Annotated in this window: 49 protein-coding genes, 2 tRNA genes and 1 riboswitch (1 of these 52 running past the window's edge); of the genes, 27 read left to right on the top strand and 24 right to left on the bottom strand. The window is 71.3% G+C overall.

All coding sequences use genetic code 11. The features are described from left to right. Positions 1 to 304 precede the first annotated feature (304 nt). The 6 genes from IEZ08_RS31600 to IEZ08_RS31625 all read right to left on the bottom strand — a co-directional run bounded on the left by IEZ08_RS31600 (position 305) and on the right by IEZ08_RS31625 (position 8,453). Complete coding sequence (locus tag IEZ08_RS31600) at positions 305 to 2,902, bottom strand: valine--tRNA ligase (protein WP_068925726.1); 2,598 nt, start codon at positions 2,900 to 2,902, stop codon at positions 305 to 307. 118 nt (positions 2,903 to 3,020) lie between these two features. Continuing rightward, entirely contained in the window at positions 3,021 to 4,298 is a 1,278-nt protein-coding gene (gene clpX / locus IEZ08_RS31605) for an ATP-dependent Clp protease ATP-binding subunit ClpX (RefSeq protein ID WP_068925728.1), read from the bottom strand. A gap of 193 nt (positions 4,299 to 4,491) precedes the next feature. After that, positions 4,492 to 5,136 (bottom strand): ATP-dependent Clp protease proteolytic subunit, encoded by a 645-nt coding sequence (locus IEZ08_RS31610; protein WP_068925729.1) that lies wholly within the window; start codon positions 5,134 to 5,136, stop codon positions 4,492 to 4,494. A 13-nt stretch (positions 5,137 to 5,149) separates the two neighbouring features. Then, entirely contained in the window at positions 5,150 to 5,794 is a 645-nt protein-coding gene (locus tag IEZ08_RS31615) for a ClpP family protease (protein ID WP_141704197.1), read from the bottom strand. 194 nt (positions 5,795 to 5,988) lie between these two features. Continuing rightward, entirely contained in the window at positions 5,989 to 7,371 is a 1,383-nt protein-coding gene (tig, locus tag IEZ08_RS31620) for a trigger factor (RefSeq protein WP_068925730.1), read from the bottom strand. Positions 7,372 to 7,580: 209 nt separating this feature from the next. Then, complete coding sequence (locus tag IEZ08_RS31625) at positions 7,581 to 8,453, bottom strand: Sco1979 family transcriptional regulator (RefSeq protein ID WP_189243560.1); 873 nt, start codon at positions 8,451 to 8,453, stop codon at positions 7,581 to 7,583. A 244-nt stretch (positions 8,454 to 8,697) separates the two neighbouring features. Between IEZ08_RS31625 and IEZ08_RS31630 the strand changes: the two genes are divergently transcribed. Then, positions 8,698 to 9,213, top strand: a complete 516-nt coding sequence (locus tag IEZ08_RS31630) for an ATP-binding protein (protein WP_229803733.1) — start codon at positions 8,698 to 8,700, stop codon at positions 9,211 to 9,213. Between the two features lie 70 nt (positions 9,214 to 9,283). Further along, a complete protein-coding gene (glyA, locus tag IEZ08_RS31635; RefSeq protein ID WP_203863571.1) occupies positions 9,284 to 10,567 on the top strand; it encodes a serine hydroxymethyltransferase in 1,284 nt (427 codons plus the stop codon). 97 nt (positions 10,568 to 10,664) lie between these two features. On the opposite strand, the gene IEZ08_RS31640 is transcribed toward glyA, so the two are convergent. Continuing rightward, positions 10,665 to 10,738: transfer RNA gene (locus IEZ08_RS31640), tRNA-Pro, on the bottom strand. Between the two features lie 89 nt (positions 10,739 to 10,827). Here IEZ08_RS31640 and IEZ08_RS31645 point away from each other — a divergent pair. Then, a tRNA-Gly gene (locus IEZ08_RS31645) sits at positions 10,828 to 10,898 on the top strand. 196 nt (positions 10,899 to 11,094) lie between these two features. Here IEZ08_RS31645 and IEZ08_RS31650 read toward each other — a convergent pair. Together IEZ08_RS31650 and IEZ08_RS31655 are read right to left on the bottom strand one after the other, a co-directional pair. Then, positions 11,095 to 11,763, bottom strand: coding sequence for a maltokinase N-terminal cap-like domain-containing protein (locus tag IEZ08_RS31650; protein WP_068925734.1), 669 nt, complete (start codon positions 11,761 to 11,763; stop codon positions 11,095 to 11,097). 231 nt (positions 11,764 to 11,994) lie between these two features. Beyond that, positions 11,995 to 12,396: a YybH family protein gene (locus tag IEZ08_RS31655; RefSeq protein WP_068925736.1), complete on the bottom strand. Its 402-nt coding sequence runs from the start codon at positions 12,394 to 12,396 to the stop codon at positions 11,995 to 11,997. An 875-nt stretch (positions 12,397 to 13,271) separates the two neighbouring features. Here IEZ08_RS31655 and IEZ08_RS31660 point away from each other — a divergent pair. From IEZ08_RS31660 to IEZ08_RS31670, 3 genes are all read left to right on the top strand, one after another. Then, positions 13,272 to 14,858: a phytoene desaturase family protein gene (locus tag IEZ08_RS31660; RefSeq protein WP_068925738.1), complete on the top strand. Its 1,587-nt coding sequence runs from the start codon at positions 13,272 to 13,274 to the stop codon at positions 14,856 to 14,858. Positions 14,859 to 14,908: 50 nt separating this feature from the next. After that, positions 14,909 to 16,585, top strand: a complete 1,677-nt coding sequence (locus tag IEZ08_RS31665; protein WP_229803735.1) for an ATP-binding SpoIIE family protein phosphatase — start codon at positions 14,909 to 14,911, stop codon at positions 16,583 to 16,585. A gap of 158 nt (positions 16,586 to 16,743) precedes the next feature. Continuing rightward, positions 16,744 to 17,313, top strand: coding sequence for a TIGR03086 family metal-binding protein (locus IEZ08_RS31670; protein ID WP_068925739.1), 570 nt, complete (start codon positions 16,744 to 16,746; stop codon positions 17,311 to 17,313). A gap of 108 nt (positions 17,314 to 17,421) precedes the next feature. Here IEZ08_RS31670 and IEZ08_RS40405 read toward each other — a convergent pair whose 3' ends face one another. Next, the gene (locus IEZ08_RS40405) at positions 17,422 to 17,544 is read right to left on the bottom strand and encodes a 50S ribosomal protein bL37 (protein WP_268249386.1); all 123 of its coding nucleotides are present in this window, start codon (positions 17,542 to 17,544) and stop codon (positions 17,422 to 17,424) included. 57 nt (positions 17,545 to 17,601) lie between these two features. Here IEZ08_RS40405 and IEZ08_RS31675 point away from each other — a divergent pair, with 57 nt between their 5' ends. The 5 genes from IEZ08_RS31675 (at position 17,602) to IEZ08_RS31695 (ending at position 22,328) form a co-directional block, all read left to right on the top strand. Further along, complete coding sequence (locus tag IEZ08_RS31675; RefSeq protein ID WP_068925741.1) at positions 17,602 to 18,198, top strand: HD domain-containing protein; 597 nt, start codon at positions 17,602 to 17,604, stop codon at positions 18,196 to 18,198. 98 nt (positions 18,199 to 18,296) lie between these two features. Next, a complete protein-coding gene (locus tag IEZ08_RS31680; protein ID WP_189243562.1) occupies positions 18,297 to 19,097 on the top strand; it encodes a DeoR/GlpR family DNA-binding transcription regulator in 801 nt (266 codons plus the stop codon). Then, positions 19,094 to 20,173, top strand: coding sequence for a galactose-1-phosphate uridylyltransferase (gene galT / locus IEZ08_RS31685; protein ID WP_189243563.1), 1,080 nt, complete (start codon positions 19,094 to 19,096; stop codon positions 20,171 to 20,173). Before IEZ08_RS31680 ends, galT begins: the two co-directional genes overlap by 4 nt. Positions 20,174 to 20,245: 72 nt before the next feature. Beyond that, positions 20,246 to 20,380, top strand: a riboswitch (cyclic di-AMP (ydaO/yuaA leader). Between the two features lie 69 nt (positions 20,381 to 20,449). Beyond that, positions 20,450 to 21,373 carry a coiled-coil domain-containing protein gene (locus IEZ08_RS31690; RefSeq protein WP_084780544.1) on the top strand — a complete coding sequence of 308 codons (924 nt, stop codon included), beginning with the start codon at positions 20,450 to 20,452 and terminating at the stop codon, positions 21,371 to 21,373. A gap of 214 nt (positions 21,374 to 21,587) precedes the next feature. Then, the gene (locus IEZ08_RS31695) at positions 21,588 to 22,328 is read left to right on the top strand and encodes a CHAP domain-containing protein (protein WP_189243564.1); all 741 of its coding nucleotides are present in this window, start codon (positions 21,588 to 21,590) and stop codon (positions 22,326 to 22,328) included. A 1-nt stretch (position 22,329) separates the two neighbouring features. Here the strand turns inward: IEZ08_RS31695 and IEZ08_RS31700 are convergent, their stop codons facing one another. The 3 genes from IEZ08_RS31700 to IEZ08_RS31710 all read right to left on the bottom strand — a co-directional run bounded on the left by IEZ08_RS31700 (position 22,330) and on the right by IEZ08_RS31710 (position 28,067). Then, positions 22,330 to 25,080, bottom strand: coding sequence for an NB-ARC domain-containing protein (locus IEZ08_RS31700; protein WP_189243565.1), 2,751 nt, complete (start codon positions 25,078 to 25,080; stop codon positions 22,330 to 22,332). 4 nt (positions 25,081 to 25,084) lie between these two features. Next, positions 25,085 to 27,283 (bottom strand): tetratricopeptide repeat protein, encoded by a 2,199-nt coding sequence (locus tag IEZ08_RS31705; RefSeq protein ID WP_068925752.1) that lies wholly within the window; start codon positions 27,281 to 27,283, stop codon positions 25,085 to 25,087. Between the two features lie 91 nt (positions 27,284 to 27,374). Next, positions 27,375 to 28,067 (bottom strand): hypothetical protein, encoded by a 693-nt coding sequence (locus IEZ08_RS31710; protein ID WP_189243566.1) that lies wholly within the window; start codon positions 28,065 to 28,067, stop codon positions 27,375 to 27,377. 201 nt (positions 28,068 to 28,268) lie between these two features. On the opposite strand from IEZ08_RS31710, the gene IEZ08_RS31715 reads away from it, so the two are divergent. Further along, positions 28,269 to 28,775: a DinB family protein gene (locus IEZ08_RS31715; protein WP_068925756.1), complete on the top strand. Its 507-nt coding sequence runs from the start codon at positions 28,269 to 28,271 to the stop codon at positions 28,773 to 28,775. Here the strand turns inward: IEZ08_RS31715 and IEZ08_RS31720 are convergent. After that, the gene (locus IEZ08_RS31720) at positions 28,762 to 29,403 is read right to left on the bottom strand and encodes a MarR family winged helix-turn-helix transcriptional regulator (protein WP_141704198.1); all 642 of its coding nucleotides are present in this window, start codon (positions 29,401 to 29,403) and stop codon (positions 28,762 to 28,764) included. The two genes, IEZ08_RS31715 and IEZ08_RS31720, sit on opposite strands and share 14 nt — an antisense overlap. A 166-nt stretch (positions 29,404 to 29,569) precedes the next feature. Then, the gene (locus IEZ08_RS31725; protein ID WP_068925759.1) at positions 29,570 to 30,874 is read right to left on the bottom strand and encodes a M50 family metallopeptidase; all 1,305 of its coding nucleotides are present in this window, start codon (positions 30,872 to 30,874) and stop codon (positions 29,570 to 29,572) included. 390 nt (positions 30,875 to 31,264) lie between these two features. On the opposite strand from IEZ08_RS31725, the gene IEZ08_RS31730 reads away from it, so the two are divergent. Next, entirely contained in the window at positions 31,265 to 31,870 is a 606-nt protein-coding gene (locus IEZ08_RS31730; RefSeq protein WP_189243567.1) for a response regulator transcription factor, read from the top strand. 483 nt (positions 31,871 to 32,353) lie between these two features. On the opposite strand, the gene IEZ08_RS31735 is transcribed toward IEZ08_RS31730, so the two are convergent. Beyond that, positions 32,354 to 33,469 (bottom strand): PP2C family protein-serine/threonine phosphatase, encoded by a 1,116-nt coding sequence (locus IEZ08_RS31735; RefSeq protein ID WP_068925763.1) that lies wholly within the window; start codon positions 33,467 to 33,469, stop codon positions 32,354 to 32,356. A 118-nt stretch (positions 33,470 to 33,587) separates the two neighbouring features. Here IEZ08_RS31735 and IEZ08_RS31740 point away from each other — a divergent pair, with 118 nt between their 5' ends. Both IEZ08_RS31740 and IEZ08_RS31745 read left to right on the top strand, forming a co-directional pair. After that, positions 33,588 to 34,835: a GNAT family N-acetyltransferase gene (locus IEZ08_RS31740; RefSeq protein ID WP_068925764.1), complete on the top strand. Its 1,248-nt coding sequence runs from the start codon at positions 33,588 to 33,590 to the stop codon at positions 34,833 to 34,835. A 68-nt stretch (positions 34,836 to 34,903) separates the two neighbouring features. After that, a complete protein-coding gene (locus IEZ08_RS31745; RefSeq protein ID WP_176728580.1) occupies positions 34,904 to 35,053 on the top strand; it encodes a hypothetical protein in 150 nt (49 codons plus the stop codon). 16 nt (positions 35,054 to 35,069) lie between these two features. On the opposite strand, the gene IEZ08_RS31750 is transcribed toward IEZ08_RS31745, so the two are convergent. After that, complete coding sequence (locus IEZ08_RS31750; RefSeq protein ID WP_068925766.1) at positions 35,070 to 35,537, bottom strand: ribose-5-phosphate isomerase; 468 nt, start codon at positions 35,535 to 35,537, stop codon at positions 35,070 to 35,072. Positions 35,538 to 35,646: 109 nt separating this feature from the next. Between IEZ08_RS31750 and def the strand changes: the two genes are divergently transcribed. Next, a complete protein-coding gene (def, locus tag IEZ08_RS31755) occupies positions 35,647 to 36,135 on the top strand; it encodes a peptide deformylase (protein ID WP_068925768.1) in 489 nt (162 codons plus the stop codon). A gap of 131 nt (positions 36,136 to 36,266) precedes the next feature. Here def and IEZ08_RS31760 read toward each other — a convergent pair whose 3' ends face one another. Together IEZ08_RS31760 and IEZ08_RS31765 are read right to left on the bottom strand one after the other, a co-directional pair. Next, positions 36,267 to 37,676, bottom strand: coding sequence for an aldehyde dehydrogenase family protein (locus tag IEZ08_RS31760; RefSeq protein ID WP_068925770.1), 1,410 nt, complete (start codon positions 37,674 to 37,676; stop codon positions 36,267 to 36,269). A gap of 301 nt (positions 37,677 to 37,977) precedes the next feature. Beyond that, a complete protein-coding gene (locus IEZ08_RS31765) occupies positions 37,978 to 38,598 on the bottom strand; it encodes a mycothiol-dependent nitroreductase Rv2466c family protein (protein ID WP_068925772.1) in 621 nt (206 codons plus the stop codon). 217 nt (positions 38,599 to 38,815) lie between these two features. Between IEZ08_RS31765 and pepN the strand changes: the two genes are divergently transcribed. Then, the gene (gene pepN / locus IEZ08_RS31770) at positions 38,816 to 41,401 is read left to right on the top strand and encodes an aminopeptidase N (RefSeq protein WP_068925774.1); all 2,586 of its coding nucleotides are present in this window, start codon (positions 38,816 to 38,818) and stop codon (positions 41,399 to 41,401) included. Between the two features lie 206 nt (positions 41,402 to 41,607). Then, positions 41,608 to 42,558, top strand: coding sequence for a hypothetical protein (locus IEZ08_RS31775; protein ID WP_068925776.1), 951 nt, complete (start codon positions 41,608 to 41,610; stop codon positions 42,556 to 42,558). Positions 42,559 to 42,579: 21 nt separating this feature from the next. On the opposite strand, the gene IEZ08_RS31780 is transcribed toward IEZ08_RS31775, so the two are convergent. Then, positions 42,580 to 44,010: an amidase gene (locus IEZ08_RS31780; RefSeq protein WP_068929054.1), complete on the bottom strand. Its 1,431-nt coding sequence runs from the start codon at positions 44,008 to 44,010 to the stop codon at positions 42,580 to 42,582. Between the two features lie 326 nt (positions 44,011 to 44,336). Between IEZ08_RS31780 and IEZ08_RS31785 the strand changes: the two genes are divergently transcribed. From IEZ08_RS31785 to IEZ08_RS31795, 3 genes are all read left to right on the top strand, one after another. Next, positions 44,337 to 45,044, top strand: coding sequence for a nuclease-related domain-containing protein (locus IEZ08_RS31785; RefSeq protein ID WP_229803737.1), 708 nt, complete (start codon positions 44,337 to 44,339; stop codon positions 45,042 to 45,044). 252 nt (positions 45,045 to 45,296) lie between these two features. Further along, complete coding sequence (gene ilvD, locus IEZ08_RS31790) at positions 45,297 to 47,135, top strand: dihydroxy-acid dehydratase (RefSeq protein ID WP_068925779.1); 1,839 nt, start codon at positions 45,297 to 45,299, stop codon at positions 47,133 to 47,135. Positions 47,136 to 47,401: 266 nt separating this feature from the next. After that, positions 47,402 to 47,887, top strand: coding sequence for a helix-turn-helix transcriptional regulator (locus IEZ08_RS31795; protein ID WP_068925781.1), 486 nt, complete (start codon positions 47,402 to 47,404; stop codon positions 47,885 to 47,887). A gap of 118 nt (positions 47,888 to 48,005) precedes the next feature. Here IEZ08_RS31795 and IEZ08_RS31800 read toward each other — a convergent pair whose 3' ends face one another. From IEZ08_RS31800 to IEZ08_RS31810, 3 genes are all read right to left on the bottom strand, one after another. Beyond that, positions 48,006 to 48,215, bottom strand: a complete 210-nt coding sequence (locus IEZ08_RS31800) for an FmdB family zinc ribbon protein (RefSeq protein ID WP_068925783.1) — start codon at positions 48,213 to 48,215, stop codon at positions 48,006 to 48,008. A 124-nt stretch (positions 48,216 to 48,339) separates the two neighbouring features. Further along, positions 48,340 to 49,161, bottom strand: coding sequence for a GNAT family N-acetyltransferase (locus IEZ08_RS31805; RefSeq protein ID WP_068925785.1), 822 nt, complete (start codon positions 49,159 to 49,161; stop codon positions 48,340 to 48,342). Positions 49,162 to 49,278: 117 nt separating this feature from the next. Next, the gene (locus IEZ08_RS31810; protein WP_068929055.1) at positions 49,279 to 49,788 is read right to left on the bottom strand and encodes an HNH endonuclease; all 510 of its coding nucleotides are present in this window, start codon (positions 49,786 to 49,788) and stop codon (positions 49,279 to 49,281) included. 387 nt (positions 49,789 to 50,175) lie between these two features. Here IEZ08_RS31810 and IEZ08_RS31815 point away from each other — a divergent pair, with 387 nt between their 5' ends. From IEZ08_RS31815 to IEZ08_RS31840, 6 genes are all read left to right on the top strand, one after another. Continuing rightward, a complete protein-coding gene (locus IEZ08_RS31815) occupies positions 50,176 to 52,248 on the top strand; it encodes a prolyl oligopeptidase family serine peptidase (RefSeq protein WP_189243568.1) in 2,073 nt (690 codons plus the stop codon). 60 nt (positions 52,249 to 52,308) lie between these two features. Then, entirely contained in the window at positions 52,309 to 53,121 is an 813-nt protein-coding gene (locus tag IEZ08_RS31820) for an AraC family transcriptional regulator (protein ID WP_084780546.1), read from the top strand. Between the two features lie 9 nt (positions 53,122 to 53,130). Next, positions 53,131 to 54,036, top strand: a complete 906-nt coding sequence (gene sigJ / locus IEZ08_RS31825) for an RNA polymerase sigma factor SigJ (RefSeq protein WP_068925788.1) — start codon at positions 53,131 to 53,133, stop codon at positions 54,034 to 54,036. Positions 54,037 to 54,109: 73 nt separating this feature from the next. Beyond that, positions 54,110 to 55,231, top strand: a complete 1,122-nt coding sequence (locus IEZ08_RS31830; protein ID WP_068925790.1) for an NAD(P)/FAD-dependent oxidoreductase — start codon at positions 54,110 to 54,112, stop codon at positions 55,229 to 55,231. 151 nt (positions 55,232 to 55,382) lie between these two features. After that, positions 55,383 to 55,748 (top strand): VOC family protein, encoded by a 366-nt coding sequence (locus IEZ08_RS31835; protein WP_189243569.1) that lies wholly within the window; start codon positions 55,383 to 55,385, stop codon positions 55,746 to 55,748. After that, the gene (locus IEZ08_RS31840) at positions 55,745 to 56,755 is read left to right on the top strand and encodes a methyltransferase (RefSeq protein ID WP_141704199.1); all 1,011 of its coding nucleotides are present in this window, start codon (positions 55,745 to 55,747) and stop codon (positions 56,753 to 56,755) included. Before IEZ08_RS31835 ends, IEZ08_RS31840 begins: the two co-directional genes overlap by 4 nt. A 77-nt stretch (positions 56,756 to 56,832) precedes the next feature. Here the strand turns inward: IEZ08_RS31840 and IEZ08_RS31845 are convergent, their stop codons facing one another. After that, positions 56,833 to 57,671: the 3' portion of a maleylpyruvate isomerase N-terminal domain-containing protein gene (locus IEZ08_RS31845; protein ID WP_068925793.1), read on the bottom strand. It continues 100 nt past the right edge of the window; the window shows 839 of its 939 coding nt (coding positions 101-939); its start codon lies beyond the right edge, outside the window; its stop codon occupies positions 56,833 to 56,835.

A 57,671-nucleotide genomic window follows, 5' to 3' on the forward strand; every position in this document is an offset into this window, starting at 1 on the left:
AATCTGACCCGTTCGAGCACATCCATCCGGATTGCGACTGCCCCGTCTCCGAGGCAACCCCTCTACCTTACTCCACCATCCGGTTCATGTCCAATCGTGCGAACATGCCCGAAATGTCGGAAGTTTGGAGAGAGGGAGGCAGGGTCGCTCCCTGCACCAAGAACATTAGCAGCCTTTCCGGATGGCATGAGCCATTCGCCGGTAACAACTAGGTCTTCCCTCCCCCAGAGAGCCCCAAACACGGAACCCCGGAGTCAACAGACTCCGGGGTTCCGTTCAAGCGCGGGTTCGGTCGGTCACGGGTTCAGCCGGCCGCGGGCCCGGCGGCGGGCCCACCGGCTGGCAGGGCCTCCAGCTGAGCCGTCAACCGGGCGATGTCCTGGTCGGCCTGGGCCGCGCGGGCCCGGACCTTGGCCACCACGTCATCCGGCGCCTTCGCCATGAACTGCTCGTTCCCGAGCTTGGCCGCGACCTGCGCGGCCTCCTTCCGGGCCACGGCGAGGTCCTTCTCCAGGCGCTTGCGCTCGGCGGCCACGTCGATCGTCCCCGCCGTGTCGATCTCCACGAGGACGCCGCCCACATCCAGCCGGGCGGTCGCGGTGAACGACTCCGCCGGCTGGTCCAGGCGGAGCAGCGAGCGGATCGCACCCTCGTGCGAGGCGAGAGCCGTACCGGAGAGGGACAGCCGGGCGGCGACCCGCTGGCCGGGCTTGAGTCCCTGGTCCGAACGGAACCGGCGGACCTCGGTGACCAGTGTCTGGACCGCGAGGATCTCCTCTTCCGCGGCGCGGTCGCGGAAGGACTCCTGAACCGTGGGCCACGGCGCGACGGCGATGGACTCGCCGCCCGTGACGGCCCGCCACAGCTCCTCGGTGACGAACGGCACCAGCGGGTGGAGCAGCCGGAGCAGCGCGTCGAAGACGTGCCCGAGGACCAGCCGGGTGTGCTCCTGGCCCGCGGCGAGTTGGATCTTGGCCAGCTCGACGTACCAGTCGCAGACCTCATCCCACGCGAAGTGGTAGAGCAGGTCGGAGACCTTGGCGAACTCGAACTCCTCGAAGGCCTCGTCCACCGAGGCGACGACCTCCTGCAGACGGGAGAGGATCCACCGGTCAGCCGCGGTGAGCTCCGCCACCGGCAGCTCTCCGACCGTGGCGCCGTTCATCAGCGCGAACCGGGTGGCGTTCCAGATCTTGTTGCAGAAGTTCCGGGAGCCCCCCGCCCACTCCTCGCTGATCGCGACGTCGGAGCCGGGGTTGGCCCCGCGCAGCAGCGTGAAGCGGGTGGCGTCGGCGCCGAAGCGCTCGACCCAGTCGAGCGGGTCCACGACGTTCCCGAACGACTTGGACATCTTCTTGCCGTACTGGTCACGGACCATGCCGTGCAGCGCGACCGTCCGGAACGGCGGCTCGCCGTCCATGGCGTACAGGCCGAACATCATCATCCGGGCGACCCAGAAGAACAGGATGTCGTAGCCCGTCACCAGGACCGAGGTGGGGTAGAACTTCTCCAGCTCAGGCGTGCGGTCCGGCCAGCCCAGGGTGGAGAACGGCCACAGGCCCGAGGAGAACCAGGTGTCGAGGACATCGGGGTCCTGGACGTAGCCCTCGGGTGCCTGCTCGTCGGGGCCCACGCAGACGACCTCGCCGTCCGGGCCGTACCAGACCGGGATCCGGTGGCCCCACCACAGCTGCCGCGAGATGCACCAGTCGTGCATGTCGTCGACCCAGTCGAAGTAGCGCTTGGCCAGCTCCGGCGGGTGAATCTTCGTCCGGCCGTCGCGGACCGCGTCGCCCGCGGCCTTGGACAGCGGCGAGACGTTGACGAACCACTGCAGGGAGAGCCGCGGCTCGACCACCGTCTTGCAGCGTGAGCAGTGACCGACCGAGTGCAGGTAGGGACGCTTCTCGGCGACGATCCGGCCCTGCTCGCGCAGCGCCGCGACCACCGCGGGGCGGGCCTCGAAACGGTCGAGCCCCTGGAACGGGCCGTGCGCGGTGATCACGCCGCGCTCGTCCATGACCGTCAGCGACGGCAGGGAGTGACGGCGGCCGATCTCGAAGTCGTTCGGGTCGTGCGCGGGGGTGACCTTGACGGCTCCGGTGCCGAAGGCCGGGTCGACGTGCTCGTCGGCGACGATCGGGATGCGCCGCCCGGTCAGCGGAAGCTCGACCTCGCCGCCGACCAGGTGGGCGTAGCGCTCGTCGGACGGGTGGACGGCCACCGCTGTGTCGCCCAGCATGGTCTCGGCCCGGGTGGTGGCGACCACGATGGAGTTCTCGCCCTCGCCGTACCGGATCGAGACGAGCTCGCCCTCGTCCTCGCTGTGCTCGACCTCGATGTCGGACAGCGCGGTCAGGCAGCGGGGGCACCAGTTGATGATGCGCTCGGCGCGGTAGATGAGCCCGTCGTCGAAGAGCCGTTTGAAGATGGTCTGAACGGCGCGGGAGAGGCCGGGGTCCATGGTGAAGCGCTCGCGCGACCAGTCGACGCCGTCGCCGAGCTTCTTCATCTGGCCGAGGATCCGGCCGCCGGACTCCTCCTTCCACTGCCAGACGCGCTCGACGAACGCCTCGCGCCCGAGATCGTGGCGGGACAGGCCCTCCTTGGCGATCTCACGCTCGACGACGTTCTGCGTGGCGATTCCCGCGTGGTCCATGCCCGGCAGCCAGAGCGTCTCGTAGCCGCGCATGCGGGCACGGCGGGTCAGCGCGTCCTGGATCGAGTGGTCGAGCGCGTGGCCGATGTGCAACACGCCGGTCACGTTCGGCGGGGGCAGGACGATGGTGTACGGCTCGCGCTCGCTGCCCGGGTCCGCGGTGAAGTATCCGTTCGCCACCCAGCGCTCGTAGCTGCGGGTCTCGACGTCGGCGGGTGTGTACTGGGTTGGCAGCTCTGGCATCGTCACGGTGTCCAATTCTAGGGACGGTTGTCGAGGACGTTCGAACGGTAACGGGTTCACCTACGGCAGCGCCCCCGCGGAGTGTCTCCGCGGGGGCGCCGGCCGTACGCTGTGGGGCTTATGCCGACTTCTCGCGCGGAGTGCGCTGCTTGGCGAGCTGGTCGCGGGGTACCAGGGTCGGGTTGACGTGCTCCAGCACCGACTCCCGGGTGATGACGACGCGCGCCACGTCCTGGCGGGAGGGTACTTCGTACATCACCGACAGGAGGACCTCCTCCAGGATCGCCCGCAGGCCGCGAGCGCCGGTGCCGCGCAGGATCGCCTGGTCGGCGACGGCCTCCAGAGCGTCGTCGGTGAACTCGAGCTCGACGTTGTCCAGTTCGAACAGGCGGCGGTACTGCTTGACGAGGGCGTTGCGCGGCTCGGTCAGGATCTGGATGAGCGCCTCGCGGTCGAGGTTGTGCACGCTCGTGATGACCGGGAGACGGCCGACGAACTCGGGGATCATGCCGAACTTCAGCAGGTCCTCGGGCATGACGTCACCGAAGACGTCGGAGGTGTCGATGTCCTCCTTGGAGCGGATGACGGCGTTGAAGCCGATTCCCTTCTTGCCGACCCGGGACTCGATGATCTTTTCGAGGCCGGCGAAGGCTCCGCCGCAGATGAACAGCACGTTGGTGGTGTCGATCTGGATGAACTCCTGGTGCGGGTGCTTGCGTCCGCCCTGCGGCGGCACACTCGCCGTGGTGCCCTCCAGTATCTTCAGCAGGGCCTGCTGCACGCCCTCGCCGGAGACGTCACGGGTGATCGACGGATTCTCGCTCTTACGGGCGATCTTGTCGACCTCGTCGATGTAGATGATGCCGGTCTCGGCCTTCTTGACGTCGTAGTCGGCGGCCTGGATCAGCTTGAGCAGGATGTTCTCGACATCCTCACCCACGTAGCCCGCCTCCGTCAGCGCGGTGGCGTCGGCGATGGCGAACGGGACGTTCAGCATCTTCGCCAGCGTCTGGGCGAGCAGTGTCTTGCCGGAACCGGTCGGGCCCAGGAGCAGGATGTTCGACTTGGCCAGTTCCAGGCCGTCGTCACGCCCGCGCTCTCCGGACTGCACCCGCTTGTAGTGGTTGTAGACAGCCACCGACAGGGCTTTCTTCGCCTTGTCCTGCCCGATGACGTAGGCGTCGAGGAACTCGTAGATCTCCCTCGGCTTGGGCAGGCTGTCCCACTTGAGTTCGGAGGACTCGCTGAGCTCCTCCTCGATGATCTCGTTGCAGAGATCGATGCACTCATCGCAGATGTATACGCCGGGCCCGGCGATGAGCTTCTTGACTTGCTTCTGGCTCTTCCCGCAGAAAGAGCACTTCAGCAGGTCTCCCCCGTCGCCGATGCGTGCCACCCCAGATACTCCTTTGCGTGGGACCGCCCTGGCTGTCGCGGTCCGTTTCTTCCGACCGGCCCGATCCCGGTACGAATAGCCATCCCGCTCAGGTTTCGACGTTACCGTCTTCTGAGCCCTCAGTGAGCCCCCTGACGGCGAGTCGCACCGGAAGGTGCCCAATTGGGCACCGTTCCGATGCAATCTACCCCCTTTAGGAGGCGACGGCCTTGGCAAGCTTCTTACGCGACGGGATGATGTCGTCGATCAGCCCGTACGCCTTGGCTTCCTCGGCGTTGAGAATCTTGTCGCGCTCGATGTCCTTGCGGACGTCCTCGGGCGTCCTGCCCGAGTGCTGCGCCACGAGCGTCTCCAGGAGCGCCCGCATCCGCAGGATCTCGCGCGCCTGGATCTCGATGTCGCTGCCCTGGCCCCCGCCCTCCGTGGAGGGCTGGTGGATGAGCATGCGGGCGTTCGGCAGGGCGAACCGCTTGCCCGGCGTGCCGCCGGCCAGCAGGACCGCGGCCGCCGAGGCCGCCTGCCCGAGACAGACCGTCTGGATCTCCGGCCGGACGAACTGCATCGTGTCGTAGATCGCCGTCATGGCGGTGAACGAGCCGCCCGGCGAGTTGATGTAGATGCTGATGTCGCGGTCGGGATCGAGCGACTCCAGGGTCAGCAGCTGGGCCATCACGTCGTTGGCCGAGGCGTCGTCGATCTGCACCCCGAGGAAGATGATGCGGTCCTCGAAGAGCTTGTTGTACGGATTCATCTCCTTGACGCCGTACGACGTGCGTTCGACGAAGGAGGGAAGAACGTATCGGCCGTTGATGTCTCCCGGCCGGATCAACTCACTCACCTTGTGTGCCCCTTCAGGAGACGGCGCCCTCGGAGGGCACCTGGCGGGCGCTCCGGACGACGTGGTCGATGAAGCCGTAGTCCCTGGCCTCCTCGGCCGTGAACCAGCGGTCACGGTCGGAGTCGGACTCGATCTGCGCCAGGTCCTGGCCGGTGTGGAAGGCGATGCGCTCGGCGAGAGTCTTCTTGACGTAGAGCATCTGCTCGGCCTGGATGGCGATGTCGGCGGCGGTGCCGCCGATGCCACCGGACGGCTGGTGCATCATGATGCGGGCGTGCGGCAGGGCGTAGCGCTTGCCACGCGCGCCGGCGCACAACAGGAACTGGCCCATGGAGGCGGCCAGACCCATCGCGACCGTGCACACGTTGTTCGGCACGTACTCCATCATGTCGTAAATCGCCATACCGGCGGTCACTGAACCGCCCGGCGAGTTGATGTAGAGCCAGATGTCCCGGTCGGCGTCGTCGGCCGCCAGCAGCAGCAGCTCGGCACAGATTCGGTTGGCGATCTCGTCATTGACCTGGGTGCCCAGCACGATGATGCGCTCGCGCAGCAGCCGCTGGTAGAGCTGGTCTTCGAGCCTGAACGAGCCGTTCGGCTGGCTCATCGACTCAGGGCCCGAGCCGGTCGGCTGGTAGAAGGTCGGCGGGCTGGTCACAGCGTCACCTTCCGATGCGTCGTAATCGATTGGCTTTGCTTGTGACCTTAACGCGCCCCGCCTGCCGGACATGCCCCCTCCACGTGCTGTTCGCCGACAGCGCATGCGGGGAAGGCGCGCCGCAGACGACGACACCCCCGCCGTGGGAACACGGACGGGGGTGTCATACGCGTCGTCGCAGGGCCTGCCGGGGGTTACTCGGCGGCCTTCTCCTCGGCCTGCTCCGCGGCGGGCTCCTCCGTGGGGGCCTCACCGTTGATCTCGGTGTAGATGGCCTTGAGGTCCACCTCGTTGCCGGCCTCGTCGACCACCTTGGCGGCGTCGCCGACGACGCTCTTGGCCTTGTCACGGACGATCTCGACCATGGCCAGGGTGAGCTGGTCGTTGTCGGCCAGGTGCTGGGCCAGCACGTTCGGGGCGACGTTCATCTGCATGGCGCGGCGGACCACGAAGTTGGTCAGCTCCTGCTCGCTGACACCGAGCTCCTCGGCCTTGACGATCTTGTCGAGGACGAAGCCCGTCTTGAGGGCCTTGGCCGAGGTCTTCTCGATCTCGGCGTTCCGCTCCTCCTCGGTGGTCTGGTAGAGGCGGAAGTACGCCTCCTTGCTCAGGCCGCTCTCGGCGATCTGGTGCTCGAGGTTGTGCTTGCGGCTGTCGATCTCGGTCTTGAGCGCGCTCTCCGGCAGCGGGATGTCGATCTTGTCCAGGAGGGCGTCGAGGGCGTTCTCCCGGGCCTGGACGACCTGGTCGATGAGCTTGTTGCGGCGGGCCTGCTCGCGGATGCTCTCCTTGAGCTCGTCAAGGGTGTCGAACTCGCTCGCCAGCTGGGCGAACTCGTCGTCCAGCTCCGGGAGGACCTTCTCCTTGACGCTCTTGATGGTGATGGTCACCACGGCCTCCTCGCCGGCGTTCGCGCCGCCGACCAGGTTGGTGGTGAACTCCTTGACGTCGCCGGCGGCCATGCCCTCCAGCGCGTCGTCCAGGCCCTGCAGGACCGAGCCGGCGCCGACCTCGTAGGAGACGTCGTTGGCCTGCTGCTCCTCGATGTTCACACCGTCGATCGCGGCGGCGAGGTCCATCACCACGAAGTCGCCCTTGGTCGCGGGGCGCTCGACGCCGGTCAGCGTCGCGAAGCGCTGGCGCAGCGCGTCCAACTGGGCGTTGACGTCCTCGTCGGACACCTCGGCGACCGGGACGGTGACCTCGATGCCCTGGTAGTCCGGGATCTCGAAGTTCGGGCGGATGTCGACCTCGGCGGTGAACTCGACCTGCTCGCCGTCATCGATCTTGGTGACTTCGATCTCCGGCTGGCTGACCGGGAAGATGTCGCTCTCCTCGACGGCCTGGCCGTACAGCTTCGGCACCGCGTCGTTGAGGGTCTCCTCGAGCACCACCGCGCGGCCGAAGCGCTGCTCGATGATGCGGGCCGGAACCTTGCCGGGGCGGAAACCGGGGACGCGCACCTGCTGCGCGACCTTCTTGTACGCCGCCTGCATGCTCTCGCCGAGCTCCTCGAACGGCACCTCGACAGTGAGCTTGACCCGGGTCGGGCTGAGCTCCTCGACAGCGGTCTTCACGGGGTGGTCTCCTTGATCAAGCTTCGAGTGATCGCGGGCGCGCCAATTCGTACGGCTACCGCGGCAAGCTCGCGCGCCGCGCCCACATGAGCGGCACCGGTCACAGCCATGAGACATGCCACACGATCAGGGCATGCTTCGCCGTGGCGGGTGTCCAGCGCCGCAGGCCAGTCTAGGGCAGACCCATACCTTGCAGCGACCGGCGCCGTTCAGTTCTCTTTGATTATGCGTTTAAGGATGTCAACCGTTTCGTCCGGCGTGGTGCTCACCGCGCACAACCGCTCCATGACCTCGCTGTAGCGGTCCACGTCCTCACGCTTGTCCAGGTACAGGGCGCTGGCGAGCTGCTCCACGTAGACCACGTCGGGCAGTTCGCGGTCCTGGAAGCGCAGGATGCTGAAGGCGCCGCCCTCCGCGCTGTGGCCGCCGAAGCTGAAGGGCATGACCTGAATCGTGATGTTGGGCTGGCGCATGAGATCCATCAGGTGCTCCAGCTGGGCCCGCATCACGTCCGTGCCGCCGATGGGGCGCCGGAGCGCCGCCTCGTCGATGACCGCCCAGAAGAACGGTCCGTCGGGGCGCTCCAGGATGCGTTGGCGTTCGAGGCGCAGGTCCACCCGGCGCGCGATCTCCTCGGGCGCGACCCCGGCGCTTCCCGCGGTGATGACGGCCCTGGCGTACTCCTTCGTCTGCAGCAGGCCGGGCACGAACTGCACCTCATAGGTGCGGATCCGGGACGCCGCCTCCTCCAGTCCGACGTAGGTCTGGAACCAGCTGGGGAGGAGGTCGTTGAAGCGGTGCCACCAGCCGGGTTCGTTCGCTCTGAGAAGGAGGTCCATCACGGCTGCGCGCGCCCCCTCGTCCTCTACTCCGTACAAGGTGAGCAGGTCCGCGACATCGCGTTCCCTCAGACCGACCCGCCCGAGCTCCATCCTGCTGATCTTGGATTCGGAGCAGCGGATCCGGTGGCCGGCCTCCTCGCGCGTGAGGCCGGCGGCCTCGCGCAACCGGCGCAGTTGGGAGCCCAGGAGGATACGCAGAGCTGTGGGACCGGACCCCGGCCCCTGGTGGATCTGCGTCACTTCGCCTCCCTGTTCACGTGGGCCAGCGGACACAGTGTCACCACTTCCGGCCGCCGTGACAAGGTCCCAACTCTACGGCCCCATTCGTCGCTTCTCTACGGGGCTCGCCCATGCGGCTGCACATTGCAGCTGCACGTGCATTTGGGTCTTGCAGGAGGCGTTCTCGTGACCCATGATGGCTTAGTGCATATTGGGCTTAAGGCGCACAAGCTCTGAAAACTCTCAACCATCACGGAGACTCACCATGACAGCGGGAGGTACCGGCAGGATGGTGGAGGAGCCCATATCGGCTGCCGACTGCCTGCAGGCGACCCGCGAGATCGGCTTCGACGCCTTCCTGGTGGCCGACCGCTCCGACGCCACGGCGTGTCCCCTTCCCCGGCAGGCCGACTCCGTCAAAACCGCCAGGGACGTGACCCGTTCGACCCTCAGCGAATGGGGCCTGGCCGAACTCAGCGACGACGCGGCGCTGGTCGTCTCCGAACTGGTGACCAACGCCGTCCGTTACGCGCTGTGCCCTCCCAGCCGGACCGCGGCCCACCCCATCACCCTGCTGCTGCTGCGCCTGACCTCGCCCTCGCACGTGCTCCTGGCCGTCGCCGACCCCAGCGACGAGGCCCCCGTCCGCAAGGAGCCCGACTTCATCTCCGAGAACGGGCGCGGTCTCTACATCGTCGAGACCTACAGCCACTCCTGGGGCTGGGACCACCTCAACCGCGGCGGCAAGGCCGTCTGGGCCCTCTTCAGCGGCACCCGCTGAGTCGCGCGGCCCGTCCATGAGCCCCGCCCTCACACCTCGCCCCTGGGTTCCCTCCCCGTCCGAGGAACGGGTGCGCTCCGTCGCCGAGGCCGTGACCGCTCTGCCCGCCACGGTCCTGCAGCACGAAATCGAACGGCTGGCCGCCGAGAACCGCCGCATCCACGACGTGGAGTCGGTCAACCTCAACCCAGCCACGAACATCATGAATCCCCGGGCCGAGGCGCTGCTCTCGGCCGGTCTCGGAACACGGCCCTCCCTGGGCTACCCGGGTGACAAGTACGAGACCGGCCTGGAGGCCATCGAGCAGATCGAGGTCATCGCCGCCGAACTGGCCGCCCAGGTCTTCGGCGCCGCGTACGCCGAGGTCCGCGTCGGCTCCGGCGCCCTCGCCAACCTCTACGCGTTCATGGCCACCTGCGCGCCCGGCGACACCGTCATCGCCCCGCCCCCGAGCATCGGCGGCCACGTCACCCACCACGGTCAGGGCGCGGCCGGCCTGTACGGCCTGACCACCGTCTCCGCCCCCGTCACCCCGGACGGATACACCGTGGACGTCGACGCCCTGCGATCCCTCGTCCGCGAGACGCGTCCCCAGCTGATCACCATCGGCGGCAGCCTCAACCTCTTCCCCCACCCTGTCGCGTCGATCCGCGAGATCGCCGACACGGTCGGCGCCCAGGTCCTCTTCGACGCCGCCCATCTGTGCGGCATGATCGCCGGCCGTACCTGGCCGCAGCCGCTCTCCGAGGGCGCGCACCTGATCACCATGAGCACCTACAAGAGCCTCGGAGGGCCTCCGGGCGGCCTCGTCGTCACCGACGACGCCGGACTCGCCGAGCACCTCGACGCGATCGCCTACCCCGGTCTGACCGCCAACTTCGACGCCGGGAAGACCGCGGCGCTCGCCATGACCCTGCTGGACTGGAAGGCCGCCGGGCCCGCCTACGCGCGGACGATGGCCGCCACGGCCCGGCGGCTCGCGGCCGAGTTGCTCTCCCTCGACGTCCCGGTCTTCGCCGCCGACCGCGGCTGCACCCGCTCCCACCAGTTCGCGGTCATCGCCCACCGTTACGGCGGCGGCCAGCACGCCGCCCGCAGACTCCGCCGGGCGAACCTGCTCGCCTGCGGCATCGGCCTGCCCGTGGACCCGATCGGCGGCGACGTCAACGGCCTGCGCATCGGCACCCCCGAGATCGTCAGGCTCGGCGCCACCGAGGCGGACATGCCCGCCCTCGCCTCCCTCATCGCCCGCGCCCTGGACCCCGGCACCGACCCGGCCGCGGTCGCCCCGGAAGTCACCGAGTGGCGTGGGCAGTTCTCCGGCGTGCACTTCACCGCCGACACCCCCGGCTGAGCCCGGCGGCCGCCCTCCGGAGGCGAGGAAACGGCCCCTGGGGAGGCGAGGAAACGGAAAAGGCCGGTTCCGCTGTGAACCGGCCTCCGCCTCACGGTCGGGGTGACAGGATTTGAACCTGCGGCCCCCTGCTCCCAAAGCAGGTGCGCTACCAAGCTGCGCCACACCCCGCGGCGTCAGGTACGCGCACACTCCGGATCTCCGGTACGATTACGCCCTGACGACCGGATGAAGTCTAGACCAGACCAACACCGGTTCGTGCGGACGTAGCTCAATGGTAGAGCCCCAGTCTTCCAAACTGGCTACGCGGGTTCGATTCCCGTCGTCCGCTCACATGACGAAGGGCCAGGTCACCGGGCATCCGGAGACCTGGCCCTTTGATCTTCGTCACGTTTTCCGATCCTCTGTGCCCGAGGGGTCCTCCGAGCTCTCGCGGGGCCCCTGCGGGGCCCCTGCGAGGCCGTCATCCGCTCTCCAGGCATCCGCTCTCCAGGCATCCGGCCTGCGGGCTCACCTCTCGCTGGGATCTAGACGCGGGGGCCGGTGCGCACGACGGCGAACACCCCCCGCGCGCGGGTGCCGTCCGGCATGTCCCAGCAGCCGCCGACGTGGCCGGCGGCCTCCGGCGGGAGGACGGGCTCGCTGCCCGGGGCGGGGTGCAGAACCCGGTGCAGGCGGAGGACGGCACCGTTCGGCGCGGACAACTCGGTGCCTTCCCGGTCGTCGACGGCTTCGGTGGTGGCGAAGTCCGCGAGGGCGGGGCCGTCACCGCGGCAGGAGCGGGTGACCTCCCGGTCGGGGGTGTCGCTGATGTTCTGGTCCTGAGCCTGCGCCCGGCCCTCGATCAGAGCCAGCAGCTGGGCGACCAGCACCGGGTCCTGGCAGCCGTCGTAGGCCCAGCGCCGCCCCAGCACCCCGTGTTCCATGGTGCCGACGAGGGCGTGCTCCGCTCCGTCGAGCGGGGCACCGCGGTAGGTGAGCGGCACCAGGTAGGCAGCCGGGTGAGCGCCGGAGGTGTCGGTGACCACCATGAACTCGATGCCGACCTCACCTTGCGGGTCGTCCAGCCGGAAGCCGCCGGACTTGACCAGCCGGGGCCCGCCCGCGCCGCCGGAGTACCACGGCCGGGAGGGCAGCCAGGAGGCGAGCAGTTCCAGCTTGGTCGGCTTGAGGACGGTGTGGTGGATGACGGCCATGCGGGATTCTCTTCCGTTGAGCGGATGCGATCTTCACATCCTCCCATCAGGCGGCGGAGCCGTTCCTTGGGCGCCGGCCGTGCCCGGCGCTTGACCGGAGCCCCTCCCCCTCTCGCCGCTCGCCCGCTCGTCCCGCGGAGGGCCGGGTCACCGGGAATCCGGCGACCCGGCCCTCACGCTTCATCGTGCTCCGCGGATTCCGCGTGTCCGCCGATTCTCTGTGCCCGCCGGTCAGGCGGTTCCGTAGGGATTGTCGATGACGTACCGCCACAGCCCGTCCGGGCCGCGCCGGGCGACGTCGGCCGCGGCTCCCTCGAAGTGCACGTCGGTGCCGTCACGCGCGGTGCCGCGGATGGACCAGTCGACGATGAGGAGGGCGATGTCGTCCGCGACGTAGGAGTGCCGTGTGCGTGCCTCGATCGGCGCGCCCAGACCGAGCAGGTGCTCGATGGCGGCGATCCGCCCGGGACCGGTCATGGGATGGCCGGGGCTCGGGACGACGATGCCGTTCTCCTCGTACGCCCGGTCGACGGCCTTGGAGTCGCCGGAGTTGAACGCGGCGGCGAAGACCGCGGGATGCAGTGCGGGATCCTCGGTGAGACGGGCCCGCCGGGAGTCATGATTGTTCGTCATGACTCATACATCATAACACGAAATGTAATCAATTTTCCAGGACGCCATATCCGCCCGATGAGCCGCAGAGCGACTTCTCAGCACAAGGCGCCCTTGCATTTCTCTGACCGCTCGCGGCTCCTGTCCACCGGGGAGGGGCGTCCGTATTCACCGGAGAGGCGCGCCCGTGGTCGCCCGGCGACCAGGCCGACGGAGGAGCGGCACGGACGGCACACCCGCGGACGGACAGCGGCGTCCCCGAATGGGAGCCGCCAGAAACGACATTCATCTAATCGCGGCGAAACATACCGATACTGGTTCCCCGGCTCTCTTTTTTGGACATCATGAGAGTCCGCCTCACTACCGAGGAAGAGCCCGCACTCCAATCCGGCGGGGTGGATGCGGTCGGTGCGACCGATGCGGTCGAGGCGCCCACGCGGCCCGCCGCGCAGGCACGACGCCTCCGCGCGGTGAGATGAATGAGATGGACGAGATGAACGAGATGAACGAGGTGGCTCCGTGAACAACCGCACGGTTTCACAACCACCCCGGACGGAAGCTGGAAAAGATATTCGGGTACGCGTCGGAAATGCAGATATGGGGGATAGACTACAAGGGGTGACGTGTCGGACACTGTCAGCATCGACCCCCTGGAGGCGCACCGTGCCCGAGACCCCGCGCCGGAGCGACGCCCCCTCCGCCGCCCCCGACCGGCATGGAGTCGTCCGCGCCCTCCCGGGTCTGACAACTCTCTTCAGATCCAGTCAAGTCAACTCGTATCGAAGGGTCATGGAAAAGCATGGATTTCCCGAACTTCTTCGGGGAATGACGACCTAAAACCTAGATCGTTCTTTACTATTGGATAAACGCATAGTCAACGCCCCCCGGAGGAGACTGTGACGGAGTTCGACGGCATCATCGTCGGCGGCGGACACAACGGACTCACCTGCGCCGCCTATCTCGCCAGAGCCGGCCTGTCCGTCGCCGTCGTCGAGCGCAACGAGGTGGCGGGCGGCGGCTGCAGCACGCAGGAGCTCACCCTTCCGGGCTTCCGGCACAACACCCACAGCAACTACCACTTCCTGGAGGAGGGCCCGGTCCCCGCCGACCTCGAACTCCATCGGTACGGCCTGCGCTACGTCTATCCCGAGGTGCAGCACGCCACCGTCTTCAGGGACGGCCGCGCGATCACGGTCTACACCGATCCCAAACGCACCGCCGAGTCGTTCGCCCGCTTCTCCCGCGCGGACGCCGAACGCTGGCTGGAGCTGTACGAACGCTACGCCGAGGCGGCCCGGAAGCTGATGAACGGCTTCCTCTACTCCCGGCCGCTGCCGCCCCCGGTCCTGGCCGAGCGCCTCCGCGGCGACCTGGGCCGCGACCTGCTCAGCTACGTGCCGCTCTCGCTCTACGAGGCCGTGGACCGGAACTTCGAGAGCGACCAGGTCAGGGTGCTGTTCAAGTCGTTCCTGCACGCGATCTCCATCGAGGACGTCCCCGGCACCGGGGGGTTCTTCCCGCGGCTGCTGTCCCGCATCGCCAGGCTCGGCCTGCCCGTGGGCGGCGCGGCGAACGTCGCGCACGCGCTGTGCCGGGTGATCGAGGAGCACGGCGGCACGGTGATCACCGGCAGGCACGTCGAGCGGATCCTGGTGGGCGACGGCCGGGCCACCGGGGTGGGGCTCGCCGGCGGCGGCGTCCTGACCGCGCGGCGGTTCGTGGCCAGCGCGGTGGACGCCCCCCAGACGGTACGGCTGGCGGGCCCCGACAACTTCGGCGCCGAGATCGCCGCCAAGGTCGCGGCCTACAAGTGGGCGGGGCACAGCATCGTCTCGCTGCACCTGGCCCTGGACGAGGCGCCGCGCTACCGCGCCGCCGCGTTCGAGCCGGACGTGGACCGGGCGTTCCTGTTCGTGCTCGGCGCCGACAGCAGCCGGGAGCTGAGCCGTACCTTCGAGCAGATCCACCAGGGCCGGCTACCGGACCGGATGGCGGGCAACGGGGCGTGTCCCACCCTGTTCGACCCCTCCTACGCACCGCACGGCAAACATGTGGCCTTCTGGTGGCCGTGGGCTCCCTACGAGCTCGACGGCGACCCGGCCACCTGGGACCGGCGGCGCGAGGAGATCGCCGAGCGGCTCCTCGGCGAGTGGGCGGAGTACGCCCCCGGCCTGTCCGCCCGCACCGTCCTGGGCAGGCGGCTCTTCTCCCCGCTCGACATCGAACGGCACTGCGTCAACATGGTCCGCGGCAGCCACCACGTCGGCGCCTACGAACCCGCCCAGCTCGGCGGCAACCGCCCGGTTCCCGAGCTGGGCCAGTACCGCACCCCGATCTCCGGCCTCTACCTCTGCGGGGCCAGCAGCCATCCCGGCGGCTCGGTCTCCGCGGCCCCCGGCTACAACGGCGCCAACGCCATCGCCGAGGATCTCGGGCTCACCCCGTGGTGGACGCCGATTCCCGCACCCCGGTGGGATGGATGAACCTGAACCGTCGCTTCGTTACCAAGTCTCCTGGGAGGGACGAGCCGCGGATGGGAAGCCCGGCCTCCCTGCAGGAGCGGCTCGCGCTGCTGGACGCGGCGAGCAAGAAGATCGGCACCACCCTGGACCTGTTCGAGACGGGGCGGGAGCTGATGGAGGTCACCGTGCCGCGCTTCGCCGACGCGGCGGGCGTCCTGGTGCAGGACCGGCTCGTCACCGAGGGCGAGTTCCCGCACCGCACGACCAACGGCTCGGCGCTGGTACGGCGCATCGCGGTCGGCGTGGCGGCGGCCTCGCCCGGCGAGTACGGCGAGGCGTTCCCGGTGGACGAGGTGGTCGTCTACGAGGCCTGGACGCCGTACGCCCGGGCCATGGAGACCGGCAAGTCGATCCTCTACCCCCGGCTGGACGCCCGGACCGCCGAGCGGATCGGCCGGTTCTGGAAGCGCGACACGGTGACCAAGGTGCTGGAGAACAGCTCGTTCCTGGTGGTGCCGCTGACGGCGCGCGAAAGGGTGCTGGGCTTCGTCGTCTTCACCCGCACACCGGAGAGCCGGCCCTTCGACGAGCAGGACGTGACGATCGGCGAGGACCTCGCCGCCCGGACCGCGATCTGCCTGGACAACGCCCGGCTCTACGGCCACGAGCGCCGTACCGCGCTGACGCTGCAGAGCAGCCTGCTGCCCGCCGACCTCTACCAGCCGCTGGGCCTGACGATCGCCTCCCGCTACCTGCCGGCCAGCGACCTGGCCGGGGTGGGCGGTGACTGGTACGACGTGATCCCGCTGCCGGGCTGCCGGGTCGCCCTGGTGGTCGGCGACGTGATGGGGCACGGCATCAGGGCCGCCGCCACGATGGGCCAGCTCCGCACGGCCGCCCGCACGCTGGCGGGGCTGGACCTGGCCCCGGGGGAGCTGCTGTTCCGGCTCAACCGGATGAGCCAGGACCTGGATCCCACGCAGATCGCGACGTGCGTCTACGCCGTCTACGACCCGGTCTCCCGGCTGTGCTCGATCGCCCGGGCCGGGCACGTGCCGCCGGTCCTGGTCCGGCCGGACGGCGAGACCGAGGTGGTCGAGACGCCCGCGGGGCTCCCGCTGGGCATCGGCGACGCCCCGGCGGAGACGGCCGAGATCACCCTGCCCCCGGGCGCGATCCTCGCCCTCTACACCGACGGCCTGGTGGAGAGCCGCGACCGCGACATCGACGAGGGCATCGGCGCGCTCCGCAGGCTGCTCGGGCACTGGAACGACGACCTGGAGGAGGTCTGCGACCTCACGATCGGCGCGCAGCGCCCCGGGCACGAACGCGACGACATCGCTCTGCTGCTGGCCCGGGTCCGGGAGCTGACCCCGCACGAGGTGGCGGAGCTCTCCTTCGCCGCGGAGACCGAGTCGGTGTCCGGAGCGCGCCGTTTCGCCCGTGACACGCTCACGGGCTGGGGATTGGGGGGCACCCTCGTCGACACGACGGAACTCGTGGTCAGCGAGCTGGTCACCAACGCCGTCCTGCACGGCGAGGGGCCGCTCGGCCTGCGCCTGCTGCGCGGGCAGCGGCTGGTGTGCGAGGTGTCCGACCGCTCCCCCGCGGTGCCGATCATGCTGGAGGTGACCGGCACCGACGACAGCGGCCGGGGCCTGCGCCTGGTCAACCGGGTCGCCCGCCGGTGGGGCTTCCGCCAGACCCAGGAAGGGAAGATCGTCTGGGCGGAGCAGAACCTGCCCTGACCGGGGGTCGACCGGCCGGCTGTCCCGGCATGACCGGTAAATGAAGCCGACCAATCGGGTACGGCATGTTTTGCGAGTCATACCAGTCATGTCCAACAAGCCCGCTGACTACTGGCCGCCCAGAGGTTACGGTCGAACTGACGACTCGGGAGGACAGGATGACCATCGACGTCCGCGAGGCCTACCGCCGCGCGCTGGACGACTTCGGCGTTCTCGTGCACCGGATCGGGCCAGGGCAGTGGGAGAACCCGACACCGTGCGTGGACTGGAACGTCCGCGCCCTGGTCAATCACGTGGTGAGCGAGAGCCTCTGGGTTCCGGAACTGCTCGCCGGGCGGAGCGTCGGGGAGGTCGGCGACATCTTCGACGGCGACCTGCTCGGCGACGACCCGCCGAAGGCGTTCGACGCCGCCGCCATGGCCGCCGTCCACGCGGCCAGCGCCGAGCACGCTCTGACGCGCGTCACCCACCTGTCGTTCGGTGACGTGCCCGGCGCCGAGTACATCACCGAACTGTTCGCCGACGCCCTCATCCACACCTGGGACCTCGCCCGTGCGATCGGCGCCGGCGAACGGCTCGACCCCGAGCTGGTCGAGGCCTGCGCGGCCTGGTTCGCCGGCGCCGAGGAGGGTTACCGCCAGGCCGGGGTCATCGCCGAGCCGCAGCCTCTGCCGCCCGACCCCGACGCCCAGACCAGGCTCCTGGCCTCCTGGGGCCGCCGCGCCTGATCCCGGCGCGTACCGGGCCACCGCACCCCGCACCGCTGCCTGCGGTCTTCCCCGGCACCGGAACGGCGGGACGTGGCGCGGCGGCCGCCGGCGCCTCCGTACGGCGCGTTACCGGGCCGCCGGGCGCTTGCCGTGGTTGGCCTTGCGCTTCTTGCGTGCCCGGGCCTTGCGCGCTCGCCGTGCCATGCTCGACCGCCCTTCATCCGCGACGTCGGTGGACTCGGCTCTCACACTCCTCCGGGAACCGAGGCCGTACAAGACCCAAAGAAATCAAGGACACTCTCGGACATGAGCGCACAGTTGCTGGACCGCTGGCGGACCCTGACCGGCCCCGGCGCCGAGGCCCTCGGCCTCGACCTGATCACCCGGTACGGCGAGCCGCACCGCCGCTACCACACGGCCGCCCACCTGGAGGCGGTGCTCGACCACGTCGACGCGCTGGCCGGGCACGCCGCCAACCCCGACCTCGTACGGCTCGCCGCCTGGTTCCACGACGCCGTCTACGACCCCGCGCGCAGCGACAACGAGGAGCGCAGTGCCCGGCTGGCCGAGCGGGCGCTGCCGGAGGCGGGTCTGCCCGCGGAGGCGGTGGCCGCGGTGGCGCGGCTGGTCAGGCTGACCGTCACCCACGACCCCGCGCCCGGTGACGCGGACGGGGCCGTGTTGTGCGACGCCGACCTGGCGATCCTGGCCGCGCCGCCGGAGGTGTACGCGGCCTACGCGGCGGCCGTGCGCGAGGAGTACGCGTTCGTCCCCGACGACGCCTTCCGGAGCGGGCGGGCGGCCGTGCTGCGCTCCCTGCTCGACCTGCCGTCGATCTTCCGGGTGGCGGATCTGGAGGAGGCGGCGCGGGCCAACATCCACGCGGAGCTCGACCGCCTGTGAGGCTTGACCGACTGTGAGCGGTTGTCCCGCACAATCAAACATCGCCCCGCATCTATCTGTGATATTTTGGTGGAAGATGTTTGATTAAGGAGTGGCCAATGCTCGCCCAACAGAGGCAGCAGGCGATCCTGGACCGGGTCCGCGCCAGCGGCGGCGTCAGGGTCGCCGACCTCGTCCGCGAGTTCGGCGTGTCCGACATGACGATCCGCCGGGACCTGGAGGTCCTGGCCGAGCGCGGACTGCTGGAGAAGGTCCACGGCGGAGCCACCGCCGCCGGGCCCGGTTCCACCGAGGAGCCCGGGTTCGCCGCCAAGTCGGTCCGCCAGCAGGCCGAGAAGGAGGCGATCGCCCGGCGGGCCGCGCTGCTCGTCCGGCCCGGCACGGCCGTCGCGCTCTCGGCGGGGACCACGACCTGGACGCTGGCCCGCCTCCTCGTCGACGTGCCCGAGCTGACCGTCATCACCAACTCGATCCGGATCGCCGAGGTCTTCCACCGCTCCCCCCGTGCGGACCGCACGGTCATCCTGACCGGCGGCGTGCGCACCCCCTCCGACGCGCTGGTGGGCCCGGTCGCCGTGGCGGCGATCCGGGGGCTGCACGTCGACACCCTCTTCCTCGGCGTGCACGGGATGAGCCCGCGCGCCGGGTTCACCACCCCCAACCTGCTGGAGGCCGAGACCGACCGCGCGCTGGTCGCCTCCGCGCACCGCCTCGTCGTCCCCGCCGACCACAGCAAGTGGGGCACGGTCGGGATCAGCACCATCGCCGCCCTCTCGGAGGCCCATGTGATCATCAGCGACCCCGGTCTCCCGGAGGACGCCCGCGAAGAGCTCTCCGCCCAGGCGGGTGAGCTCGTCATCGCCGGGCCCGAGGAGGAGAGCCGGGTGGCGGAGCGATGAAGCGGACCGTCACCCACCTGGCCGACGGCCGGGAGCTGATCTACTTCGACCGGGACGACAGCGCGGACCGCGGCGCGATCGACGAGCGTGAGCTGCCGCCCCGCCCGCCCGCCTCGGAGCTGCGTTACGACCCGCTCACCGAGGAGTGGGTCGCGATCGCGGGACACCGGCAGGGCCGGACCTTCCTGCCCCCGGCCGACGAGTGCCCGCTGTGCCCCTCCGTGCCGGGCCGGCTCACCGAGATCCCCGCGGCCGCCTACGACGTGGTCGTCTTCGAGAACAGGTTCCCGTCGTTCTCCGACCGGCCCGCCGGCCTCACCGCCCCGGGCGGGCTGAGCGAGGCCCGTCCCGGCACCGGGCGCTGCGAGGTGGTCTGCTTCACCTCCGACCACGGCTCCTCGTTCTCGGCGCTCTCCCCCGAGCAGGTCGGACTGGTCATGGAGGCGTGGATCGACCGCACGGCGGAGCTGTCGGCGCTGCCGGGCGTGGAGCAGGTCTTCTGCTTCGAGAACCGGGGCGCGGAGATCGGCATCACGCTGACCCACCCGCACGGCCAGATCTACGCCTACCCCTACGTGACCCCGCGCACCGCGCTGACCCTGCGGGCCGCCGAGCGCCATCGGGAGCGGACCGGCGGCGACCTCTTCGCCGACGTCCTGGCCGCCGAGCGGGAGGCGGGGGTGCGGGTGGTCGCGGCCAACGAGCACTGGACGGCGTTCGTGCCGGCCGCGGCGCGCTGGCCGTACGAGATCCACGTCTACCCGCACCGGCGGGTCCCCGACCTGACCGGGCTGGACGCCGACGAGCGCGCGGCGTTCGGGCCCCTCTACACCGAGGTGCTGCGCCGCCTGGACGGGCTGTTCGGGGTGGTGATGCCGTACGTCGCGGCCTGGCACCAGGCCCCGGTCCGGGTGGGCCGCGACCTGGCCTACACGCACCTGGAGTTGTTCAGCGTACGGCGGGCGCCGGGCAAGCTGAAGTACCTGGCCGGGTCGGAGTCGGCCATGGGGGCTTTCGTGAACGATGTCCTTCCCGAGGAGGCAGCACGTCTTTTGCGCGCTGTTGTCACAAGCTGATCACCTGTTTGTATCGGCTTGAAGTCGCATGACCACCGCTTTGCCACTACTATCCTTCATTCGTCGGCTTGAACAGCAGATATGCCTAATCCCGGGCAAAGCGCCCGGGAGCCGGGGAACCATCGCACCTGGGGTGAACCACTTCCGTGGAAGGGCTGCTCCGGCCCGAACCCGTCAGCTAACCCGGCCGGCTGAAGGAGAGGAGAGTTCGTGGCGGCTGCGTCCCCCGCGCCCCCCACGTCCCGCGCATCCGCCACGCCCCGCCGCCGTGCGGCCGTGGCCGCTTCCCTGATACTCGCGTTCGCCCTGGGCGTGCCCAGCGCGGGCAGCGCGGCTCCCAAGCCCACCGAGGCCGAGCTCAGGAAGGACCTGGCCAAGCTCAACAAGAAGGTCGACACCCTCATCGAGGCCTACGCCGCCAAGCGCGAGTCCCTCGCCAAGGCGCAGAAGGCCGAGGGCGTCGCCAAGAAGAACCTGCGCAAGGCCGAGGAGGCCCTGACCGCGGCCAAGGGCGAGGTCGACGCCATCGCCCAGCTCCGCTACCAGAGCGGCTCCTCCAGCCTGCCCCTGCTGTTCACCCACGACCTGAGCGGCGCCGCCCTGATGGAGCAGCTCACCGCCCAGCAGAGCGCCCACCTGGAGGGCTACGCCCGCAGCCGGGACGAGCGGAAGAAGGCCGCCGAGCTGGCCGCCCGGCTCACCGAGCGGATCCGCGGGGAGGCCGAGGAGGTCGAGGACCGGCGCGAGGAGACCGAGAAGGTCATCCGCGACATCAAGAAGAAGCTCGAAGCGCTCGTCCCCCTCGGCTCCGGCCGCCGCTCCAACGGCACCTGGGTCCCCCAGCTGCCCAACGGCGCCGACAACATCACCGACCGGACCCGGAACATGCGGGAGACCATCAAGCGGTACTTCAACCTGACCCACGTGGTCGGCTGCTACCGCTACGACACCTTCGGCGAGCACCCGCTCGGCCGCGCCTGCGACTTCATGATGAGCTCGGGCGGCTCGATGCCCTCGGCCGCGGGGATGAAGCTCGGCGACGAGATCGCCGCCTGGGCGATCAAGAACCGGACCAAGCTGGGCGTCAAGTACGTGATCTGGAGGCAGCGCATCAACCACGGCTCGGGCTGGCGCTTCATGTCCGACCGCGGCGGCATCACCGCCAACCACTACGACCACGTGCACATCTCGATGTTCTGACCGGGCGGGACGGACCGGCCGCAGACCGGAACGAATATCCCGACAAAGCAGACTAATCCCCTATTTGGGGTATGTAGCTCCCCGGACGGTGGACGCGCACGAGGACGGATCACAGGCCGGACCCGGGCGCGGCGGGCCGTACCTCCCGGGCGGATCATGACCCGGGGCAGCGACAGGGAACAAGGTTCCAGGGAAACAAGGGAGAGATCCCGCGATGACCGAGCACCACCTTCCCCGCCTCCTCCCCGGGGGTCTGCTCCGCGCCGCCGCCGGTGCGGCCCTCGCCGTCTGCGCGTGCGCGGTCGCCGTCGGCGCGCCCGCCTCCGTGGAAGGGCTCCCGCCCGAGCCCCGGGCCCGGACCGCCCCGGCTCCCGCCGGCGTCCTTCCTCCGCCGGTCAAAACGGGCGTGACGGCGGCGGACATGCTGCGCATCGCCGAGAGTCAGATCGGCATCGCCGAGGACGCCGACGGCGGCGGCACCAAGTTCCACTCCTGGTACATGGAGTCGGCGCGGGCCCAGGAGACCCTGGACCGCGACGGCGGGGTCGTGGAGAAGTACACCAACGCGCCCTGGTGCGCGATGTTCGTCTCCTGGGTCGGCGAGCAGGCGGGGCTGCGGCGCACGGTCGGCGCGGACGCCTACGCCGTCGCCTGGGCCGGGTGGTTCCAGGACCGGGGACGCTGGGGCGACGCCGCCCGGCCCGGCGCCCTCGTCTACTTCGACCTCGACGAGGACGGAGGCGAGGGCATCTACCGGATCGACCACATGGGCCTGGTGAAACAGGACAACGGCGACGGCACGATCACCACGATCGAGGGCAACACCGACCGGGGCCTGGTCGAACAGCGCATCAGGCGCGTCTCCGAGGTCATCGGCTACGGCTATCCGGAATACCCGGGAGATCGCCCGGCGGGAGACCGCGGCCGCGCCGGAGGCAGCCCGGCCGGACGGTGAATCACGGCCCCGGCCGCCAGAGACGGTCCTTCAGGGTGGGCTTCGTGATCGGCAGGCCCAGTTCGGCGCAGACCTCCGCCAGTTCGTCCGCCGCGTGGTCGAAGGCCGGCTCGTCCCCGCACTCGGCGAAGGCCGCGACCGCCGCGGACAGTTCCGCCATCGCCCATCCGAAGCGGCGCAGGCCCCGGTGGGCGGTACCGGCCAGGGCACGGGCCTGCGCGGCGTGCCAGAAGTCACCGGCCGCCTGGTAGCAGCGGACGGCCGGCTCCAGCAGCTCAAGGGCCCGCCGGTACTGTCCGTCGCGCACCATCAGCTCCCCCCGGGCGTGCCCGCTCATGGCCCTCAGGCAGTCCCGCGCCCGGTCGCCGGGGTGATCGGGCACCAGGGCGTCGGCCAGGTCGAGTTGCCCCCGGGCCTCCTCCAGCCTGCCCTCGGCCAGCAGCGCGCGAGCGAGCAGTGTCCTCGCCCGCACCTCGGTGAACTCACGTCCCGTGCCGGCGGCCAGCAGGATCGCGCCGGCCGCCAGCCGACCGGCGACCGGTGCCCGCGCGCCGTCCACCGGATCCCCCGGATGCCACAGATAGCCGCTGCTCAGCTCGCAGTGGAGATGGGAGAACCGCTCCAGGCCGTGCCCGTCCTCGGCGTGCAGGCGCGCCAGTGCTCGCTCCCGGGTCCTCAGGTCACGGCGGCGGTTGGCGCACCGCACCTCCACGATGACCTCGTCGAGGTGGAAGCGCATGTCCCCACGGCCGCTCACACTCCCCGGCAGGACCGTGCGCCAGTCAGCCGGTTGGAAGGCCGAGACGCTGTCCGCGTGCAGGAGACGGGCCATCGCGTACTCACGCATGTCGCCCACGGCCTTCGCGTCCCGCGCCGCGGTCTCGAACTCCTCCGCGGCGGCTCTGTAGTGCCTCAGTCCGTGCCAGACCTGGCCGATCCGGCGCCGCACGGCCGCCTGGAGCCGCAGTTCCCCGGCCCGCCGCGCTTCCCGGTCGGCCTTCTCCAGCGTCTTGAGGGCCGCGTCGTACTCCTCGAAGGCGAGCAGCTGGATGCCCTCGGCCAGCAGGACCCGGCCCAGCGCCCCCGGTGTCCCGGAGCCCGCCGCGGCCCGGCGGGCGAGCTCGAACATGCGGTGCGCGGTGCCGCGGTCGATACGGCTGGTCCGCCAGCAGTCCAGCCAGGCCGCGATCACCCAGCAGGCCTCGTTCTCGTTGCTCTGGTGCGCCTCCGTCACCGCCCGGACCAGATGCGGCAGCTCGGCGGAGATCCACCGGTCGGCGTCCTCGGCGACCTTCTCAGCCCAGTCGCCGATCTCCGGCAGCGGTACGTCGCCGTAGTCGCCGCCGATCCGCCGGCCTTCCAGCACGCTCAGCACCGCACAGCAGGCGGCCAGGACGGCCCGGTGCAGCCGGTTCTCGATCTCCTTCAGCTCGTGCCGGTCCGGGACCAGCACGCCGAGCCGTCTCCTGGCGAAGATCCGGGTGAGCGGGTGGAAGGTGTAGCGGGGGAAGCCCGATGCGTCGGCCTCCACGTCGTCGAGCAGCCCCACCGCGGCCAACGCCGCGGCCAGGTTGGCCGCCTCCCCGGTGGAGACGGGCATCAGCACCCTGATCACCCAGGGGGTGAACGAAGCCGCCTCGACCAGGGACAATCGGCAGAACGCGGCCTTCTCGTCGTCGGTCAGCCTGCCGTACTCGGTGTCGAGCCGTTCCTCGATGCTGCGCCCGCCGTAGGCGAGGTCGGCGAGCCGGGAGCGCTCCGGGCGCAGGCGTTGCACCACCGGCTGCACCTTCCCGCCGCCGTGCCGCACCCGGTCGCCGGCCGCGCGCAACGCGATCGGCAGTCGCCCGCACAGCTCGGTCAGCTCGACGGCCAGGTGGCGGGTGGCCGCGTCGTCCACCTGGGAGTAGGCCGCCAGGATGGTCAGGGCCTCGTCCGGGCCCGGCGGGCGGACCGCCGTGGACGGGAAGCCCCGGGCGCTCACCAGGTCGGGCCTGCTGGAGATCAGGACGGTGCACTCGGTGCTGTTCGGGATGAGAACGTTGAGCTGGTCGGCGTCACGCGCGGCGTCCAGCACGACCAGGATCCGCCGCCCGGCGGTCCCGGCGCGGAACAGGCCCACCCGCTCCTGGAGCGAGGCGGAGCGGATCTCCTCCTCCGGCCAGCCCAGCTCCATCAGCAGGGCGTGCAGGACGTCGTGCGGGGACTTGCGCATGGCGGCCTGGCCGAGATTGGCGAAGAGCACCCCGTCGGGGTGCCGCCCGGCGAGCCTGCGGGCCAGTTCGAACTGGATGGCACTCTTGCCCACGCCGGGCGGGCCGTGCAGGGCGAGCACCACCGGGCCGCGTACCGAACCCTGCTCCCGCTGTTCGCGTTGCGCCTCGTAGGAGGCGATCAGGGCGGCGAGCTCGGACTCCCTGCCCCGGAAGGTGGGCTGGCGGTCGGGCAGGCCCCGCGCGGTGTACGTCTTCCCCGCCCCGGCCCTCCGCGCCCCGGCCTTCCCCGGCTCCGCGAGTTCCGCGGACCTCCCGGTCTCGCCGGCGTCCACCGGCGTTCCGTCCTCCCCGCGCCGTGGTGAGAGCGTGGACCAGGCCGCCGCCCCCGCGCCGGCCCCGGCCACCAGCAGCAGGGCGACGACCTGGAGCGGATGCTCCACCTTGTCGGCGAGCACCGCGGCGACCGCGGCGACCGACGCCGCGGGTACCGCGGTCCGGCGGCGCCACCTGTCAGCGGTCCGTCCGTCGCCGGGCATGGCCTCACCCGGCCGTCGAGCCGGTCAGTTCGGCGACAATCCCCGCGACCTGTCTCTCCACCCAGACGTCGCCGCAGGCGCGGAAGGTCTCGGCCGCCTCCACGAGCGCGAGTTCCGCCTCCCGCCTCGCTCCCTGGGCCAGGTGGATCTCGCCGAGAACGTAGCGGCAGTGCGCCGCGCCGTACCGGTTGCGCATCTCGGTGAAGAGTTCCAGCCCGGCCTCGGCGGCGGCCGTCGCCTCGTCCAGCAGCTCCCGGTCCAGCGCCACCCTCGCGGCGGCCTGCTCGGTCCAGGCCTCCCACAGGCACTGCCCGAGCCGCCGGGAGACCCTCCTGGCGTGGTCGAAAGCCTCGGCGGACTCCTCCAGCCTTCCCCCGGCATAGAAGACGGCACCCTGATACCACCTCGCCGTGGGCTCCATGGTCTCCGCACCGATCACCCCGCTCCTCCTGAGCCGGGTGGCGAGCTCCAGGTCACCATGGGCTGCGGAGGCGTTCCCCTGCAGCGCCAGGACATAGGCGCGTTCGAACAGCACCCGTGCCCGCTCACCGGCGTCCTGCGCCTCCTCGGCGAAGTCCAGGGCCTCGTCCAGGAAGTCCTTGGCCTTGTCCAGTTCGCGGAGCCTGCGGTGGATCCTGCCATTGCAGCGGTTCGCCCGGGCGCTGCTGCCCGGATGCTCCACGGTGATCGCGCGGAGCGCGGCCTCCTCCGCCTCGGGCATGTCGCCCAGCTCGCTGAAGATCTCCGCCAGCGCCGCGCAGGCCGCGGCCTGGGCGATCCGGTCGTCCTGCTCCCCTGCCAGGTCGAGCGCCTGCTGCGCGACGGTGAGCGCGCCGGACAGGTCACCCTCTCGCATGAGGCGATAGACCTGATCGTTCACCCAGACCCCCGGTTTCCGGCCACGGCGATCCCGTCGGACCCGGGTCACCTCCTCCTCCCGGTCACGGCGGACCTGCTCGCCGTCCTCCCGGTCCGCGCGGCTGCGGGCGTACCGGAGGACCTCGTCCTCCACGTAGAAGGAGGTACGGCCCCAGCCCGCGCCCCGGCGCGCGACGAACTGGGCGCGCGCGAGACGGGCGGCCAGTTCCTCGGAGACGTTCTCGTCTGCGGAGGAGGCCGCGGCCAGCATCCATCCGGTGAACTCCCGTTCCCCGATGGAGCCGATGGAGCGCAGCGCCAGGCGCTCCTTCGAGGTGAGCATCCCGTAGGACACATCGAGCCGTTCGGGCCGGGTCCGGGCCGGCAGCACGGAGTCCACCGCGAACTGCAGATCCCAGTGGGGGCGCTGGGAGAGCGCGGCGGCGGTGAGACGCAGCGCGAGCGGTTGCCCGCCGCAGGCGTCCACCAGCGTCTGCGTGGCGTCCGAGTCGTCGATCCGATCGGACCCCAGCAGGAGACGCAGCAGGTCCCGGGACGCGTCCGCGGCCAGAGGGGCGGGCTCGTGGGTGACGGCGGAGCCGGGAACGCCCTGCGGGACCCGCCTCGCGGTGATGATCGTCGTACAGCCCGGCCGGTCCGGGATGAGTCCGGCGAGGTCGATGCCGGGCGGGACGTCGTCCAGCAGGATGAGGAGCGAACGGTCCGCCGCCCGCCGACGGAAGAGGGCGATCCGCTCGTCGGCCGTGCCGGGGAGCTCGTCGTCGGGGTTCTTCAGCGCGTAAGCGTACGCCCCGGCGATCTCATGACGCATCCGCTCGGCACTCGTCCCATCCGAGCCGAGATCTCCCACCGGGACGTATATCTGCCCGTCCCCATGAGCGCGTGCCATCCGATGGGCGATGACGAGCGCGAGCGCCGTCTTCCCGATCCCTCCGGGGCCGTACAGGACGAGGACGGGGGCCCGCCCGGCCTCGCGCAACCCCGCCTCCAGCCGGGCCACGACCTCGTCACGCCCGACGAACACCTGGGGGGCGGGAGGCAGGGTCCGCGGCACGACATACTCCCTGCCGCCCGGCCGTACGGCGCCACCCGGCCGTACGGCCTCGGGGACCGGCCGGAGGGGACGCCTCCGGTCCAGGTAGGCGCGGGCGGCGAGGACCACGGCCACGTCGGCGGCCAGCGGCGCGCCGAGCGTCCCGACGGGTCCCCACGCCTCGAGCAGCCGGGAGACGGCCAGCGGGAGGACAACGAGAACGGCCGCCAGAAAGGCGAGGCAGGCGGCTCTGACTCCCCGTTCGTATCCCGGACCTGCCACTTCCGGCATGGTGCCTCCTCACGCGTACCGCAAGAATGAACGAGACATCACTAAAAGTCACGCATTCTTGGTGTATGCGTATTCACCCGGAAGCGCGGGGTCAGCGCCGGCGCAGGCGGTAGGTCAGAGTCCCGAGCGCGGCGGCGCCGAGGACGACCGCGGCGACGATCGTGTACGGCTGCCGCCACCACGGCTCCGGCTCCACCACCGCGACCGTGGTCGCGTCGTCCAGCGCCTCGGCGTCGAGCGTCTCCATCCCTCCGGCGGGGGCCGGCGCGGCGGGATCCGGCGGCGTGAGGGCTCCTGCCGGGCGCGTGCCGGCAGGGATGTCCGGCGGGCGGATCGCCCCCCAGTAGTCCTTGTGCTGCCCCTTCTGGGACTCGATGGCGCCCTTGAGGTCCTCCGGCAGCGGGGCGATCTCCAGGCCTCCCGGCACGGTGAGGGTTCCGACGTCGTACGGTGCGAACCAGCCCTGGATCGCCTTCACCCGCCAGGTCCCGTCCGGCAGGGAGATCGCCGCCGCGTAGTGGGCCGGCTCTCTGAGCTCCACGCCGGGGAAGCGGACGCTCTTTGCCCCGCTGGTGAACTCCAGGGCCACCTCGCCGAGGTCGTCGCCCTCGTAGGGGTGCGTACCGTGCTGGAGCAGCCAGAATCCCAGCGTGTAGGTCGCATGGGGGCTCATCTTCGCGGGTGAGGGGTCCATGAAGGTGACCGCCCAGCCGCCGGCCCGGGCCGGCGCCGCGAGGGCCAGCACGGGGACGATGATCGCCAGGATCAGCAGGATTCGTCTCATGTCCACCGGTACACCGCCCGGTCCCGCGAGGTTCCCGGTGGAGACGCCGGGGTTCGGGCCAAGACGGGCCAAGCCGGGCGAGACGGACTGGAAGGGCCGAGACGGGCCGAGACGGGCCGGAGGGGGCGGGGCACGGGAACGGGCTCCGAGAAACAGAAAACCGACTGACAATCAGTTCATAGTTGGACAAGATGGGCCGTCATGAGTGACAACCGTATCGATCCCCCCTTCGTCGCCGACGAAGCCCGGATGCTGACCTCCTGGCTGGACTGGCACCGGGAGACCCTCGCCGTCAAGTGCGCGGGCCTGTCGGAGGAGCAGCTGCGCCTGCGCTCCGTCCCGCCGTCCACGCTGTCCCTGCTCGGCCTGGTCCGCCACATGGCCGAGGTGGAGCGCGCCTGGTTCCGCAACATCCTCTCCGGCGAGGGCGCCCCGCCGCTCTACTACGACGAGCAGGACCCCGACGGCGACTTCGACAACGTGGACACCGCCTCGGCCGACGAGGCGTTCGCCACCTGGCGGGCCGAGATCGGCCGGGCCCGGGAGCTCTCCGCCGATCTGCCGCTGGACACGATCGGCAAGACGCAGCGCCGTGGGAACGACGTCTCGCTCCGGTGGATCCTCGTCCACATGATCGAGGAGTACGCCCGGCACAACGGCCACGCCGACCTGCTCCGCGAGCAGATCGACGGCGTCACGGGCGAGTAGCGGCGCCCTCGTCCGGCCCGCCGCCCTCCGGAATCCCGCCGGCCGGCTCGTCGCGCTCCGGCGCCCCGGAGCCTCCCGGACCCCCGCTCTCTCCCTTCGCCCCGGACTCTCCCCTTACCCCGGAGCCTCCCAGCGCCTCGGCGATCGCCTCGTCGAGGCGGGAGATGTCCGCCGGGCGGGCGGTGACCGCCTCGGCGAAACGGGTGAGCAGGCGGGCGAAGTCCTCACGGTCCGCACGGTCCCAGCCGGCGATCAGACCGTCGAGGTAGTCCCGCCGGTAGCCGGTCACGGCCCCCAGCACCCGGCGCCCCGGGGCGCTCAGCACCAGCCGTGCCCGCCGCGCGTCGACCTCGGACTCCTCGCGCTCCACCAGGCCCGAGGCGATCGCCTCGTTGACCAGCCTGCTGGCGGTGGAGGGATCCACGTCGAGCTGTTCGGCGACGGCTCCCACAGTCACCTCGGCCAGCTCCAGGCCCAGCCGGTGCACGGCGTGCACGACCATCACCGTGGACATCTGGACCGGCCGCTGCGCCTCGGCGACCTTGCGCGCGCGCAGGGGCCGCGACCAGATCCGGCGGAGCCGGAGCAGTGCCGCGTCGATCGCCGCCGCAGGCGTCACCTCGTTCACGGGCACACCCTATCGGCGGGTACGGCGCACGCGCCGCATCCTCCGGCGCCCGAGGACCGGGCCGCAGCCCCTCCCGGCCGAGCGGGAAAGCGGAGCGTGGACCCGTGCCGGGACGCGCCCGCCCGCCCCGGCACGTCGCGCGACGGCCGGGCACCCGGGGCACGGCCTAACCGGCCAGGCGGATCGGGTTGACCAGGTCGGCGTACATCAGCAGGCCGGCCATGATGATCATGGTGAAGGCCAGCGCGTAGGTCAGCGGGAGGACCTTGGCGATGTCCACGTACGCCGGCTCGGGCCGACGGGTGAGACGGGCGAAGCCGCGCTTGATCCCTTCCCAGAGGCCGCCGGCGATGTGACCGCCGTCCAGCGGGAGCAGCGGGATCAGGTTGAACATGCCGATCGCCAGGTTGAAGCTCGCCAGCAGGCTGACGAAAATGCTGATCTTGTTCTCCAGCGGGGCGTCGGACGCCGCGATCTCGCCGCCGATGCGGCTGACCCCGATGACGCCGATGGGGCCGTCCTTGTCACGCTCTTCACCGGAGAAGGCGGCGTTCCAGACGCCGACCATCTTCTCCGGCAGACGCAGCAGCGAGGAGGCCGTCCTGGCGGTGAGGTCCCCCATGTGCGCGACCACGGCGCCGATGCTCTGCCGCTCGATGACCTGTGTCGGACTGACGCCCAGATAGCCGACCAGCTCCATCTTCCCGGGCTCGTCGAGGGACTCGCGCTCCTGGGCGATGAGATCGGCGGTGATGGTCATCGGCTGCCCGGCCCGCTTGATCCCGATCTCGACGGGCCCGGCGCCGCTGGAGCGGATGGCCCGCGTCGCCGCCTCCCAGTCGCCGACCGGCTTGCCGCCCACCGAGACGATGACGTCACCGGGCCGCAGGCCCGCCGCGGCGGCCGGGCTGGCCTGGTCGGCGGAGGTGCAGGTGGGGTTCCTGGTGTATTCGGCGGCGGTCTTCACGCAGTCCGGGACCGTGGAGACCTCGGTCTTGAGCACCCCGACCCCGAAGCCCATGAGCACGACGGCGAACAGGACGAAGGCCAGCACGAAGTTCATCGCCGGGCCGCCGAACATGATGATGACCTTCTGCCACCAGGGCTTGCGGTAGAAGACGCGGTCCTCGTCCCCGGGACGGACCTCCTCCAGCGCGACCTCCCGGGCGCTCTCGATCAGGCCCTGGAACGGACCCGTGGAGGACGACCGCGCGGTGCCGGGGGCGTCGGTGGGCCGGGGCGGGAGCATGCCGATCATCCGGATGTATCCGCCGAACGGGATCCACTTCACGCCGTACTCTGTCTCGCCCTTCCGCCGGGACCACATGGTCGGGCCGAACCCGACCATGTACTGCGTGACCCTGACGCCGAACCGTTTGGCGGGAACCAGGTGACCGATCTCGTGCAGGGCGATCGAGGCCATCAACCCCACGAGGAAGATGACCACTCCGATCAGGAAAGGCCAGTCCACAGATCCCCCCGGTAGCGGATTCACCAACAATGCCCCATAAGAGCCTAGCCGACACGCCGGACTGCGGTCCCCGTTCTCTCCTGACTGCGGTCTCCGCTCTCTCCGGGCTGTGAGCCCCGTTCTCTCCGGGCTGTGAACCCCGCTCTCTCCCGCTTCCCGACCGGGCGTGAGCGATATGGACGCTCCGACGGGTCCCCTCGCTCACCGCCGGGCCTCCTCATCCGCCTCACCCGCCGCGTCATCCGCCTCACCCGCCGCGGCCGCCCGATCCACGCCAAGACGAAGACCCTCCGGACATTCCCTTGCGCAGGCTTTGCCGAATGGGGACACTTTGGTGACAGTGTGAAATCACATAGTCACTCAACGAGGCGGTCGGATGAGAGGAGCGTTTTGATCGGGATCCTGGTTGCCGAGCAGCTACCCCTGGTCCGGATCGGTCTCGTGGCCTCGCTGGAGCGCGCGGCCGACCTCAAGGTGGTGGCCGACCTGGACGACGGCGAGGACGTCGTCTCCGCCACCCTCCGGCACGAGCCGGACGCGGCGATCATCGGCCTGGACCTCCCCGGCGGCGACGGGCTCCGCACGGCGCTCCGACTGCACGAGCGGGCGCCGGGCTGCCGGGTGCTCATCCTGTCCCGCCACCCGACCCCCGGCCAGGTCCGCCGCGCCTTCGCGGCGCACGCACTCGGGTTCATGAGCCTGGAGGCGGGCCCCGAGGAGATCGCCGACGGCGTCCGCCGGATCGCGGCCGGCCACCGGACGGTGGACTCCGACCTCGCCGTGGCGGCCCTGGAGACGGCGGAGAACCCGCTGACCCCCCGGGAACTGGACGTGCTCCGGCTGGCCGCGCGGGGCGCGCGGTCCGACGAGATCGCCGAGCAGCTCTTCCTGTCCGTCGGCACGGTCCGCAACCACCTTTCCCGGATCATGTGCAAGACCCAGGCCCGCAACCGGCTCGACGCCGTGCGCATCGCCGACGACTCCGGCTGGCTCTGACCCCTGGGGCCGGCTCTGGCCCCTGGACGACTCCGAGGCCCCGGAGTGGCTATGGGGATCAGCGGCGCATATCGGCGAACGCACCCCCTGGAGCCCCCGCGCGTGCCAAGGTTGAACCAGCGCCGACACCGGCCGTGACCGGTGCGGTCACTGAAGATTCCGGATCCCGGAACAACCGCGCCGTTCCCCCGGGGGCCGGAATCTTCAGTGGCCACACCGATGCCGGACCGCCGCACGGGGCCGGGCCCGGCGCCCCGCACCACAAGCAGCGGAGAAAGCCCGCATCGTCTCCTCGCGGAGATTTCGGTCCCTTTCCTCCCGCTCCCCGGAAATCCCGGGGACTTCGGCACTCATCTGGCCAACTGCTACGAGAATTCCAGGCGGCCTCCGCCCTCGCCAGTGACCAGAACCACGATCGGACCCGTGAAGTTCGTCACGGTCCGCATGCGTCCGCACACCGTACGAAACGGCGGATCAGGTAGGTCAGGGGCGCCAGATGAGCACGAGCGCGCAGTCGTCGTTGTGCCCTGCGGACATGGAGGTGACCAGGTTGCGCGCCCCGCCGGAGAACCCGGAGGGGAGCAGGCGTTCGGCCTCGCCGAGCAGCCGGTCGAGGCCGGCGTCGATGTCGCGCCCGGGCTGCTCGATGAGCCCGTCGGTGTACAGCATGAGCGCGTCGCCCTTGCGGAGCATCCCCTGGTCGGGCTCGCAGTGCAGGTCGGGGACGACGCCCAGGACCACGCCCTTGGCCGGGGAGACCCGCCAGGTCCCCGTGCCCGCCTCGAACGTGACCACCGGGGGGTGCCCGGCCGAGGTGATGACGTACTCGCCGGTGGCGAGGTTGAGCCGGACGTGGACGGCGGTGACGAAGCCCTCGGCCTCCCGCTGGCGGTGCAGGTAGGCGTTGCAGGCGGGCAGGAACGCGTCCACCGAGCCGAGCAGGCCGCCGAAGGTCCCCGACAACATCAGCGCGCGGGTGCCCGCGTCGACCCCCTTGCCGGAGACGTCGACCAGGGCGAGCTCCACCGTGTCCCCGTCCCGCAGGGAGACCAGGAAGTCACCGCCGAAGGAGGAGCCCCCGGCCTGCTTGAGCACCACCTTGGCGCCCCAGTCCTTGGGCAGCGGGGGCAGCTCGCTCTGCTTCTTGAGCCGGTCGCGCAGCTCCAGCAGCATCACGTCGCCCCGGAGCCCCTGCACGCCGAGCTTGCCCCGGGTGCGGGCCATCACCGCGGCCAGCACGGAGGTGAAGCCGAAGGCGGCCAGCATCCCCGGGCCGATGTATCCGAAGCCGCCGGTGACGCCTACGTAGACCAGCCCCACCACGATCGCGCACAGTAGCTTGGCGAGACTGCGCAGCCGCAGCTGGAGCCCGCCGACGAGGATGATCGGGATCATGAGCGCCGGCGAGAACCACTCGGCCGAGACGCGCGCGGACAGCACGGCGATCGTCAGGGTCAGCACGATCAGCGTGATGAGCAGGTTGCGGTCCCGGGCCAGCGGCCCGCGACGGAGGAACCGCACGGCGGGCACGAGAAAGGGGACCCGCACCAGGAACGCGCGGAGCCCTGCGGGGATCAACGGCACCGGACGGGAATTCATGATGCGCCTGACTGTATCGGTCCACCCCCCGTTCGGGGAGCCCACTTGACCAACACCTAGATCATTAAGCACGGATATTGTATGGCCGCGACGGTTTGCCGCGCCTACCGTAGGAAAAATGAGTCTTACGCTGCGCCCGATGACCGAGTCCGACTGGTCTGATTGGATCATGGTCGACGAAGAGGCGTTCGGCAGCCCCATCCCCCCGCATCGTGTGGAACTGTTCAAGGGCACCACCGAGTTCGAGCGCTCCCTGGGTGCCTATGACGGTGAACAGCTCGTCGGCGTCACCGCGGTGTGCAGCTTCACCATGACGGTGCCCGGCGGCCCGCTGCCGGTGGGCGGTGTCACCGCGGTCGGCGTGCTTCCGACCCACCGCCGCCGCGGCGTCCTGACCGCGCTGATGACCCGCCAGCTGTCGGACCTGCACGAGCGGGGTGAGGCGGTCGCCGCGCTCTACGCATCCGAGTCTGTGATCTACGGCCGGTTCGGGTACGGCCGGGCCGCCGACGGCATGACCGTGGAGATCCCCACGCACCGGGCCGCCTTCGTCCCGGGCGCGCCGGCCGACCCCGCGCTGCGGCTGCGGATCGTCAAGCCCGCCGAGGCGAGGGAGACCTTCGAGAAGGTCTTCGACGCCGTGCTCGGCAGCCGTCCCGGCCTCTACGCCAGGACCCCCGCGCGCTGGGACGCCGCTCTCTCCGACGAGGAGGCCGACCAGGGCGGAGCCGGGCCGCTGCGCGCCGTGGTCGCCGAGGACGACGGCGGCCCGCGCGGGTACGCGCTGTTCCGGGTCAAGGCCGGCTGGAACGACGCGGGCCTGCCCGACGGCGAACTGCGGGTGAGGGAGATCTTCGGCCTGGACCCGGCCGCCTACGCCCTGCTCTGGCGGCACCTTCTGGACCGTGACCTGGTCGCGCGGGTCAGGAGCTGGAACCGCCCGGTCGACGACCCGCTGATCTACCTGCTGGCCGACGCCCGGCAGCTCCACGCGGGCTGGATGGACGAGCTGTGGATCCGGCTCGTGGACGTCGGGCGGGCGCTGTCCGCGCGACGCTACTCGGCCCCGGTGGACGTGGTGATCGAGGTCGAGGACGCGGTCTGCCCGTGGAATGCCCGGCGCTGGCGGCTGTCGGCCGACACCGCCGGCGCCCGGTGCGCCCCCGTCGGAGAGCCCGGGGATCCCGGGCCGGCCGCCGACCTGACCCTCCCGGTGAGCGCTCTGGGCGCGGCCTATCTCGGCGGGCGGCCGCTCACCGCGCTCCAGGCGGCGGGCCTGGTGCGCGAGACGCGGGCGGGCGCCGTACGGGAGTTGTCCACCGCGATGTCGTGGGAGCCCGCGCCCTGGGCCGGACTGACCTTCTGAGGGCCCGGTTCCGGCGGTCTCTCCGGAGGGGCGGGCCCCCGGAGAGACCGCCGGGTTATCGTGGCGGTATGGCACTGCAGAGCTTGCAGATCACAGCGATCACCGCGATGCGGGCCAGGGACGTGTCCCGGCCCTCACGGGAGCAGCAGGAGGCCGCCGACCGCAGGCCCCTGCGCGACGAGACGCCCCGCAGGGAGGCGCGCACCAGGGACAGGTGAGCGCCCCGGCGGGAACCTACGGCAGCGGCGGGAGCTCGCCCGTGGTCTCGTAGGCGGTGAGCTGGTCGATGCGGCGGCTGTGCCGCTCGGCGCCTGAGTAGGGGGTGGCCAGGAAGAGCTCGACGAACCTGGTCGCCTCCTCGGTCGAGTGCATCCGCGAGCCGATACTGATCACGTTGGCGTCGTTGTGCTCGCGGCCGAGCTTGGCGGTGTCCTCGCTCCAGGCCAGCGCCGCGCGGACGCCGCGCACCTTGTTGGCCGCGATCTGCTCGCCGTTGCCCGAACCGCCGATCACGACGCCCAGGCTCCCGGGGTCCTCGGCGACCCCCTGGGCCGCGCGCAGGACGAACGGCGGGTAGTCGTCCTCGGCGTCGTAGACGAACGGACCGCAGTCCGTGACCTCGTGGCCGTGCTCCTTCAGCCAGGAGACGAGGTGATTCTTGAGCTCATAGCCGGCATGGTCGGCACCGATGTAGACACGCACCCGCCCAGTCTCGCAGGTATGGATGGCCGCCCGGCCGCCGCCCCCGGCTAAAGTAAGAGCCGAACTACCGCCTGAGCCCTTACACACCCTTACGCCAGGGAGCCCACACATGCGTGACATCCGAGTGATCGGGGATCCGGTCCTGCGCACGCCCGCCGAGCCGATCGTGGACTTCGATCGCGACCTGCGCCGCCTGATCGACGAGATGTTCGCCGCGATGTACTCCGTGCAGGGTGTGGGCCTGGCCGGCCCGCAGGTCGGCGTCGGCAGGCGGCTGTTCGTCTACGACTGCAGCAACCGCAGGGGACACGTGATCAACCCCGAGCTGACGATCGACGACGACGCCGAGGTCCTCGACGAGGAGGGCTGCCTGTCGGTGCCCGGGCGCGAGACCGGCAAGCCGATCTACGCCAGGACGCCCCGGGCCGCCGGGGTGACCGTCAGCGGTTTCGACCGGCTGGGCCGGCCGGTGAAGGTCAAGGCCCGGGGCATGCTCGCCCGCTGCTTCCAGCACGAGACCGACCACCTGAACGGCGTGCTCTACGTCGACCGCCTGGCCAAGGAGGCCGCCAGGAAGGTCCTCCTCCAGACGCCCTGACGCCTGCGTCCGCCCCGCCGTCCCGGCGGGGTCCGGTTTCCCGGGTTCCTCTCAGGGTCCTCGCAGGGCCTCGCGGGCTTCTCGCAGGGCCTCGCGGGCTTCTCGCAGGGCCTCGCGGGCTTCTCGCAGGGTCACAGCTGGAGCGACTTGATCTCCAGGTACTCCTCCAGGCCGAACTCGCCCAGCTCGCGCCCGATGCCCGACTGCTTGTACCCGCCGAAGGGGGCCAGCGGGTTGAACCGGCCGCCGTTGATCGACACCTGGCCGGTGCGCAGCCGCCGGGCGACGGAGACCGCGCGGCTCTCCTCGCCCGCCCACACCGCGCCCGCCAGGCCGTACGGCGTGCCGTTGGCGATGGAGACGGCCTCCTCCTCGCCCCGGCTGTAGGGGATGACCGACAGGACCGGACCGAAGATCTCCTCCTGCTCGATCACCATGCCCGGCGCCACCCCGGCGAAGACCGTGGGCTCCACGTAGAAGCCTCGCTCCAGCGGCCGGTCGGTGCCTCCGGTCACCAGCCGGGCGCCCTCCTCCTGGCCCCGGTTGATGTAGCGGACGACCCGGTCGCGCTGTGCGGCGGAGACCAGCGGGCCGAGCCGGGTGCCCTCGTCGAAGGGGTCGCCGAGGGTGTATTTCTCCGCGGCCTGGACGGCGAGGTCGACCGCCGCGTCGTACTGGTCGCGATGGACGATCATCCGGGTCCAGGCGGAGCAGGTCTGCCCGGAGTTGAGGAAGGCGTTGGCCACGGTCGCCTTGACCGCCGTCGTCAGGTCGGCCTCGGGCAGGATCAGGCTGGCCGACTTGCCGCCGAGCTCCAGCGCCACCCGCTTGACCGTCCCGGCGGCGAGGGCGGCGACCCGGCGGCCCGCCTGGGTGGAGCCGGTGAAGGAGACCATGTCCACGCCGGGGTGGGTGGCGATGGCCTCGCCGATCACCGGTCCCCGGCCGCTGACCATGTTGAACACCCCGGGGGGCAGCCCGACCTCGTCGAAGATCCCGGCCAGCGCGAAGGCCGCCAGCGGCGCCACCTCGCTGGGCTTGAGCACGACCGTGCACCCGGCGGCGAGCGCCGGCCCGACCTTGCACACGATCTGGTGGAGCGGGTAGTTCCACGGCGTGATGGCGCCGACCACGCCGACCGGCTCCCGCAGGACCCAGGAGTTGCCGATCCGCTCGGTGTCGAAGTCATAGGACTCGGCCAGGCTCGCGTAGGAGGCCAGCACCCCGGCCGGCATCAGCGTCTGCACCTTCATCGCCACGCCGTACGGGGCGCCCATGTCGGTGGCGATGATCCTGGCGATCTGGTCGGCGCGTTCCCGGATCAGCTCGGCCGCGGCGGCGAGGATCTTGCCGCGCTCGGCGGGGGCGGTACCGGACCAGGCGGGGAGCGCGGCGCGGGCGGCGGTGACGGCGGCCTCCACGTCGGCGGGCGACCCCGCGGGAACCCGGTCGATCAGCTCCTCCGTCGCAGGATTGATCACATCGATGCTCTCGCCCGACGCCGACGCCTGCCATGCCCCGTTCAGGTAAAGGTGACGCATGCCCTCATCCTCGCGCGCGGAAGGTGATAAGGCGAGAGTTCTGTCGCTACTCAGCGTGTCGAAATGATTACACGGAGTAAGACGACCCTCGCTGCAGCGCATCCGGCCGCTCTCTCACACAGTAGGGCGATACCGCTGTAAGCCAAGGAGAAGCGGGAGATCCTTAAAAACTCGTAACATCCGGATACATAACATCCCGACGCTCAGGCGCCTCCACCGTCTCCGCGGCGAGACGGCGCGCCCCGCCGCGGAGACCGCCCACCCGGCCGGGAACCGCCTGGGACCCCGGCCGGCCCGGGGATCAGTCGAAGATCGGCGGCCTGGTCCGGGAGCGCTTGAGCTCGAAGAAGCCGTCGAAGCCCGCGACCGTCCGGACGCCGTCCCAGAGCCTGCCGGCCTCCTCGCCCTTGGGCGCGGGCGAGATGACCGGACCGAAGAAGGCGACGCCGTCGACCGCGATCACCGGGGTGCCGACCTCCTGGCCGACCCGGTTGATGCCGTCGTCGTGCGAGGCGCGCAGCGCCTCGTCGTACTCCTCGGAGTCCATCGCGTCGGCGAACGCCCGGTCCAGCCCGGCCGCCTCCAGGGCCTCCTCGACGGTCTCGCGGAGCGTGTCGAGCTGCTTGACCCTGCCCTGGTTGTGGAAGCGGACGCCCAGCTCGGTGTAGAGGCGGCCGACCGTCTCCGAGTCGTACTTGTCCTGCACCGCGGTGACCACCCGGACCGGACCGATGGCCTTGGCGATCATCTCGCGGTAGGAGTCGGGAACGTCCTTGTCCTCGTTGAGGATGTTGAGGCTCATGATGTGCCAGCGCGGCTCGATCGGCCGCACCTTCTCGACCTCCAGCAGCCAGCGCGAGGTCATCCACGCGAAGGGGCAGAAGGGGTCGAACCAGAGGTCGACGGGGGTTCGCTCAGTCATCTGTCAGCTTCCTCATCGGGCGGATATTCCGCATGGCAACAACCGTGGGACGGTTCTCCCTATTCCTCGGTGGATTATCGCCTTGACGGTCTCTTTATCCTCATATGTGATGATCAATCTGCCGCGGGGTTTCCGAAGCGGCGATCTCCTGCCTGACGTGGCAGGATTCAGGCAGCCCTCCGCAACGGAGCGGAGGAAGTCGTGACGAGGAGCGGTAGTGGCAGGCAATCTGACCCGTGACGAGGCCCGCGAGCGCGCACGGCTGCTCAGCGTGCAGTCGTATGCGGTGGAGCTCGATCTGACCGAGGGTGAGGAGCGTTTCGAGAGCATCACCACGGTCCGCTTCACCAGCACCCGGGTAGGCGCGGAGACGTTCATCGACCTGGCCGGCGCCAAGGTGCGCAAGGTCGTCCTGAACGGCGCCGAGCTGGACGTGGCCGCCTACGACGCCGAGACCGGGCGGCTCCCGCTGCCGAACCTGGCCGAGAGCAACGAGCTGCGCATCGACGCCGACTGCTCCTACATGCGCACCGGCGAGGGCCTGCACCGCTTCGTCGACCCGGTCGACAAGAGCGTCTACCTGCACAGCCAGTTCGAGACGGCCGACGCGCACCGCATGTACGCCTGCTTCGACCAGCCCGACCTGAAGGCGACCTTCGAGCTGACCGTGCTGGCGCCCTCCCACTGGGAGGTCATCTCCAACGCGGCGCCCGACGAGGTCGAGGAGCTGGCCGAGCACCGCGGCAAGCACGGCGCGCTGCAGGCCGCCAAGCGCTGGCACTTCCCGCCGACCCCGGTGATGTCCACCTACATCACCGCCCTGTGCGCCGGGCCGTACCACAAGGTGACCTCCGAGCACGACGGCATCCCGCTGGGCATCTACTGCCGCGCCTCGCTCGCCGAGCACCTCGACCCGGAGAACATCTTCGAGATCACCCGGCAGGGCTTCGACTTCTTCCACAAGGTCTTCGGCGTCCGCTACCCGTTCGGCAAGTACGACCAGCTGTTCGTGCCGGAGTTCAACGCCGGCGCGATGGAGAACGCCGGCTGCGTGACCTTCCTGGAGGACTACGTCTTCCGCTCGCGCGTCACCGACGCCGTCATCGAGCGCCGCGCCGAGACGATCCTGCACGAGATGGCGCACATGTGGTTCGGCGACCTGGTCACCATGCGCTGGTGGGACGACCTGTGGCTGAACGAGTCGTTCGCCACCTACGCCTCGGTCCTCTGCCAGGCCGAGGCCACCCGCTGGGGCCAGGGCGCCTGGACGACCTTCGCCAACGTGGAGAAGGCCTGGGCCTACCGCCAGGACCAGCTGCCCTCCACCCACCCGATCGCCGCCGACATCGTCGACATGCACGCGGTCGAGGTCAACTTCGACGGCATCACCTACGCCAAGGGCGCCTCGGTCCTCAAGCAGCTGGTCGCCTACGTGGGTCTGGACAACTTCCTGGAGGGCGTCCGCGCCTACTTCACCGAGCACGCCTGGGGCAACACCGAGCTGAAGGACCTGCTGGAGGCGCTGGAGCGGACCAGCGGCCGCGACCTGTCGTCCTGGTCGAAGGAGTGGCTGGAGACCTCGTGGGTCAACACCCTGCGCCCGGCTTTCGAGGTCGACGCCGAGGGCCGCTTCACCAGCTTCGAGGTGCTGCAGGAGGCGCCGGCCGACTACCCGACGCTGCGCTCGCACCGCGTCGCCATCGGCCTGTACTCCCTGCGGGATGACGCCCTGGTGCGGGTCAAGCGGGTCGAGCTCGACGTGGTCGGCGCCCGTACGGCCGTGGCCGAGCTGGTCGGCGAGGTCCAGCCGGACCTGGTCCTGATCAACGACGACGACCTGACCTACGCCAAGATCCGGCTGGACGAGCGCTCGCTGCGGACCCTGGTCGAGGGCGGCATCGCCAAGTTCGCCGACGCTCCGGGATCGCCGGGGTCGCTTCCCCGGGCGCTGTGCTGGTCGGCCGCCTGGGACATGACCCGCGACGCCGAGATGTCCACCCGTGACTACGTGGCGCTGGTCACCTCCGGCATCTCCTCGGTCAAGGACATCACCGTCACCCAGACCGTGCTGCGCCAGGCACGTCAGGCCGTCCAGCAGTTCGCCGACCCCGCCTGGCGCGCCGAGGGCCTCGCCCTGCTGGCCGCCTCGCTGCGCTCGCTCACCGAGGCGGCCGAGCCCGGCTCGGACCACCAGCTCGCCTACCTCAACGCCCTGACGGCGGTGGCCTCCTCCACCGAGGACCTGGCGTTCCTCAAGGGCCTGCTGGACGGCACGGCGGTGCTGGAGGGGCTGGCCGTCGACACCGACCTGCGCTGGACGCTCACCCAGGCCCTGGTCTCCAACGGCGTGTTCGGCGAGGAGGACATCGCCGGCGAGCTGCTGCGCGACCCCACCGCCACCGGCGAGCGCGCCGCCGCCCTGGCTCGGGCCGCGATCCCGACGGCCGAGGGCAAGGCCACCGCCTGGACGACCATGACCGAGGGCAAGCTGAGCGGCGCGCTGCTCCGCTCGACGATCCTCGGCTTCATGGACCCGCGCCACCCGGAGCTGCTGGAGCCCTACGCCGACCGGTACTTCGCCGAGATCGGCCGCATCTGGGAGTCCTGGACCTTCGACAGCGCCCAGAACTTCGCGGTCGGCTGCTACCCGGCCCTGGCCGTCTCCCCCGAGACCGTGGCCAAGACCGAGCGGCTGATCGAGGAGACCGCGCCGCCGCAGGCGCTCAAGCGCCTGCTCCTGGAGGGGGCCGACGGCATCGGCCGGGCCCTGCGCGCCCGCGCCAAGGACGCCGCCCCGGCCTGAGGCCGCGACGGGGCGAAGGCCGCTGAACCCCGCGGAGCGCCCCCGCCGGAACGACGGCGGGGGCGCTCCGCCGTTCTCCGGCCGGGCCCCGCCGAGTCCACCGGGTTCCGGCTCCGCCGGATTCCGAGCCACCGGGTTCCGGGTTCGCCGGATTCCAGGTCCGCCGGATGGAACGGCGAACATCGGATCACGGATATCGTCTGAGCGTGGATTCGGTACAGGACGTGCTCGTCACGCTCGCCCGGCGGCACGCCTTCGCCGACCTGGAGGCGCTCACCGATGACCCGGTGGTCGTGGCGGTCTGCGAGTTCGGGCAGCGGCTGCTCTCCCTCGACGCGGAGGACTTCGCGGTCGAGGCCCGCGAGGTGCCGCCCGCGCTGCGGCGGCGCGCCCGGGCCTGCACCATGCCGCAGACGCCCAGGGAGCAGCCGCGCGGCGCGCTGGAGTCGCTGCGCCCGGCCTACGGGCTGCTGCTGGAAGTGATCGCGGTCCGGTGGCACCGGCGCGAGCTCAGCCCCATGGTCGCCGCCCTGCACATCGCCAGCGAGTACCTCCCGCTGCTCGCCTTCGAGCCGGTGCTCGGCCACGCCGGCGACCCGGCCCGCTGGCCCGCCGGGCTCACCGCCCCGGGCAGCAGGTTCGGCGTGATCGGCGACCGTGAGTGCGACCACACCAAGCCCGAGCAGTCGGCCGCCGGCCGGACCCTGCGGGTGGCCGGGGAGCCCGCCGAGGGCTGGCGGGCCTACTTCGACCGGCAGCACAGCCAGGTGGCGGGTGCGCTGGCCACGTGTGTGGCCGACTGCCGCAACCCGTGCACCGCGATGGACTGGGTGGCGCCGGAGCGCCGCGACGGCCTCACCTCACGGGCGCGGGTGGCGCTGGCCTTCGCCGACACCCCGCTGGTACGGCTGCGCCACGCGGCCCCCGTGGGGCACGGCTTCGGCGTGCCCTCCCCGGAGGAGGTCCAGGAGGCCTGGCAGCGCAGCCGGATCATCCTCGCCAAGCACGAGGTGGGCCAGGCCGCCTCCGCGGAGGACGGCTTCCCGCTCCCCGGCCTTCCCAGCCTGTTCTCCGCGATCGCCGCCGCGCCGGTGCCGCCCTCGACGCTGCTGGACGACATCGCCGCGCACCTGGTCACGCTGCTGCGCTCCTCCTAGGGAGGGTCAGAGCCGCGGCGCCTACCAGACAGCCGGGCGGCGCGCGCCCCAGAAACCTCCCGCGGCCGTCTCAAGCTGCGCGGAGAGCGAGATCAGCGTGCCCTCGTCACCGAACCGTCCGGCCAGCATGACCCCGATCGGCAGCCCCTCCCCCGTCCAGTACAGCGGCAGGTTGACCGCGGGCTGGCCGCTGACGTTGTAGATGGCGGGGAAGGCGGCGAAGCGCTTCATCCGCTCGAAGGTCTCCTCCGGGTCCCCGCCCTCCTCGAACCAGCCCACCGGCCGCGGCGGGGCGGTGACGGTCGGGGTGAGCACCGCGTCGTACTCGTCCGTCACCATCAGGCCGAACCGGGTCGCGAGCTGGAGCGCCGACTGGGCCTGGAGGAAGTCCGGCGCCGGGGTGGCGTAGCCGCGCTCCCGCAGCCAGGCCGTCAGGGGGCGCAGCCGGTCCTGCTTGGTGAGGTCCACCGGGTGCATGCAGGCGAACGCGTACCAGAGCGTGACGAACTGCGGCACCAGGTCCGGCGAGAACGGCGGCGCGATGTCGACGACCTCGTGGCCGAGGGCGGTCAGCTCCGCCGAGGCGTGCTCGTAGGCGGCGAGCACCTCGGGGTCCACCACCGCGCCGGGGACCAGCGGCTCGGCGTAGCGGGCGATCCGCAGGCGGCCCGGGTCCCGGGCCACGTAGGCGGTGAACGAGCCCAGCTCCGGCGGCGGCGCGTGGTAGAGGTCGCCGGGGTTGTTGTGCGCCATCACGTCCAGCAGCGCCGCGGCGTCGGCGACGGTCCTGGCGATCGGGCCGTTGGTGGACAGCCCGGCCAGGTCGGGGATGATCGGGGCGAAGCTGATCCGGCCCCGGGTGGGCTTGATGCCGTACAGCCCGCAGACGGAGGAGGGGATCCGGATCGAGCCCGCGCCGTCGCTGCCCTGGGCGGCCGGCGCCAGGCCCGCCGCGACCGCGGCGGCGGCCCCGCCGCTCGATCCGCCGGCCGAGCGGGACAGGTCCCACGGCGTGCGGGTGGGCGGCGAGACGGAGGTCTCGGTGTAGCAGGGCATCCCGAACTCGGGCGTGGCCGTCTTGCCGAGCATGACCGTCCCGGCCTCCCTGAGCCGCTCGACCACGCTGTCGTCCACCGGGGCGACGAAGTCGTCATAGGTCGCCGAGCCGAAATGGATCGGGACGTCCTTGACGAGGTTGAGGTCCTTGATGGGGACCGGCACCCCGAGGAGCGGCGAGGCGTTCTCCCCGGCCTCTCCGGCGAGGACCCTCGCCTCGGCCTTGTGCGCCTGTTCCAGCGCCAGCTCGGGGGTCACGGTCACGTAGGCGCCGACATCGGGGTCCAGCCGCGCGATGCGGTCGAGGTAGTGCTCGGTGATCTCGACCGGCGAGATCTCCCTGCGGCGTACGGCCGCCGCCTGCTCCAGAGCGGTGAGATCATGAATATCTGCCACGCCCCGCACGCTAGGCGGAAACCGGAAGGTTATCTAGAGAGATATGTATAGATACCCGCCATCGCGTACCGCCATGCGGGTGATGGCAGTCACAAAAGTGTGAGTTGCGGAGTACTAGGCACCCCGTTTGAAGGTCAGCTACCGTGAGTTACGTGGATTCCGGTCAGGTGCCAGAAGACGGTAACATTACGTCACCGATTTGGGCCGGCGAGGGCCCGACCGCCAAGAGGCCGAAGGCTCGTCCGGCAGAGCCTTCGTCTACGTACGCGCCCGTCGAACGCGTCTCCCTGCTGAGTCTGCTCAGCCACCCCCGCTACCGCCCGCTGGTGCGCCGCGCGGCGATCGCGATCGTCGCGGGCGTCGTCGTGGGGTTCCTGCTGATCAGCTGGCGCATGGGCCTCACCGCCGCCGTCGTGGCCGCGATCGCCGACACCGTGGTGCGCGCCCGGTCGAACTCGACGGTTCCCGCCTGGCGCCGCGCCTCGGTCGCCGAGCGTCGCACGGAGGCCCAGCTGAAGAGCCTGGAGCGCCGGGGCTACCGCACCCTGCACGCGCGCGCGATCCCGGACAGCGACGCCCAGATCGACCACCTGGTCGTCGGGCCCACGGGGGTCTACGCCGTCGACTCCGAGAAGTGGGACAAGCGGCTCCCGGTCCGCGCCCAGTCGCACCGCAAGCTGTTCCTGGGCCCGTTCTCCCAGAAGGCCCGCCTCGACGAGGCCCGCTGGGAGGCCAGGCGGGCCGCCGAACTGATCGGCGCGGAGCTCGGCCGGGAGATCATCATCATCCCGTCGCTGGCGATCTACGGCCCGGCCATCCCGTGGAAGGTGCTCAACGTCCGCGAGGTCGACGTCTTCGACGGCGGCCACGTCCGCAAGTGGATCACCAAGCGGGAGCGGTCGCTGACCGACGCGGAGATCACCGGGATCTACGAGGCAGCCAAGCGGGTGCTCCCGCCGCGCTACCCGGAGTCCCCGGACCAGAGCCCGCCGTCCCGCCCGGCCAGGGCCGAACAGGTCACCTCCGAACGCTGACCCGTCCTCCGGAGGCTCCCTGAGGACCCGCCCCCCATCGTCCACCCACGCCCGGCGGCCCGGCCGCCGGGCGTTCTCGCTCCATCCCGGCGCTTCCATCCCGGCGCTTCCATTCCGGCGCTTCCATTCCGGTTCGTGGCGGCGTTCCCCGTGCTCCTCGGCCCAGGCGTCCGTCAAGTGGACCTGGGGTCTCATCAGGCGGGCGATGGCCGTACCATTTGAAGACTCAGCGTCGATGATGGGAGAAGCGTCATGCCCGCCCTCAGGTCTCGTACGGTCACTCACGGCAGGAACATGGCCGGAGCCCGGGCCCTGCTCCGGGCGACGGGCGTAGCCGGCAGCGACTTCGGCAAACCGATCATCGCGGTGGCCAACAGCTTCACCCAGTTCGTCCCCGGACACGTCCACCTGCGCGAGGTCGGCGACGTCGTCGCGGGGGCGATCCGCGAGGCGGGCGCGATCCCGCGCGAGTTCAACACGATCGCGGTGGACGACGGCATCGCGATGGGCCACGGCGGCATGCTCTACTCCCTGCCGAGCCGCGAGCTGATCGCCGACGCGGTCGAGTACATGGTGAACGCCCACTGCGCCGACGCGATGATCTGCGTCTCCAACTGCGACAAGATCACCCCGGGCATGCTGCTGGCCGCCTTCCGGCTCAACATCCCCACGGTCTTCGTCTCCGGCGGGCCGATGGAGGCCGGCAAGACGCCCGGCAAGAAGCTCGACCTGATCGACCCGATGATCGCCTCCGCCGACGACAGCGTCTCCGACGAGGATCTGCTGGCGATGGAGGAGAACGCCTGCCCGACCTGCGGCTCGTGCAGCGGCATGTTCACCGCCAACTCGATGAACTGCCTGGCCGAGGCCATCGGCCTGGCGCTGCCCGGCAACGGCACGATCCTGGCCACCCACAAGGCCCGCAAGAAGCTGTTCCAGGACGCCGGGCGGCAGCTGGTGGAGATCACCCGCCGCTACTACGAGCAGGACGACGAGAGCGTGCTGCCGCGCAACATCGCCACCAAGGAGGCGTTCGAGAACGCCATGGCCCTGGACGTGGCGATGGGCGGCTCGACCAACACGATCCTGCACATCCTGGCCGCGGCCCGCGAGGCGCAGGTCGACTTCGGCCTCAAGGAGATCAACGAGATCTCGCTGCGGGTGCCGTGCCTGAGCAAGGTCGCCCCGGCCACCGACAAGTACCACGTCGAGGACGTCCACCGGGCCGGCGGCATCCCCGCCATCCTCGGCGAGCTCGACCGGGGCGGCCTGCTCCACCGGGACGTGAACACCGTCAGCGGCGGCACGCTGGGCGACTACCTGGACGCCTGGGACGTGCGCTCGCCGAAGGCGCTGCCCGAGGCGGTGGAGCTGTGGCACGCCGCCCCCGGCAACGTCCGCACCGTCAAGCCCTACTCCCAGGACGCCCGCTGGGACTCCCTCGACCTCGACCGCGAGGGCGGCTGCATCCGCGACATGGAGCACGCCTACACCCGTGACGGCGGCCTGGCCGTGCTCTACGGGAACATCGCCGTGGAGGGGTGCATCGTCAAGACCGCCGGGGTGGACGAGTCGATCTGGCGGTTCTCCGGGCCCGCCGTGGTCTTCGAGTCCCAGGAGGACGCCGTCGAGGGCATCCTGAACAACCGGGTCAAGGAGGGCGACGTCGTCGTCATCCGCTACGAGGGGCCCAAGGGCGGGCCGGGCATGCAGGAGATGCTCTACCCGACCTCGTTCCTGAAGGGCAAGGGCCTGGGCAAGGCCTGCGCCCTGATCACCGACGGTCGCTTCTCCGGCGGCACGAGCGGCCTGTCCATCGGCCACGCCTCCCCGGAGGCGGCCGAGGGCGGCACCATCGCCCTGGTCGAGGACGGCGACATCATCGAGATCGACATCCCGGGCCGCTCGATCGAGCTGAAGGTGGCGGATCCCGAGCTGGCCGCCCGCCGCGAGAGGCTCCTGGCCGACCTGGGCGGCTACCGCCCGCGCGACCGCAACCGCCCGGTGAGCGCCGCCCTGCAGGCCTACGCCGCCCTGACCACCTCCGCCTCCACGGGCGCCTCCCGCGACCTGTCCCAGCTCTCCCGCTGAGGCCTCCGTCGCGGGATCCCCGGCGGGGTCCCGCGACAAGGTCCCGGCCACACCACCCCACCCGTGCCGCGGCATCCCCGGCACGGGTGACCACCTCCCCGCCACCGCATGCCCTTCTCCGACGGCACCGGTACGGCGAGGGGCGGGGCGGGTGTTGCCGGCGCCGCCGTACGGCGGACAGCCCGGCATGTCGCCTGAGGGCCACAGTGTTGAGAATCCGGCATCTCTGTTCGAAAAATGTCAGTGCCGGAACCTATTCTTGAAGCATGGCAAACGTCGTGAAGTCCCCCGCCAGCCCCCTGACGACCGCCGAGATCGCCGCCCTCGCCCTCTCCCTCGCCCACCTGGGATCGGGTCCCCAGGCCGACGCCGCCCGGCATGGTCTCCGCCATGCCTTCGAGCACCTGGAGCTCGGAGACGATGTCGTGGCCACCACCCTGGCCACCCTGACCGCCCCGCTGTCCGCCCCCGTCGCCGACCGGGCCAGGACCATCGCGAGCGCCATCACCTCCCGGCTCGTGATCCGCCTGCACTACCGGGACGCCACCGGCCGGGTCAGCGTCCGCGACGTCGACCCGGTGACCTGCATGGTCCACCGCGAACACTGGTATCTCGTGGGAATGTGCCGTATGCGCGGCGCGATCCGCGCCTTCCGGTTCGACCGGATCATCGCCACCGAACCCACGTTCGTCCCCGCCCGCCCGCACCGGCCCGAGGGCTTCCTGCCCTTCCAGGGCAAGCGCGCCGCATGACACGTCAGCAGGCATAACACGTCAGCAGGGACCGGCGGCCGGGATCTCCCCCGGTCGCCGGGAACCTCACACCGTCATCGGTGACCCCGGGCCCACCGGGGTCACCGCCCGCGGCGGGTCAGCCGCAGCAGCCGCCACCGCAGCAGCCACCGCCACCGCCCGACGGACGGGGAGCGCCGGCGGCCCCCGTCACGGCGATCGTGGACAGCAGCCGGACGGTGTCGTCGTGTCCCGCGGGGCAGGCCGCGGGCTCGTCGGACTGCGCCATCGGGCGCGACAGCTCGAAGGTGGAACCGCAGGCGCGGCAGCGGAAGTCATAACGCGGCATACCACCAGATTACCCAGACGGGCACTGCGGAATGACCTCCGGACGTACGGCCGGGACCCATGCGACAGGCCGGGACATCGCCGCCGGGCCCCCGCCGGGACCCCAGCGGGGTCCCGGCGGGGCCTCAGGCGAAGGCGATGAAGACGTAGTCGGCGACCGGGCGGTAACCGATCGCCTGGTAGATCGAGTTGGAGACGGGGTTGGACAGGTCGGTGAAGAGCACGACCTCGGCCGCTCCCTCCTCCAGCGCCCTGCGGGTCGCGGCGCGCGTGACCGCCTCGCCGTACCCCCTCCCGCGGAACTCCGGCGGCGTGTAGACCGGGCCGATCCGCGACATGGCGGCGATCGGCGCGGAGAGGGCCGCGAACGCGACCGGACGGCCGCCGTCCTCCCACAGGACCAGTTCCTCGCGGCCGATCCGGCTGGAGACGAGCGGGGCCGGGTCTGCCACGGCGTCGTTCATCGCCTCGGCGTGGAAGTCCACGAACCATTTCGCGATCAGGTCCCGGTCGGCGGCGGTCGCCGTACGGGGCGCACCGGCCGGGGAGCGCCGGGCCGGGGTCGGAGAGTCGAGCCGGTAGAGGCGCTCGGCCACGCGCTCACGCACCGGCCGCCACCACGCCGCGGCGAACGCCTCGGCCTGCGCCAGCGGTCCCTGGACTCCGGGGACCGCCCGCTCGCTCTCGATCAGCGCGGTGGCCAGGTCCGTCAGGGTCTCCGCGGGCAGGTCGGGCAGGAGCAGCCCGCGCGGCGGCGTCTGGAGCACCGCGGCGACCGTCCCGCCGTCCCGTTCCAGCCAGCCCAGCAGCAGATCGTCGGTGTACACGCCGGAGCGGATCGCGCGCACGACGGTCAGCGGGACGGTGTTGCGGACGGGGTCGCGAAGCAGCCACGGCTCCGCCGCCCCGGCGAACACCTCGACGTCCGAGGTGAAGGTCCATGCCATGCACCCGATTGTGCCGACACGGGCCGTACCGGGGCGAGCGGATATCAGCCGTGTCCGTCAGACGGCGCCCACACCCGTGACACACCCGTCAGGCGGCGGCCCGCCGCGGCGCACCCGTCAGGCGGCGTTCTCCGCCAGGTAGGGCGCCCACTGGGGGTCGCCCGCGACCTGCGCGCCGATCAGCCGCCAGTGCACGCCCCGCGGCACCACCGGCACCACGCTCAGCGTCCAGCCCAGCTCCTCCAGGAGCCGGTCGGCCTTGCGGTGGTTGCACGTGGTGCACGAGGCCACGCAGTTCTCCCACGTGTGGGTCCCGCCGCGGGAGCGGGGGATCACGTGGTCGATGGTCTCGGCCTTCTGCCCGCAGTAGGCGCACCGGTAGTCGTCCCGGCGCATCAGGGCGGTCCGGGTCAGCGGGATCCGCGACCGGTAGGGGATGCGGACGTAGCGGCGGAGCCGGATCACCGACGGCGCGTCGAGCGTGCGGCTCGCCGAACGGAGCACGGCGCCCCGCCCGTCACGGTGGACGACGTCCGCCTTCTCCCTGAGCACCAGCACGACGGCGCGGTGCAGGGAGAGGGTGGTCAGGGGCTCGTATGTGGCGTTGAGTAGGAGGACTTGACGCATCATCGAGCCTTTCCCGGCACGTGGCGCGTCTGGGTCGGGGGCACGATCTCGCGTGCCCCGGATGGTGGCCCTTCTTGGGGCCCGGGCGCTTCCGTCACGATGACCTCCGCCGGACGGCCCAGCGGATGGTCACCACGGCACCGTCCTCCACCAAGTTTGGCTTCTCCGTCGCCTTACCCGCCACCCATAAATGACGGGAGTGGCTCGTGGTGCTTTTATGCCCGCATTACCTGTTCTTCACTCCTCCCGAAAGGAGGCCGCCGGCGGAGGACGGTGACGGCCGGATCAGGCCCGCCACGTGCGGGCGGCGATCGGTCCCCGAGCCCGTACGGCACAGCCGCGCCCGGCCGTGCCGCACAGCACCCCGGACGCCGTAGGGTTCCAGCCATGACGCGACAGCCGTACCCGCCCGCCCGCCGTGACGACGTCGTCGACGACCTGCACGGCGTCCTCGTTCCCGACCCCTACCGATGGCTGGAGGACCCCGACGACCCGGCGACCAAGGAGTGGCTCGCGGCCCAGGAGACCCTCTTCGCCGCGGAGACGGGCGCGCTCCCCGGCCGCGAGCGCTTCCGGGCGCGGGTCGCCGAGCTGCTGAGGTCCGGCACGGTCGGGGCGCCGGTCTGGCGGGGCGAGCGCCACATGTTCATGCGGCGCACTCCCGGGCAGGAGCACGCCGTGCTCTACACCGTCGACCCCGACGGCGCCGAGCGGGCGCTGCTGGACCCGATGGCGCTCGACCCGACCGGGCTGACCACGCTCGACGCCTGGCAGCCCGACAAGGAGGGGCGGCTGCTGGCCTACCAGGTCTCCGTCGGCGGTGACGAGGAGTCCAGTCTCTACCTGATGGACATCGCGACCGGGACCCGGATCGAGGGGCCGATCGACCGGTGCCGCTATTCCCCCGTCGCCTGGCTCCCCGGCGGTGAGGCCTTCTACTACGTGCGCAGACTGCCCGCCACCGAGGTGCCCGAGGGCGAGGAGCAGTACCACCGCCGGGTCTACCTGCACCGCGTCGGCACCTCAACCGAGGACGACGTCATGATCTTCGGCCACGGCATGGAGAAGACCAACTACTACGGCGTCTCGGTCTCCCGTGACGGCCGGTGGCTGCAGATCTCCGCCTCCCGGGGCACCGCGCCGCGCAACGACCTGTGGATCGCCGACCTGGAGGCGTCCTCACCCGAGTCCCCGGAACTGGTCGTCGTCCAGGAGGGCGTGGACGCCCAGACCGCCCTGCACTTCGGCCGTGACGGGCTGCTGTACGTCTTCACCGACCGCGACGCCCCGCGTTCCCGCGTCTGCGTCACCGATCCGGCCACCCCGCAGGCCGAGCACTGGCGTGACCTGATCCCGCAGGACCCCGAGGCCGTGCTGTCGGACTTCGCGATCCTCGACGACCTCGACCGGCCGGTCATGCTGGTCGGCTGGACCCGCCACGCGATCAGCGAGATCTCGGTCCACGACCTGCGCACCGGCGAGCGGCTCGGCGCGGTGCCGACGCCGGGCCTGGGCACGATCGGGGGCATCGCCGAGCGTCCCGAGGGCGGCTACGAGGCGTGGTTCGGCTACACCGACAACACCACCCCGCCGACCATCCAGCGCTACGACGCCCGGACCGGCGAGACCACCCTCTGGGCCGCCTCGCCCGGCGCCGTCGAGGTGCCCGACGTCACCACCGAGCAGGTCGTCTACCGCTCGGCCGACGGCACCGAGGTGCACATGCTGGTCATCTCCCCGCCCGGGGCGCAGGGTCCCCGCCCGACGATCCTGTACGGCTACGGCGGCTTCGGCATCTCGATGACCCCGGGCTACTCGGCGTCGATCCTGGCCTGGGTGGAGGCGGGCGGCGTCTACGCCATCGCCCAGCTGCGCGGCGGCGGCGAGCAGGGAGAGGACTGGCACCGGGCCGGGATGCTCGCCCACAAGCAGAACGTCTTCGACGACCTGCACGCGGCGGCCGAGCACCTGATCGCGAGCGGTGTCACCGCACCGGACCGGCTTGCCGTCTCCGGCGGCTCCAACGGGGGCCTGCTGGTCGGCGCCGCCCTCACGCAGCGTCCCGACCTCTACGCCGCGGTGGTCTGCTCGGCCCCGCTGCTGGACATGATCCGATACGAGCTCTTCGGCCTCGGCGCGACCTGGAACGTCGAGTACGGCACGGCCGCCGATCCCGAGGAGTTCGCCTGGTTGTCGTCCTACTCCCCCTACCATCACGTCAAGGAGGGCGTCTCCTACCCGGCGACGCTGTTCACCGTCTTCCAGTCCGACACGCGGGTCCACCCGCTGCACGCCTGGAAGATGTGCGCCGCCCTGCAGCACGCCCAGGCGGCCGACCGGCCCATCCTGCTGCGCAACGAGGCCGAGACCGGCCACGGCGCCCGCGCCGTCAGCAAGACGGTCGAACTCGCCGCCGACCAGCTCGCCTTCCTCGCCCGCCACACCGGTCTGGTCCTGTAGGCGCGGACCGCGGACCGCGGACCCGGGAAAGTGTCGGTCGCGGCGGTTACCATCCCTGCCGTGGACGGGACCGCCGCGACCGGGGGCCTGACCTTCGTCGAGGGCAGGCCGGGCGCCTTCCTGCGCCCTTACGTGACGGAGCTGTCGGCCTACAGCGAGCGCTACGAGGAGCCGCTGGCCCGGCGGCAGCCGCCGTTCGCCGGGGTGGTGGTGATCTTCGGGGTCGGCGAGCCGCTCGCGCTCAGCGGGCCGGGCGGGCGGGCGGTGCTGGCCTCGTTCGCCGCGGGACTGCACGACACCTACGTCGACACCACCACGGTCGGCGCCGCCGAGGGGGTGCAGGTGAACCTCACCCCGCTCGGCGCGCGACGACTCTTCGGGATGCCGCTGAGCGAGCTGGCCAACCGGGTGGTCTCCCTGGAGGACGTGCTCGGCCCCTGGGCGGGCGTCGCGGTCGAGCGGCTGGCCGGAATCTCCGGCCGGCACGACCGGCTCGCGCTCCTGGACGCCCTTCTCGCCCGGCGGATCCAGGCCGCCCCCGATCCCGACCCGCGGGTCGGCTGGGCCTGGCGGCGGCTCCGCGCCACCCGGGGCACGATCCCGATCACGGAGCTCGCCGGGGAGCTCGGCTGGAGCCACCGCCACCTGGTCACCCGCTTCCGCGACCAGATCGGGACGACTCCCAAGGCCGCCGCCCGCGTGCTCCGCTTCGAGCACGCCGCCGCCCGCCTGCGGGCCGGCCTCTCCCCGGCCGACACCGCCGCCGCCTGCGGTTATTACGACCAGTCCCACATGAACCGCGACTTCCGGGCCATGGCCGGGATCACGCCCCGCGAGCTGGTGACGGCGGGCAGGGCGATCGCGGTCGCCTAGCATCGGCATGTGGATCTCCAGGGGACGGGCGCGGGGGAGCGTCCGCGGACGCCGGTGGACGTGTTCGAGGAGCAGCGGCCCCGGTTGTTCGGTCTGGCCTACCGGCTGCTGGGTTCGGCCGCCGAAGCCGAGGACCTGGTGCAGGAGACGTTCCTGCGCTGGAGCCGGGCCGGCCGTATCGAGGTGCCGGCTGCCTGGCTGACCAAAGTGATCACCAATCTGTGCCTGAATCAGCTCGCCTCGGCGCGGCGGCGCCGGGAGAGCTACGCGGGGCCGTGGCTGCCCGAGCCGGTGCTCACCGGTGACGGCGTTCTCGGCCCGCTGGAAACCGTCGAGCAGCGCGAATCGGTGTCACTGGGCCTGCTGGTCCTGCTGGAGCGGTTGAGCCCGGCCGAGCGGGCCGTCTTCGTGCTGCGCGAGGCGTTCGGGCACAGCCACGCCGAGATCGGTGACGTCCTCGGCGTCGACGAGGCGTACTCCCGGCAGCTCCATCGCCGGGCGAGGGCGCACGTCGGCGAGGCTCGCAAGCGGTTCGGCGCCGACCGTGAGCAGCATCGCCGCATCGTCGAGGGATTTCTGGCCGCGACCTTGCGCGGTGACGTGGCCGGGCTGGAACGACTGCTCGCCGCGGATGTGGTCGCCTGGGCGGATGGCGGTGGGACGACCGCGGCGCGGCGGCCCGTGCGCGGCCGTGAGCGGGTGCTGCGTTATCTGCGCGGTCTCAGCGCCCGGCCGGAGGCGTCCGCGGTGACGGCGGCGGTGGCGGAGGTCAACGGTGAGTTCGCCGTGCTCCTGCGGCACACGGGTGAACTGCGCGCGGTCATGGCCGTGGAGATCGGCGACGGCCGGATCAGCGCGGTGCGGACACTGGTGAACCCCGCCAAGCTCGCGTTCGCCGCCGCTCAGCTCATGTGAGGACGCTCACACCCGGGCGGTGTCACGAATCGATCGGCCTGCCGGTTCAAGGGGGGACTCGATCGGAGGAACCATGGCAGAGCGCATAGTGGTGCTGGGAGCCGGTTACGCCGGGCTGGGCGCCGCCAAGCGGGCGGCCCGGCGGCTGCGCGGCACCGACGCCCGGGTGACGCTGGTGAACGTGAGCGACCGATTCGTGGAGCGGGTGCGGCTCCACCAGTTCGCGGCCGGGCAGGCGCTTGCCGACCTGCCGCTGCGCGGCCTGCTCGACGGCACCGGCGTGGAGTTGGTGGTGGCCGGGGTGACGGGCCTCGACCTCGGGACGCGGGTCGTGCGGCTGGACGCCGTCCCGTACGAAGTGAGCTACGACGTGCTGGTCTACGCTCTCGGCAGCGGCGCCGACCTGGACGCGGCGCCCGGGGCGGCCGAGCACGCGTTCACCCTCGCCACCGCGGACGGGGCGGCCCGGTTGCGGTCACGCCTGGCCGAGGCCCGTACGGTCGCCGTGGTGGGCGGCGGACTGACCGGGATCGAGGCCGCGGCCGAGTTCAAGGAGGCGCATCCACGGCTGGAGGTTCAGCTGATCTGTGCCGGCCCGGTCGGGGACGGGCTTTCCGCGGCGGCTCGCCGGCATCTCCACCACGCCTTCCACCGGCTGGGCGTCACCGTGCACGAGTACACCCCGGTCGCCGGGATCGGCCCCGATGGACTGCTCCTGGACGATGGCCGCGCGGCGTCCGCCGACACCGTGGTGTGGGCCGCCGGCTTCCGCGTCGCCGGCCTGGCCGCGGCCTCGGGACTGGCCACGGACGAGCAGGGCCGCGTGCTGGTCGACGCGACCCTCCGCTCTGTCTCGCATCCCGAGGTGTTCGGCGTCGGGGACGCCGCGACCGCACCGACCGCGGGGGGACGGTCGCGCATGTCGTGCCAGACCGGCCTGCCGATGGGCCTGCAGGCGGGTGACGCGGCGGCCCGCCTGGTGACGGGGCGGGATCTGCGACCGGCCAGGATCCGCTATCTCTGGCAGAACATCAGCCTGGGCCGCCGCGACGGCGTCACCCAGTTCACCCGTGCCGATGACAGCCCGCTCGGCGTCGTCCTGACGGGCCGGGCCTCCGCGCGTTACAAGGAGGCCGTCACCCGCGGCACCGTCTGGAGGATGCGCCATCCGGGGCCCTACCGCCCGGGCGCGTGATCGGCCGCTGTCCGCCCCTGCCCGAGGGCGCCCTCGAAGCGCGGGGCCCGGCATCCCGGCTCCCGTCCCGGCCCGTGGAGGTCAGATTTTTCCAAGCCCGCCGGCCCCGCGCCGGGAGATCGTGGACCCACCACACGAGAGGGAGACGACGATGCGAACGGTTTATCCCCTGGCCCGCTACCGGGATCCCGGTGCGGCGATCGACTGGCTCACCGAGGCGTTCGGGTTCGAGGTGCACGAGGTCTCCAAGGGGGACGACGGCGCGATCAAGCACGCCGAGCTGCTCGTCGGGACCGGCATGGTCATGCTGGGGCCGGGCGGGCCGGGCGGGCCGGGCGGGCCGGGCGGGCCGGGGGTCTACGTCGCCGTGGACGACCCGGACGCCCACCACGACAGGGCGGTGGCGGCGGGGGCGCGGATCACGATGGAGCTGACGGACCAGCCGTACGGCTCGCGCGAGTACGCGTGCGAGGACCCCGAGGGCAACCTCTGGTACTTCGGGACCCACCGGCCGTGACGACGCCCGTGAGCTCCCCCTGGGAACTGATCTCCAGCTACATGCCCGCCCAGGTCCTCTACGTCGCGGCCGAGCTCGACCTCGCGGCGCACCTGGCCGGCGGCGAGCGTGACGCCGCCGAGCTCGCCGCCGTGACCGGGACCCACGCGCCCTCGCTCCACCGGCTGCTGCGGGCGATGGCCTGCCTGGAGCTGGTCACCGAGACCGCGCCCGGACGGTTCGCGCTCACCGAGACGGGTGATCGGCTCAGGGACGACGCGCCGGGGTCGTTCCGCGCACTGGCCCGGCTGTTCTGCGGACCCGACCTGTGGGCGAGCTGGGGCCTGCTGATCGACAGCGTCCGGACCGGGGAACCGGCCTGGGAGCGGGTCACCGGGTCACCGGCGTTCGAATGGATGGCCCGCAACCCGGAGGGGTCCGCGGTCTTCAACCGGGCCATGTCGGAGGGCACCCGCAGGAGCGCGCCCAGCATCATCGCGGGTTTCGACTTCACCCGGTTCGGGACGCTGGTGGACGTGGGCGGCGGGGACGGCACCCTGCTCTCGGCGATCCTGCGCGCCGTACCGGGTCTGCGAGGGGTGCTCTTCGACCTGCCGAGCGGGCTGGCGGAGGCCGGACGGAACCTGGACGGCCTGCGCGACCGGTGCGAGATCGTCAGCGGCGACTTCTTCGCGGAGGTGCCGAAGGGAGCCGACGCCTACCTGCTCAAGGGTGTCATCCACGACTGGGACGACGAGCGCGCCACCGCCATCCTGCGCGTCTGCCGCGCGGCGATGGCCCCGGAGTCCACGCTGCTGCTGCTGGAGCTGACGATGCCGGAACGGATCGACTCTCCGGACGCCGCCGTGGCGGTGATGGGCGACATCAACATGCTCGTGGCCACCGGCGGCAGGGAGCGTACGGAGACCGAGTTCCGGGCGTTGCTGGCCGGCGCGGGGTTCCACTCGGTGGAGGTCACCGGTCCGTTCCCGGACACCGCCCTGTGGATGATCTCCGCCCGCCCCTGAGCGCCGCGGCCGGGCCGTCCGGGGCAGGCGGCGGGACGCGTCCCGGACCGGGCGGCGGGGGCACGGTCGGGGCACAGTCAGGGACCGGAGAGGGCGGGGGCGGCGCGCAGCAGGTCGCGGGCGAGGCCGGAGTCCCCCTCCACCTCGGCGGCGAACGTGTCGGCCTCTCCCCTGCCCCCCACCAGGAAGCAGAACTCGGCCACGTCGCACGTGATCGTGGCGTCGGCCGGGGCGCCCCCCGCTCCGGCCCCGGCGTTCACGTCGCCCTCGCGCACGGCCTTCCCGTGCCGGTGCAGCGGCACGTGCCACCGCCCGCCGCCCGGTCCGGTCAGCACGAGCCGTACGGCCCGGCCCTCGGCCACCGTGTGCCCGCTCACCCGCATGGTGAGCGGCATGAGCCGGGCGCACAGGTCGGCGGTGGGCGTGATGTGCTCGGGTACCGGCTGGGGCAGCGTCACCCCCACCGCGCCCGCCGCGTCGGCGGTGTGGAGCCAGGTCTCAAGAGCCCTGGCCAGGATGTGGTCGACGGCCGGCATGGGGAACCCGCCCACGCTGGCCGGGGTGTCCGGCGGCAGCGCGGCGAGGTGGCGGCAGAGCGCGTCGGCCTGGGTGCGCCAGTCGCGCCGGGTCTGGCCGGGCGCCCGGCGGCGTTCGTGCTCCTGCAGCTCCGCCGTCCGGGCGAGCGCCTCGTCCACGGTGACCGGCGGGCCGAGGACGGGGGCGCCCACCGCGAGCGCCACGAGCCCGTCCTTCGCCGCGAGGTGGGCCAGCAGTTCCTGGAGGGTCCACCCCTCGACGGTCTCCTTGTGCCAGTCGTCCTCGCCCACCTGGCCCAGCAGGGCGTCCATGGCCGCGATCCGCCCGGCGTAGGGCGCCGTCCAGCCCGACACCGCGGCGGCGGGGCGGCGGCGGGCCC

The sequence above is a fragment of the Planobispora rosea genome, assembly GCF_014648175.1.
Taxonomy (GTDB): domain Bacteria; phylum Actinomycetota; class Actinomycetes; order Streptosporangiales; family Streptosporangiaceae; genus Planobispora; species Planobispora rosea.

Bases quoted from the DNA above. Each gene is read 5' to 3' on its own strand.
- IEZ08_RS31600 (WP_068925726.1), bottom strand. From the start codon at position 2,902: ATGCCAGAGCTGCCAACCCAGTACACACCCGCCGACGTCGAGACCCGC.
- IEZ08_RS31630 (WP_229803733.1), top strand. From the start codon at position 8,698: ATGACAGCGGGAGGTACCGGCAGGATGGTGGAGGAGCCCATATCGGCT.
- IEZ08_RS31650 (WP_068925734.1), bottom strand. From the start codon at position 11,763: ATGGCCGTCATCCACCACACCGTCCTCAAGCCGACCAAGCTGGAACTG.
- IEZ08_RS31655 (WP_068925736.1), bottom strand. From the start codon at position 12,396: ATGACGAACAATCATGACTCCCGGCGGGCCCGTCTCACCGAGGATCCC.
- IEZ08_RS31665 (WP_229803735.1), top strand. From the start codon at position 14,909: ATGGGAAGCCCGGCCTCCCTGCAGGAGCGGCTCGCGCTGCTGGACGCG.
- IEZ08_RS31670 (WP_068925739.1), top strand. From the start codon at position 16,744: ATGACCATCGACGTCCGCGAGGCCTACCGCCGCGCGCTGGACGACTTC.
- IEZ08_RS31675 (WP_068925741.1), top strand. From the start codon at position 17,602: ATGAGCGCACAGTTGCTGGACCGCTGGCGGACCCTGACCGGCCCCGGC.
- IEZ08_RS31680 (WP_189243562.1), top strand. From the start codon at position 18,297: ATGCTCGCCCAACAGAGGCAGCAGGCGATCCTGGACCGGGTCCGCGCC.
- galT (WP_189243563.1), top strand. From the start codon at position 19,094: ATGAAGCGGACCGTCACCCACCTGGCCGACGGCCGGGAGCTGATCTAC.
- IEZ08_RS31695 (WP_189243564.1), top strand. From the start codon at position 21,588: ATGACCGAGCACCACCTTCCCCGCCTCCTCCCCGGGGGTCTGCTCCGC.
- IEZ08_RS31700 (WP_189243565.1), bottom strand. From the start codon at position 25,080: ATGCCCGGCGACGGACGGACCGCTGACAGGTGGCGCCGCCGGACCGCG.
- IEZ08_RS31705 (WP_068925752.1), bottom strand. From the start codon at position 27,283: ATGCCGGAAGTGGCAGGTCCGGGATACGAACGGGGAGTCAGAGCCGCC.
- IEZ08_RS31710 (WP_189243566.1), bottom strand. From the start codon at position 28,067: ATGAGACGAATCCTGCTGATCCTGGCGATCATCGTCCCCGTGCTGGCC.
- IEZ08_RS31715 (WP_068925756.1), top strand. From the start codon at position 28,269: ATGAGTGACAACCGTATCGATCCCCCCTTCGTCGCCGACGAAGCCCGG.
- IEZ08_RS31735 (WP_068925763.1), bottom strand. From the start codon at position 33,469: ATGAATTCCCGTCCGGTGCCGTTGATCCCCGCAGGGCTCCGCGCGTTC.
- IEZ08_RS31740 (WP_068925764.1), top strand. From the start codon at position 33,588: ATGAGTCTTACGCTGCGCCCGATGACCGAGTCCGACTGGTCTGATTGG.
- IEZ08_RS31745 (WP_176728580.1), top strand. From the start codon at position 34,904: ATGGCACTGCAGAGCTTGCAGATCACAGCGATCACCGCGATGCGGGCC.
- def (WP_068925768.1), top strand. From the start codon at position 35,647: ATGCGTGACATCCGAGTGATCGGGGATCCGGTCCTGCGCACGCCCGCC.
- IEZ08_RS31760 (WP_068925770.1), bottom strand. From the start codon at position 37,676: ATGCGTCACCTTTACCTGAACGGGGCATGGCAGGCGTCGGCGTCGGGC.
- IEZ08_RS31765 (WP_068925772.1), bottom strand. From the start codon at position 38,598: ATGACTGAGCGAACCCCCGTCGACCTCTGGTTCGACCCCTTCTGCCCC.
- ilvD (WP_068925779.1), top strand. From the start codon at position 45,297: ATGCCCGCCCTCAGGTCTCGTACGGTCACTCACGGCAGGAACATGGCC.
- IEZ08_RS31795 (WP_068925781.1), top strand. From the start codon at position 47,402: ATGGCAAACGTCGTGAAGTCCCCCGCCAGCCCCCTGACGACCGCCGAG.
- IEZ08_RS31800 (WP_068925783.1), bottom strand. From the start codon at position 48,215: ATGCCGCGTTATGACTTCCGCTGCCGCGCCTGCGGTTCCACCTTCGAG.
- IEZ08_RS31805 (WP_068925785.1), bottom strand. From the start codon at position 49,161: ATGGCATGGACCTTCACCTCGGACGTCGAGGTGTTCGCCGGGGCGGCG.
- IEZ08_RS31810 (WP_068929055.1), bottom strand. From the start codon at position 49,788: ATGCGTCAAGTCCTCCTACTCAACGCCACATACGAGCCCCTGACCACC.
- IEZ08_RS31815 (WP_189243568.1), top strand. From the start codon at position 50,176: ATGACGCGACAGCCGTACCCGCCCGCCCGCCGTGACGACGTCGTCGAC.
- IEZ08_RS31830 (WP_068925790.1), top strand. From the start codon at position 54,110: ATGGCAGAGCGCATAGTGGTGCTGGGAGCCGGTTACGCCGGGCTGGGC.
- IEZ08_RS31835 (WP_189243569.1), top strand. From the start codon at position 55,383: ATGCGAACGGTTTATCCCCTGGCCCGCTACCGGGATCCCGGTGCGGCG.